Annotated in this window: 51 protein-coding genes (2 of these 51 only partly in view); 25 read left to right on the top strand and 26 right to left on the bottom strand. The window is 72.0% G+C overall.

Annotated elements, in window-relative coordinates; all coding sequences use genetic code 11:
• The 3 genes in view from AB0I81_RS12860 to AB0I81_RS12850 are tightly spaced (each overlapping or abutting the next) and all read right to left on the bottom strand, a layout consistent with a single transcriptional unit that may run on beyond the window.
• Positions 1-161, bottom strand: the 5' end (the start) of a protein-coding gene (locus AB0I81_RS12860) for a response regulator (protein WP_360654666.1). It extends 511 nt beyond the left edge of the window; 161 of the gene's 672 nt are visible here — the first part of the coding sequence; the start codon lies at positions 159-161; its stop codon lies off the left edge, out of view.
• Positions 158-1,276: a hypothetical protein gene (locus AB0I81_RS12855; RefSeq protein ID WP_360654663.1), complete on the bottom strand. Its 1,119-nt coding sequence runs from the start codon at positions 1,274-1,276 to the stop codon at positions 158-160. Before AB0I81_RS12855 ends, AB0I81_RS12860 begins: the two co-directional genes overlap by 4 nt.
• Positions 1,273-2,379 carry a hypothetical protein gene (locus AB0I81_RS12850; protein WP_360654661.1) on the bottom strand — a complete coding sequence of 369 codons (1,107 nt, stop codon included), beginning with the start codon at positions 2,377-2,379 and terminating at the stop codon, positions 1,273-1,275. Before AB0I81_RS12850 ends, AB0I81_RS12855 begins: the two co-directional genes overlap by 4 nt.
• A 309-nt stretch (positions 2,380-2,688) precedes the next feature.
• On the opposite strand from AB0I81_RS12850, the gene AB0I81_RS12845 reads away from it, so the two are divergent.
• Together AB0I81_RS12845 and AB0I81_RS12840 are read left to right on the top strand one after the other, a co-directional pair.
• Positions 2,689-3,453: a protein phosphatase 2C domain-containing protein gene (locus AB0I81_RS12845; protein ID WP_360654658.1), complete on the top strand. Its 765-nt coding sequence runs from the start codon at positions 2,689-2,691 to the stop codon at positions 3,451-3,453.
• Between the two features lie 183 nt (positions 3,454-3,636).
• Positions 3,637-4,629 (top strand): endonuclease/exonuclease/phosphatase family protein, encoded by a 993-nt coding sequence (locus tag AB0I81_RS12840; RefSeq protein WP_360654655.1) that lies wholly within the window; start codon positions 3,637-3,639, stop codon positions 4,627-4,629.
• 115 nt (positions 4,630-4,744) lie between these two features.
• Here AB0I81_RS12840 and AB0I81_RS12835 read toward each other — a convergent pair whose 3' ends face one another.
• The gene (locus AB0I81_RS12835; RefSeq protein WP_360654652.1) at positions 4,745-7,075 is read right to left on the bottom strand and encodes a glycoside hydrolase family 3 N-terminal domain-containing protein; all 2,331 of its coding nucleotides are present in this window, start codon (positions 7,073-7,075) and stop codon (positions 4,745-4,747) included.
• A 333-nt stretch (positions 7,076-7,408) separates the two neighbouring features.
• On the opposite strand from AB0I81_RS12835, the gene AB0I81_RS12830 reads away from it, so the two are divergent.
• Entirely contained in the window at positions 7,409-8,869 is a 1,461-nt protein-coding gene (locus AB0I81_RS12830; protein WP_360654649.1) for a vanadium-dependent haloperoxidase, read from the top strand.
• 211 nt (positions 8,870-9,080) lie between these two features.
• Here AB0I81_RS12830 and AB0I81_RS12825 read toward each other — a convergent pair whose 3' ends face one another.
• Positions 9,081-9,269 carry a hypothetical protein gene (locus tag AB0I81_RS12825; RefSeq protein WP_360654646.1) on the bottom strand — a complete coding sequence of 63 codons (189 nt, stop codon included), beginning with the start codon at positions 9,267-9,269 and terminating at the stop codon, positions 9,081-9,083.
• Between the two features lie 254 nt (positions 9,270-9,523).
• Here AB0I81_RS12825 and AB0I81_RS12820 point away from each other — a divergent pair, with 254 nt between their 5' ends.
• From AB0I81_RS12820 to AB0I81_RS12810, 3 genes are all read left to right on the top strand, one after another.
• On the top strand, positions 9,524-9,763 hold the full coding sequence (locus tag AB0I81_RS12820; protein WP_360655520.1) for a DUF6461 domain-containing protein: 240 nt from the start codon (positions 9,524-9,526) through the stop codon (positions 9,761-9,763).
• Positions 9,764-9,850: 87 nt separating this feature from the next.
• The gene (locus tag AB0I81_RS12815; RefSeq protein ID WP_360654643.1) at positions 9,851-10,885 is read left to right on the top strand and encodes a winged helix-turn-helix domain-containing protein; all 1,035 of its coding nucleotides are present in this window, start codon (positions 9,851-9,853) and stop codon (positions 10,883-10,885) included.
• 98 nt (positions 10,886-10,983) lie between these two features.
• On the top strand, positions 10,984-12,699 hold the full coding sequence (locus tag AB0I81_RS12810) for a protein kinase (protein ID WP_360654640.1): 1,716 nt from the start codon (positions 10,984-10,986) through the stop codon (positions 12,697-12,699).
• Here AB0I81_RS12810 and AB0I81_RS12805 read toward each other — a convergent pair.
• The 3 genes from AB0I81_RS12805 to AB0I81_RS12795 form a co-directional block, all read right to left on the bottom strand.
• Positions 12,682-14,805 (bottom strand): transglutaminaseTgpA domain-containing protein, encoded by a 2,124-nt coding sequence (locus tag AB0I81_RS12805; RefSeq protein WP_360654637.1) that lies wholly within the window; start codon positions 14,803-14,805, stop codon positions 12,682-12,684. The two genes, AB0I81_RS12810 and AB0I81_RS12805, sit on opposite strands and share 18 nt — an antisense overlap.
• A 122-nt stretch (positions 14,806-14,927) precedes the next feature.
• Complete coding sequence (locus AB0I81_RS12800) at positions 14,928-16,052, bottom strand: DUF58 domain-containing protein (protein WP_360654634.1); 1,125 nt, start codon at positions 16,050-16,052, stop codon at positions 14,928-14,930.
• Positions 16,049-18,205, bottom strand: coding sequence for a hypothetical protein (locus AB0I81_RS12795; protein WP_360654631.1), 2,157 nt, complete (start codon positions 18,203-18,205; stop codon positions 16,049-16,051). The genes AB0I81_RS12800 and AB0I81_RS12795 overlap by 4 nt, the downstream gene beginning before the upstream one ends.
• A gap of 197 nt (positions 18,206-18,402) precedes the next feature.
• On the opposite strand from AB0I81_RS12795, the gene AB0I81_RS12790 reads away from it, so the two are divergent.
• Complete coding sequence (locus AB0I81_RS12790) at positions 18,403-19,122, top strand: hypothetical protein (RefSeq protein ID WP_360654628.1); 720 nt, start codon at positions 18,403-18,405, stop codon at positions 19,120-19,122.
• Here AB0I81_RS12790 and AB0I81_RS12785 read toward each other — a convergent pair.
• The 6 genes from AB0I81_RS12785 to AB0I81_RS12760 form a co-directional block, all read right to left on the bottom strand.
• Positions 19,116-19,625 (bottom strand): hypothetical protein, encoded by a 510-nt coding sequence (locus tag AB0I81_RS12785; RefSeq protein ID WP_360654625.1) that lies wholly within the window; start codon positions 19,623-19,625, stop codon positions 19,116-19,118. The genes AB0I81_RS12790 and AB0I81_RS12785 overlap by 7 nt on opposite strands.
• Positions 19,626-19,663: 38 nt before the next feature.
• Positions 19,664-20,671 carry a LacI family DNA-binding transcriptional regulator gene (locus AB0I81_RS12780; protein WP_360654622.1) on the bottom strand — a complete coding sequence of 336 codons (1,008 nt, stop codon included), beginning with the start codon at positions 20,669-20,671 and terminating at the stop codon, positions 19,664-19,666.
• A 139-nt stretch (positions 20,672-20,810) separates the two neighbouring features.
• Entirely contained in the window at positions 20,811-21,512 is a 702-nt protein-coding gene (locus AB0I81_RS12775) for a cupin domain-containing protein (protein WP_360654619.1), read from the bottom strand.
• Positions 21,509-22,411: a PmoA family protein gene (locus AB0I81_RS12770; RefSeq protein ID WP_360654617.1), complete on the bottom strand. Its 903-nt coding sequence runs from the start codon at positions 22,409-22,411 to the stop codon at positions 21,509-21,511. Before AB0I81_RS12770 ends, AB0I81_RS12775 begins: the two co-directional genes overlap by 4 nt.
• Entirely contained in the window at positions 22,408-23,499 is a 1,092-nt protein-coding gene (locus tag AB0I81_RS12765) for a Gfo/Idh/MocA family oxidoreductase (protein WP_360654613.1), read from the bottom strand. Before AB0I81_RS12765 ends, AB0I81_RS12770 begins: the two co-directional genes overlap by 4 nt.
• A gap of 117 nt (positions 23,500-23,616) precedes the next feature.
• Positions 23,617-24,642, bottom strand: coding sequence for a LacI family DNA-binding transcriptional regulator (locus tag AB0I81_RS12760; RefSeq protein WP_360654610.1), 1,026 nt, complete (start codon positions 24,640-24,642; stop codon positions 23,617-23,619).
• 114 nt (positions 24,643-24,756) lie between these two features.
• Here AB0I81_RS12760 and AB0I81_RS12755 point away from each other — a divergent pair, with 114 nt between their 5' ends.
• From AB0I81_RS12755 to AB0I81_RS12735, 5 genes are all read left to right on the top strand, one after another.
• The gene (locus AB0I81_RS12755; RefSeq protein WP_360654607.1) at positions 24,757-26,391 is read left to right on the top strand and encodes a carboxylesterase family protein; all 1,635 of its coding nucleotides are present in this window, start codon (positions 24,757-24,759) and stop codon (positions 26,389-26,391) included.
• Between the two features lie 142 nt (positions 26,392-26,533).
• On the top strand, positions 26,534-28,009 hold the full coding sequence (locus AB0I81_RS12750) for a histidine kinase (RefSeq protein ID WP_360654604.1): 1,476 nt from the start codon (positions 26,534-26,536) through the stop codon (positions 28,007-28,009).
• The gene (locus tag AB0I81_RS12745) at positions 28,006-28,662 is read left to right on the top strand and encodes a response regulator transcription factor (RefSeq protein WP_360654601.1); all 657 of its coding nucleotides are present in this window, start codon (positions 28,006-28,008) and stop codon (positions 28,660-28,662) included. The genes AB0I81_RS12750 and AB0I81_RS12745 overlap by 4 nt, the downstream gene beginning before the upstream one ends.
• Positions 28,663-28,693: 31 nt before the next feature.
• Positions 28,694-29,941: a serine hydrolase domain-containing protein gene (locus AB0I81_RS12740; RefSeq protein WP_360654598.1), complete on the top strand. Its 1,248-nt coding sequence runs from the start codon at positions 28,694-28,696 to the stop codon at positions 29,939-29,941.
• A gap of 115 nt (positions 29,942-30,056) precedes the next feature.
• Positions 30,057-30,473 (top strand): hypothetical protein, encoded by a 417-nt coding sequence (locus tag AB0I81_RS12735; RefSeq protein WP_360654595.1) that lies wholly within the window; start codon positions 30,057-30,059, stop codon positions 30,471-30,473.
• 84 nt (positions 30,474-30,557) lie between these two features.
• On the opposite strand, the gene AB0I81_RS12730 is transcribed toward AB0I81_RS12735, so the two are convergent.
• Both AB0I81_RS12730 and AB0I81_RS12725 read right to left on the bottom strand, forming a co-directional pair.
• Positions 30,558-31,322 (bottom strand): ABC transporter permease, encoded by a 765-nt coding sequence (locus tag AB0I81_RS12730; RefSeq protein ID WP_360654592.1) that lies wholly within the window; start codon positions 31,320-31,322, stop codon positions 30,558-30,560.
• Positions 31,319-32,254: an ABC transporter ATP-binding protein gene (locus tag AB0I81_RS12725; protein ID WP_360654589.1), complete on the bottom strand. Its 936-nt coding sequence runs from the start codon at positions 32,252-32,254 to the stop codon at positions 31,319-31,321. Before AB0I81_RS12725 ends, AB0I81_RS12730 begins: the two co-directional genes overlap by 4 nt.
• A gap of 151 nt (positions 32,255-32,405) precedes the next feature.
• Between AB0I81_RS12725 and AB0I81_RS12720 the strand changes: the two genes are divergently transcribed.
• Positions 32,406-33,515: a histidine kinase gene (locus AB0I81_RS12720; RefSeq protein ID WP_360654586.1), complete on the top strand. Its 1,110-nt coding sequence runs from the start codon at positions 32,406-32,408 to the stop codon at positions 33,513-33,515.
• The gene (locus tag AB0I81_RS12715; RefSeq protein WP_360654583.1) at positions 33,512-34,165 is read left to right on the top strand and encodes a response regulator transcription factor; all 654 of its coding nucleotides are present in this window, start codon (positions 33,512-33,514) and stop codon (positions 34,163-34,165) included. Before AB0I81_RS12720 ends, AB0I81_RS12715 begins: the two co-directional genes overlap by 4 nt.
• 3 nt (positions 34,166-34,168) lie before the next feature.
• Here the strand turns inward: AB0I81_RS12715 and AB0I81_RS12710 are convergent, their stop codons facing one another.
• From AB0I81_RS12710 to AB0I81_RS12690, 5 genes are all read right to left on the bottom strand, one after another.
• The gene (locus AB0I81_RS12710; protein ID WP_360654580.1) at positions 34,169-35,377 is read right to left on the bottom strand and encodes an amidohydrolase family protein; all 1,209 of its coding nucleotides are present in this window, start codon (positions 35,375-35,377) and stop codon (positions 34,169-34,171) included.
• A 111-nt stretch (positions 35,378-35,488) separates the two neighbouring features.
• Positions 35,489-38,380, bottom strand: a complete 2,892-nt coding sequence (locus AB0I81_RS12705) for a M36 family metallopeptidase (RefSeq protein WP_360654577.1) — start codon at positions 38,378-38,380, stop codon at positions 35,489-35,491.
• A gap of 148 nt (positions 38,381-38,528) precedes the next feature.
• On the bottom strand, positions 38,529-39,749 hold the full coding sequence (locus tag AB0I81_RS12700; protein WP_360654574.1) for an endonuclease/exonuclease/phosphatase family protein: 1,221 nt from the start codon (positions 39,747-39,749) through the stop codon (positions 38,529-38,531).
• A gap of 61 nt (positions 39,750-39,810) precedes the next feature.
• Positions 39,811-40,335 (bottom strand): NAD(P)H-dependent oxidoreductase, encoded by a 525-nt coding sequence (locus AB0I81_RS12695; RefSeq protein WP_360654571.1) that lies wholly within the window; start codon positions 40,333-40,335, stop codon positions 39,811-39,813.
• Positions 40,332-40,460, bottom strand: coding sequence for a hypothetical protein (locus AB0I81_RS12690; RefSeq protein WP_360654568.1), 129 nt, complete (start codon positions 40,458-40,460; stop codon positions 40,332-40,334). The genes AB0I81_RS12695 and AB0I81_RS12690 overlap by 4 nt, the downstream gene beginning before the upstream one ends.
• A 306-nt stretch (positions 40,461-40,766) precedes the next feature.
• Between AB0I81_RS12690 and AB0I81_RS12685 the strand changes: the two genes are divergently transcribed.
• The gene (locus AB0I81_RS12685; protein WP_360654565.1) at positions 40,767-41,099 is read left to right on the top strand and encodes a putative quinol monooxygenase; all 333 of its coding nucleotides are present in this window, start codon (positions 40,767-40,769) and stop codon (positions 41,097-41,099) included.
• A gap of 11 nt (positions 41,100-41,110) precedes the next feature.
• Here the strand turns inward: AB0I81_RS12685 and AB0I81_RS12680 are convergent, their stop codons facing one another.
• The gene (locus AB0I81_RS12680; protein ID WP_360654562.1) at positions 41,111-44,002 is read right to left on the bottom strand and encodes a beta-galactosidase; all 2,892 of its coding nucleotides are present in this window, start codon (positions 44,000-44,002) and stop codon (positions 41,111-41,113) included.
• Positions 44,003-44,071: 69 nt separating this feature from the next.
• Complete coding sequence (locus tag AB0I81_RS12675) at positions 44,072-45,094, bottom strand: BtrH N-terminal domain-containing protein (protein WP_360654559.1); 1,023 nt, start codon at positions 45,092-45,094, stop codon at positions 44,072-44,074.
• A 335-nt stretch (positions 45,095-45,429) separates the two neighbouring features.
• Here AB0I81_RS12675 and AB0I81_RS12670 point away from each other — a divergent pair, with 335 nt between their 5' ends.
• From AB0I81_RS12670 to AB0I81_RS12625, 10 genes are all read left to right on the top strand, one after another.
• Positions 45,430-46,749 carry an ROK family protein gene (locus AB0I81_RS12670; RefSeq protein WP_360654556.1) on the top strand — a complete coding sequence of 440 codons (1,320 nt, stop codon included), beginning with the start codon at positions 45,430-45,432 and terminating at the stop codon, positions 46,747-46,749.
• The gene (locus AB0I81_RS12665; RefSeq protein WP_360654553.1) at positions 46,746-47,555 is read left to right on the top strand and encodes an ABC transporter permease; all 810 of its coding nucleotides are present in this window, start codon (positions 46,746-46,748) and stop codon (positions 47,553-47,555) included. Before AB0I81_RS12670 ends, AB0I81_RS12665 begins: the two co-directional genes overlap by 4 nt.
• Positions 47,552-48,331 carry an ABC transporter ATP-binding protein gene (locus AB0I81_RS12660; protein WP_360654550.1) on the top strand — a complete coding sequence of 260 codons (780 nt, stop codon included), beginning with the start codon at positions 47,552-47,554 and terminating at the stop codon, positions 48,329-48,331. The genes AB0I81_RS12665 and AB0I81_RS12660 overlap by 4 nt, the downstream gene beginning before the upstream one ends.
• Positions 48,332-48,395: 64 nt before the next feature.
• A complete protein-coding gene (locus AB0I81_RS12655) occupies positions 48,396-49,364 on the top strand; it encodes an aliphatic sulfonate ABC transporter substrate-binding protein (RefSeq protein ID WP_360654547.1) in 969 nt (322 codons plus the stop codon).
• The gene (locus AB0I81_RS12650; RefSeq protein ID WP_360654544.1) at positions 49,361-50,827 is read left to right on the top strand and encodes a sulfatase-like hydrolase/transferase; all 1,467 of its coding nucleotides are present in this window, start codon (positions 49,361-49,363) and stop codon (positions 50,825-50,827) included. The genes AB0I81_RS12655 and AB0I81_RS12650 overlap by 4 nt, the downstream gene beginning before the upstream one ends.
• A gap of 122 nt (positions 50,828-50,949) precedes the next feature.
• The gene (locus AB0I81_RS12645; RefSeq protein ID WP_360654541.1) at positions 50,950-51,957 is read left to right on the top strand and encodes a hypothetical protein; all 1,008 of its coding nucleotides are present in this window, start codon (positions 50,950-50,952) and stop codon (positions 51,955-51,957) included.
• Between the two features lie 2 nt (positions 51,958-51,959).
• The gene (locus tag AB0I81_RS12640) at positions 51,960-52,253 is read left to right on the top strand and encodes a hypothetical protein (protein ID WP_360654538.1); all 294 of its coding nucleotides are present in this window, start codon (positions 51,960-51,962) and stop codon (positions 52,251-52,253) included.
• Between the two features lie 118 nt (positions 52,254-52,371).
• A complete protein-coding gene (locus tag AB0I81_RS12635) occupies positions 52,372-53,178 on the top strand; it encodes an alpha/beta hydrolase (protein ID WP_360654536.1) in 807 nt (268 codons plus the stop codon).
• Positions 53,175-54,110, top strand: coding sequence for a PP2C family protein-serine/threonine phosphatase (locus AB0I81_RS12630; RefSeq protein WP_360654533.1), 936 nt, complete (start codon positions 53,175-53,177; stop codon positions 54,108-54,110). Before AB0I81_RS12635 ends, AB0I81_RS12630 begins: the two co-directional genes overlap by 4 nt.
• Complete coding sequence (locus AB0I81_RS12625) at positions 54,107-54,457, top strand: STAS domain-containing protein (RefSeq protein ID WP_360654530.1); 351 nt, start codon at positions 54,107-54,109, stop codon at positions 54,455-54,457. The genes AB0I81_RS12630 and AB0I81_RS12625 overlap by 4 nt, the downstream gene beginning before the upstream one ends.
• On the opposite strand, the gene AB0I81_RS12620 is transcribed toward AB0I81_RS12625, so the two are convergent.
• The 3 genes in view from AB0I81_RS12620 to AB0I81_RS12610 are tightly spaced (each overlapping or abutting the next) and all read right to left on the bottom strand, a layout consistent with a single transcriptional unit that may run on beyond the window.
• Positions 54,451-55,257 (bottom strand): ABC transporter permease, encoded by an 807-nt coding sequence (locus AB0I81_RS12620; RefSeq protein ID WP_360654528.1) that lies wholly within the window; start codon positions 55,255-55,257, stop codon positions 54,451-54,453. The two genes, AB0I81_RS12625 and AB0I81_RS12620, sit on opposite strands and share 7 nt — an antisense overlap.
• Positions 55,254-56,132, bottom strand: a complete 879-nt coding sequence (locus AB0I81_RS12615; protein WP_360654525.1) for an ABC transporter permease — start codon at positions 56,130-56,132, stop codon at positions 55,254-55,256. The genes AB0I81_RS12620 and AB0I81_RS12615 overlap by 4 nt, the downstream gene beginning before the upstream one ends.
• Positions 56,129-56,221, bottom strand: partial view of an ABC transporter substrate-binding protein gene (locus tag AB0I81_RS12610; RefSeq protein ID WP_360654522.1) — the final stretch only. The gene runs 1,104 nt beyond the window's last position; the window shows 93 of its 1,197 coding nt (coding positions 1,105-1,197); its start codon lies beyond the right edge, outside the window — the gene reads right to left on this strand; its stop codon occupies positions 56,129-56,131. The genes AB0I81_RS12615 and AB0I81_RS12610 overlap by 4 nt, the downstream gene beginning before the upstream one ends.

Here is a 56,221-nt window from a genome sequence, read left to right as displayed (position 1 = left end):
CCGTTGAGGTTGAGATCGAGCAGCAGCACGTCGGCGGGCGTGCCGCGGACGGACTCGATGGTGGGCCCCTGCGCGACGAGTTCGACCCGGCTCGGCGGGCCGAACCACGCCCGTACACCGTCCACGACCACCTGGTGATCCTCCACCAGGGCGACCGTCACGGGCCCTCCCAGATGCTGTTGACCCATACCTCACCCCCCTGCCGCTGATAGCTGACGATGACCCCGCTCGCCTCGCGTACGGGGGTCGGGCTGATGGGCAGATCGTCGTTGTCCGCCACGACGGCCACGCTCACCATGGTCGACATGGCCGACACGGTGACCCTGGCGCGCGTCATGGCGCCGTCCAGTGCCCGGACGGGCGCTCTGAGCAGGTCCTCGCGCACGCCGTCCGGCAGTGCGGGCATCCGTTCGCCGAACGGCGGGGCGGTGACGAGGACCTTGCGCCGCTCGGCCGCGTCGATGTGCTCGCGCAGCACCGACACCAGTTCGTCGGGCACGTCCTCCCGCTCGGTGATGAGCCGGCGCAGCCGCATGGCCCCGGCCGTGCAGTCCTCGCGCACCCGCGGGTCGCCGGGGTCGGCGCCGTTGGCGAGTTGTTTGAGCAGCCCGTCGGCCACGTCGCGGATGGCCTCGTAACGGCGCAGCCGGTCGGTGTGGATGCGCTGGGCGGACTCGCGCCAGGCGTCGTCGGCGGCGAGCCTGCGGGCCAGCAACACGGTCTCCTCGGCGCGGGTGATCAGCATGTGGCAGCCCGCCATGTAGCCGAGCTGCATGGTCACGCCGCCGGCCAGGACGACCAGGTAGGTGGAGATGGACACGCGGTCGAGCGAGCCGGCGATCACCATCGCGGCCAGCATGATGCCGGCGTTGGCGGCCAGGAACGTCACCATCTCGATACGCCAGCGCGGCCGCCCCCACATCAGCATGACGCCGAGCCACCCGATCGAGCTGAACCCCCAGTCGCTGATGCCGAGCAGTTCGCCGGGCCCGCTGGAGACGATCGTGGCGACCTCGACGGCCAGCGCGGCCAGGGCGAGCTCCAGGATCCGGTCCGGGCCGCGCGAGGTGCGCGACAACGACAGCGCGCCGAGCACGAGGATGGCGGTGTAGAGGGCCCAGGCGGTGAGCGCCACCAGCGGCCAGCGGAAGGAGTCCCAGCCGACGATGGTGACGGTGAGGTCGTAGCCGAGGTGCCACACGGCGGCGATGATGACGGAGCCGAGCGCGGTGTAGCGGGAGTAGCGGCGGGCGATCTGCTCGATCTCCTCGGTCATGGCCGCCACCACAGGCTGACCTTGGTGCCCCGGTCTCCCGAGGAGATCTCGGCGCCGCCGTTCGGCAGGGAGCGCATCGTGTCGAGGATCGAGCCGCGCACGCCGAACCGGTCGGGCGGCAGGCGCTCCTGGTCGAAGCCGCGGCCGGCGTCGGCGACCTCGACCACGATCTCGCCGTCGCGCCTGGCGGAGACGAGTTCGGCCTCGCGTACGCCCGCGTGCAGGCGCACGTTGGCCAGGGCCTCGGTGACGGCTCGGGCGAAACGCTCCGCGACCTCGCCGGGCACGGTCTCGGGGATCAGGCGGCGGCGTACGTCCAGGCCGGTGGCCCGCCCGGCCACCTCCTCCAGCAACGTGTCCAGGGCGATGGGCACGGAGTCGGCGCGCGGCTGGTCGCGTAATTGCTCCAGCGCCGCCAGGTCGGTGTCCACCTGGGCGCGCAGGGTGGGCGACGGCCGGTCGTAGGTGCCCAGGCCGACCTGGGTCAGCGTGTGCAGGAAGGTCTCGTGGATGCTGCCGACCTGGCGCAGCTCGTCCTCGCGGCGCAGCCGTTCCACCATGAGGGAGATCTCGGCGCGGGCGCTCTGCCGCAGGAAAGCGTCGCCGGCGGCGGCCGAGCGGCGCAGCAGCGTCATCAGCAGCACGATCGCGGTGAGCTGGACGAGGTGGATGCCGAGGGTGGCGTAGATGTCGTGGGCGGGCGAGGCCAGCCGCAGGCCGGCCGCGAACGCCCCGGCCAGGACGAGCCCGACGGGTACGGCCACCTTCGGCCGCCAGGTGACCCCGGCTATGACGACGGTCATCGTGACGGTCCCCGCCACCCAGCTCGACCCGGTGACAAGTGTCTGCGGCGGGACGAGGTTGACCTGGGCCAGGCACATCGCGACGGTGATGGCCACATCACCGGCCACCAGCCAGTGGTGCAGCAGTTCCTTGCGCCAGAACACCCGCATGTACAGGGCGGTCCACAGGAGTTGCACCACCAGGATGGGCGCCAGCCACCGCATGGAGACGGGCGGCACCGCGCCGAACAAGGCCGCCACCACCGCCACGGAGCCGAACGCGCTGCGCGTTCCGGCGCCCGTACGTGCGACGGCCTTCACTAACTGCCTGGTGGCTGAGTCGTATCCCGTGGAGCCGGAGTGAGCCATGAGCCGTCCGCACGCGAGATGGGCACAGAACGGATATCACGATAACGCAGGTCATGGGTCTCATGGCACACTTCCTCGGCAGGCACTGGCGGGTGTTCGTCGCCCGTCCCCGCAACCCTGTCCCGCGCGGTGTCCTCCGGCATGACGGTCGATCAGCCGTCAGGGAGTGCTACGACGGCCGAACGGCCGTCAGTCGCGTTCCTTCGCGAAGGCGTGTACTGGTACGCGCGCGCCGCGAAGATCGCGGCTGGAGGGGACCACATGACAGTCTTGGTGATGACGTTTCTGCTGGGCTGCCTGTCCGTGATGACGGTCAGGGGAAGGCAGGGGAACTGGCCGGCCGGCATGCCGGTGGCGCGGCCCCGGCTGGTGGCCGTGGGGGGCACTTACGAGGGGGCGAACGGCCGGCCGTCGGACGCGTACGTCGTGCAGGAGCGGTTGATCGCGGCGGCCCGCGGCGTCGGCGGCACGGAGCGCGCCCACGCGGCGGCCGTGCTGGCCCTGGGCGCGGTGGTCGCCGAGCGGCCGCAGCACACCGACAACCGCGAGCGGGATCTGAACGGGTGCGCGCAGGCGGCGCACCGCGCCGTACGGGCCGCGGCGCTGCGCGATCCTGGCCCGTCGGAACTGGTCAGCACGCTGGACCTGGTCGTGCTCGACCGCACGGAGAGCCCGCGGCTGCGGTACGCGCACGTCGGCGACGGGGCGATCTGGCACTGCCCCCGTGGCGGGGAGCCGCGCAGGCTCACGACGCCGCCCGCCCATGACGCCGGCCCGCCGCCGCGCGTGCTCGGCCGGCCGAGCACGCTCAAGCCGGAGGTCGGCGCGGTGGCGCTGCGCCCCGGTGACCGGGTGGCGATCGTCACCGACGGGGCGGTCAGAGCGCTCGGGGACAGGCGCATGAAAGAGCTGCTCACCGGGGGCGCGTCGCCGATCGCCTGCCTGGACCGGCTGTACGACGAGATGGCCGCCGTCGAGCCGAAGGGCGACGCCACAGTGATCATCGCCGAGTTCGTCACGGCGTGATCGCTGAACCGTAGGTCGTCGCGGCCTGATCGCTGAACCGTCGTTCATCGCGGCCTGATCGCTGAACCGTCGTTCGCTACCGCGTGACCTGCGAAGCTGAGGATACGCTGAGGACCGCGATCGAACCGTTCCAGAGCCGTTTAAGGTTCAAGTTGTGGATCGGATCGGGGACAGGACGGCGGCGTGAGCACGACGGCCGGCATCGAGCGGGCCGCCGCGGACGAGCAGCCGGAACCGAAGAAGAGGCGCAGGCGGTGGCTGGCGTGGACGGTCGTCGCGCTGCTGGCCGGGTGGGCCGTCCTGCGGATCTTCGGCTGGGAGCAGGGCTCGTTCCTGACGCAGCTCATGACCGTGACGCCGTACGGGGCGGGGCTGGCGGCGCTGACCGCCCTGCTGTCGCTGCTGCGGCGCAACCGCCGGGCCGCGCTGGCCGCCGCGCTCGTGTGCGTGGCGATGGTCGCGGTCCTGGTGCCGCGCACGATCGCGGCGGAGCAGCCGGTGGCGGACGGCCCGCCGCTGCGGGTGCTGACGGTCAATTTGTTCGGTGGCCGCAGCGACGCCCAGACCGTAGTCGATCTTGTACGCGAGCACGACGTCGAGGTGTTCAGCGCCCTTGAGCTGACCTACGAGCAGGTGGAGCAGCTCGACGCGGCCGGGTTGAAGCAGCTCCTGCCGCACCGGGTGCTGCAGCCCGAGTTCGGCGCGACCGGCAGCGGCATCTACTCCAAGTACCCGGCCACGGAGTTGCCCGGCCTGTTCGAGCCGATCGGCCACAACATGCCGGCCGCCGCGGTGACGCTGCCCGGGGGCGGCAGGGTCGAGGTCGTGGCCGTGCATCCCAACCCGCCGCTCGGGCGCATGGAGACGGAGTGGAACACCGACCTGCGCGCCCTCCCCTCCGCCTCCTCGTCGGTGGTCAGGGTGCTGGCCGGCGACTTCAACGCCAGCCTCGACCACCGCGCCTTCCGTGACCTGCTGGGGCGGGGGTACGTGGACGCGGCCGAGCAGGTGGGCAAGGGCCTGACCCCGACCTGGCCGAACTTCCGGCCCATGCCGCCGATCATCGCCATCGACCACGTGCTGGCCGACCGGCGGGCGGCGGTGCGCCGGGTGGAGATCCTGGACGTGCCGGGGACCGACCACCGCGGCGTCTTCGCCGAACTCCGGCTCCCTTAGACGCGCCGGGACCCGACCGGCGCCGCGACTCCCTTGGAGACCGGCGCCGCGGCTCCCCTGGAGACCGGCGCCGCGCCTCCTTAGACGTGCCAGGACCGACCGGCGCCGCGTCTCCCTAATCCGCGAGCAACCTGGTCGTGGTGGTGAGCCGTCGCGCGCCCCGCAGTTCGCGGATCTCGCCGGTGAGCCGGATGACCGCGCGCAGCGGCGGCTCGTCCGCCGAGGGCCCGGCGGCGAGCGTGATGGTGCCCGGCTCGACGATGCGGCGCAGCTCGACGCCGGTGTAGGAGAAGGCGTCCGCGGGCACGTCGAACGCCACCGTACGGGTCTGCCACGGCTCCAGCGGCACCCGCGCGAACCCGATGAGCTGGAGGGCGGGCCTGGCGACCTGCGCCACCGGGTCGGAGGCGTAGAGCTGCACGACCTCCTCGGCCGGGCGGTCCCCGGCGTTGCGCACCGTCACCCGGGCCTCGATCTCGCCGTCGGTGGGGCATCGCGCGGGTCCCGTGGCCAGGGCGAGGTACTCGATGCGCGAGTACGACAGCCCGTGCCCGAACGCGTACGCCGGCGTGGGGTCGAGCACCGTGATGCCCTCCGTCCTCCTGCCCAGCGGCGGCTGCAGGTAGGTGGAGGGGTTGATCGCGGGCGAGGCGGGGATCTGCACCGGCAGCCGCCCCGACGGGTTCACCCGGCCGCTGAGCACGCCGGCCAGCGCCGTGCCGCCTTCGACGCCGGGGAAGAACGCCTGGACCGCCGCCGCCACCCGGTCCTTGTAGGCGCCCAGCGCGTACGGCCGCCCCGACACCACCACGAGGACGGTCGGCGTGCCGGTGGCCAGGACCGCCTCGACCAGATCGGGCTGCAGGCCGGGCAGCCGCAGGTCGGCCGCGTCGCAGCCCTCGCCGGAGGTGCCGCCGCCGAACAGCCCCGCCCTGTCCCCGACGAACAGCAGCGCCAGGTCGGCCCGCGCGGCCAGCTCCGCCGCCGGGCCGATCCCGGACGCGTCGTCACCGGCCACGTCGGCCCCCAGCGCGTAGGGCAGCTCGGCGCTCGGGAACTCGGCCGCCAGCCGCTCCCTGACGGACGGGATCGGCAGGCCCGTGCCGTGCCCCGGGTAGCGGTCCAGCACGTGGTTGGGGAAGGCGTAACAGCCCAGCAGGGTACGCGGGTCGTCGGCGCACGGCCCGATGACCGCGATCGTCGAGGTGGTGGCCGCGTCGAGGGGCAGGACGGCACCCGTGTTGCCCAGGAGCACGATGGAACGTTCCGCCACGGTCGCGGCGAGGTCGCGGTTGCGCGGGCTGTCCAGGTCCAGGTCGTCGGCGGTCGGGGGGACCAGCCGGTCGGTGTCCAGGAGGCCGAGTTCGATCTTCTGGCGCAGCACCCGGCGTACCGAATCGTCAACCAGCGCCTCCTCCACCCGGCCCGCGCGGACGTGGGCGACCAGGTGGCCGCCGTAGCCGTGGGTCTCGGGCAGTTCCACGTCGATGCCCGCCAGCATGGCCAGCGCGCCCGCCGCCGCGAGGTCCTCGGCCACCCCGTGCATGGAGGCCAGGAAGGGGATCGACCAGTAGTCGGCCACCACCGTCCCGTCGAACCCCCATTCCTCGCGCAGCAGCCGGCGCAGCAGGTGCGGGTTCGCGCCGACGGGCACGCCGTCGAGGTCGATGTAGGCGTTCATCACCGACCTGGCCCCGCCCTCGCGCAGCGCCGTCTCGAACGGCGGCAGGATCACGTCGGCCAGTTCCCTGGGCCCGATGCTGACCGGCGCCTGGTTGCGGCCCAGGCGGGAGGCGGCGTAGCCGGCGAAGTGCTTGAGCGTGGCGATGATCCCGGCGGACTCCAGGCCGCGCACGTACGCCGCCCCGAGCTGCCCGGCCAGGTACGGGTCCTCGCCCAGGGTCTCCTCGACCCGCCCCCACCGGTAGTCCCGCACCACGTCCAGGACGGGTGAGAGCCCCTGGTGCACCCCGGCCGCCCGCAGGTCGGCTCCGATGGCCTCGGCCATGCGCTCGATCAGGCCGGGGTCGAAGGTCGCCGCCCAGGCCAGCGGGGTCGGGTACGCGGTCGCCCCGTACGTCGCGAACCCGGTCAGGCACTCCTCATGGGCGATCGCCGGGATCCCGTGCCGGTTGGCGGACCTGACCTGCTCCTGCAGCGCCCGCAGCCGGGCCGCGCCCTCGGCGGGGCTCACCGGGGCGGTGCCGTAGACGCGGGTGAGGTGCCCGAGCCCGTAGCGCAGCCGTTCCTCCGGCCCGTCGGCGACCGCGAAGCGGTCCTGCAGGGGTGCGACGTTGCCGGTCTCGCCCGTCTGGAACCACACGGAGCCGAGCTGCGCGACCTTCTCCTCCAGGGTCAGCTCGGCCAGCAGGCTCTCCACCCGCTCGCCGGTCGTACGGGCGGCGTCCTGCCAGGGCGCGAGGCCCTGCGCGTTGACAGATGTCATGGTTGCGACTTTCGAGAGATTCATCCCGATCATTAAGCCGGGACTTTATGTGTCGCCCGCATACTCGTCAAGAATATTTCGTAGAGATGCCGAAAATTTCGGCGCCACTCTTTGCAAGCGTTCACCATCGTCCGTCACTCAGGTTTCCGACCAGCACACGCGCCTTGACCACACACATGAAAGTTTCAGGACCACTGGTCCGCCTGCCCTGAGGGTTAGGGCGGTGTCACCTACGCGCTAGCTCGAATACCTGTTCGAGCGTGCCATTGTCGTTCTTCCTGTCGCACGGGGCTCAATGACACAGGGCTCAATGACACTAGGAGAAGACATCCCATGCCCGGACCCAGGTCCTTACGCACGATCGCGATCGCCTTCACGACCGCGGTCGCGATCGCCCTTCCCACCTTGCCCGCTTCCACCGCCGAGGCCGCCCAGTCCACCCAGGCTGCCCGGGCCACCGGGCCGAACGTGGTGGTCCGGTGGAACCAGGTGCTGCTGACCGCCATCCGCACCGGCACGCTCGGCCCGCCGCAGGTGGCCAGGGCGCTGGCGGTCGTGCACACCTGTGCCTACGACGCCTGGGCCGCCTATGACGCGGTGGCCGTCGGCACCCGGCTGGGCGGCTCGCTGCGCCGGCCGGCGGCCGAGCGCACCAAGGCGAACAAGACCGAGGCGATCAGCTTCGCCGCTCACCTTGCCGCGGTGGACCTCTATCCGGCGCAGCGGGCCGGGTTCGACGCGCTGATGGCCGACCTCGGTTACGATCCCGCCAACGCCGGCAGCCAGGCGGCCCGCACCGGGCTGGCCGCGTGCCAGGCCGTGCTCGACCACCGGCGTACCGACGGCTCCAACCAGCAGGGCGGCTACGCCGACACCACCGGGTACGCGCCGCTCAACGCCCCCGTCGTGGTCGCCCAGCCGCTGACCACGCTCGCCGAGCCCGGCCGCTGGGCGCCGCTGACGTACGTCAACCGGGCCGGTGTCACGGTGACGCCGCCGTTCCTGGCGCCGCACTGGGGACGGGTGACCTCCTTCAGCGGGGCCGCGCGTTCGCTGGGTGACGGTGTGCCCGCGCCGCACGCGTACGGCTCCGCCGGGTTCAGCCGGCAGGCCGCCGACATCATCGCCACCACCGCCGCGCTGAACGACCGGCAGAAGACGATCGCCGAGTACTGGGCCGACGGGCCGAACAGCGAGACGCCGCCCGGCCACTGGTCGCTGTTCGCCCAGCAGGTCTCCGCGCGCGACGGGCACGGCCTCGACCAGGACGCCAAGCTCTTCTTCGCGCTGGCGAACTCCGTCATGGACGCCGGGATCGCCTCGTGGGAGACCAAGCGGGACCACGACTCGGCCCGGCCGATCACCGCGATCCGCTTCCTCAACAAGGGGCGGCAGATCCCGACCTGGGGCGGCCGGACGGTGGACGGGGCCTCGTGGGTGCCTTACCAGGTGTCGTGGTTCCCGACGCCGCCGTTCGGCGAGTACGTGTCGGGGCACAGCACGTTCAGCGCGGCGGCGGCCGAGGTGCTCAAGCGCTTCACGGGGGCCGACACGTTCGGCGGGCAGACCGTGGTCGCCGCGGGATCGTCCCTGGTGGAGCCGGGGGTGACGCCCGCGCAGGACGTGACGCTGAACTGGCCCACCTTCACCGCGGCGGCCGATGAGGCGGGGCTGTCGCGCAGGTACGGCGGCATCCACTTCCGCGCCGGCGACTTCGAGGGCCGTGCCCTGGGCCGCGCGGTCGGCGGGGCGGCCTGGGACCGCGCGAAAGCCTACTGGTCCGGCCGCGGCTGACACCGGGGCACTGGTCCGGCCGCTGACATCGGGGCACCGGTCCGGCCGCTGACATCGAGGTACCGGTCCGGCCGCGGTTGACGTCGGGGTACCGGGGGCCGCACATCGGGGGCGCTCCCGGATCCTCGTCGGCGAGGTCAGAGGTCCTGCGGGCCGCAGGGTAACGCCCGCCCCCTCGGTGAGGGAGCGGGCGTCCTTGTGCTGCGGAAGGTCAGGCCGCGCTACCCTCGGCCTGACGATTGAGCGTCTCCAGATCGAACACGCCCGACTTGACGGCCGCGGTGAACGCCTCCCAGTCCCGGCGTGGAACCTCCAGCACCGAATCCGGGTTGTCCACGTGGATGAGCTCCACGTGATCGTTGATCCGCTTTGCCGCGACGCGGCTGGCGTCCGGTGTCATCAGCAGCACTCCTTCCGGTGTTGCGGGCTCCGCCCCGGCCACCCGTTCGCAGGAGGACCGGGGCGGTGTGGGCAGCCTTCCACCCCGCTGCCGCGTCGGCCACCGGTTCCGTGAGCCGGATGGTGAGGAAACCCTCTACGGAGAGTTCGTTCCATTGACCTCGGTGATAGAAAGGCCGCCCGACAAACCCGACACATCGCCCATAAAGCAGCAAGTGCGGCGGCCGACTCAAACAGTCGGTCCTCCCTGACAAGATCACCACCTTCGACCTCTGCTGGTGCCGTACCAGAGAGGGTGACGACCCCGACCGCCTCCAGCCCCACATGCGCGACCTCGGCATGGAGACCGACGCCGAGGACCTCGGCTGGACCGGCCCGCCGGTGACCGCCGCGCTCGCCCTCGCCGAGCGCGCCACCGGCGTGCACCTGACCAAGGCGCGCTACACGGCCACCGCCCTGGAGGGCCCGACGGAGCACCTTCCGCCCTACGTGTGACTTTTTAACCAGAAATTAGCGGCCGAGCGTAGCTTCCCATCCGTGGGGGCCCCAGCGACGAAGACCAGGGTGTGGAGCGAGCTGCGCGTGAGCTCCGCACCGCGGCTCGGCATCTCGATCTCGCCCGGCCTCACCGCGCTCGCCATGATCACCGACGCGCTCGCGGGCCGCCGGCGCGGCCTGCCCGAGTCGTGGCGCGGGGCGCTCAGCGCCCGCGTCGGCCCGCTCGGTCACGAGGCCGTGCGCCCGCTGTCCGCGCCCGGCTGCTCGATCGCGCCGGACAGCCTCGTGCCGCGCTCCCCCGCCGGCGGTGACGTCTCGATGCGGGCGCAGCTCAACGCCCTGCGCGACCTCACGCCCGACACGCTGACCGCGGACCTGGAGCGCACGTTCGGCGCGGGCCCGCTGCCCGCGCCCTGGCGCGCGGCGGCCGAGCGGCCGGCCCGCTGGCTGCGCGGCTACGCCGCCGCCCTGTCCGAGGTCTGGAGCACCGCGGAACCTCTGTGGCGGCAGGCCAGACCGCTGCTGGACAGGGAGATCCAGCGGGTGGGCGTGACGAGCGTGCGCGGCGGCCCCGAACTGCTGCTGAGCACACTGAGCCCCCACATCGTGTACGGCGAGCGCGGCCTGCTCATCGCCGGCATGGAAGAGTCTCCGCAGAGCCTGGGCGACCGCCGCCGGCTCATAGCTCGCAAGGAAGACCCTCCGCTCATGGCCGGCATGGAGGACCCTCCACAGCGGCTGGGGGAGCGCCGGATTGTCCTGGTGCCCATGCTGGCCGGCCGGGACGCGGTCATCCTGAGCCTGGACGACCCCGGCGCCGTGTGGATCGCCTACCCCGTGCCGGGGGCGGACTCGTTGTGGCGCAAGCCCGTCACGCCCGCCATGGACGAGCTCTCGGCCCTGGTCGGCCCGGTCCGCGCGGACCTGCTCTGCGCGCTCGACCAGCCGATGACCATGTCCATGCTGGCCACGGACACGCAGATCGCGCCCAGCGGCCTGACCTACCACTGCGACCGGCTGCGCGCCGGGCGGCTGATCACGAGGGAGCGCCGGGGGCGTGAGGTGTGGATCGCCCGTACCCGTCGAGCCGAGGAACTGCTTGAGTTGTTCCGACGGTGACGTTACGGTTTGGTGCCGATAGACCCGTTTCCTACGCTCTCCTCCATTTTTCCCGGAAATGAGGTTCCCCTGGTGGCGGACCCTGTAGGCAGGGTGGCATGAGCGTCATCGGGGAGCAGGTCCGCGGGTATGAGCTGCTGGCGCGGGCCGGTCAGGACGGCCCGTGGACGGTGCACTTCGCGCGGCCGGCGACCGGTGGCGCCGACGTGCTGGTCAAGACGCTCTCGTGCCATCAGGTGGACAGGCGTGCGCTCAAGCGGATCATCCGCGACTTCGGCTTTCCCGAGGAGCTGGCGCGGCACCCGGGCGTGATCCCGGTGCTGGAGGTGGGCGCCACCGGGGACGGGCGGCCGTACCTCGTGACGCCGCGCCACGACGGGCTCACGCTCGCCGAGCGGCCGGAGCGCGGCCGGCCGATGCCGGTGGAGCAGGCCATGGGGCTGCTGTGGACGGTGGCGCGCCTGGTCGCGGCGACGCACGAGGCGGGCGGGGCGCACGGCGGCGTCAGGCCCGCGAACGTCGTCATGACGACGGGCGGGGTGGTGCTGACCGGGTTCGCCATGTCGGCGCTGATGTCGATCGTCGACCTTCCTGACGGGACGCTGCCGTCGGTGCACGCCGCACCCGAGGAACTGGAGGGGAATCCGCCGGTGCCCGCCTCGGACGTGTACGCGCTGGGGTCGATGGCGTACGAGTTGCTGGCCGGCAGGCCCGCGTTCCCCTTGGACGGGCCGGGGAGCCGTGCCACGTTCGCGCTCGGGGTCCTGACCCAGGCCCCGGCGCCGCTTCCCGCCTCGGTGCCGCCGGACCTGGCCCGGATCATCATCAAGGCCATGTCCAAGGATCCGGCCTCCCGCCCCAGCGCCCTGGACCTGGCCAACGCCGCCCGGCCCCGCAACCTCCACCAGCCGGCCCCCGGCCCCGGCCAGCCCTTCCCCTCGTCCCCTCCCGGTGCCGCCTCCCCGTCGGTTCCCGGGCCCGCCACGCCACCGCCGCTCCACCCCCAGGCCGCCCCTCCCCCGCCGCATCCCCAGGCCGCCCCTCCGCCAGTTCCAGGGGCCGCCCCTTCCCCGCCGCATCCTCAGGCCGGGCCCCAGCCATACCTTCCGCATCCCGTGGCCGCGCCGCCGGCCCAGGCGCCATCGCCCGCGCAGACGGACGGTGGCCGGAGCAAGGTGCCGTTCCTGGTCGTGGGCTTGGCGGCGCTGGTCGGGCTGGTGGGCATGGTCACCGTGGCCCTGACGACGAGCGGCGACCAGGGCACCACGACCGCCGCCGAAGACACCCGACCCGCCGGACGGACCGACGCTCCGGCGACGGCCGCACGCCCCGAGGACCGGCCGCCCACCGCCGGCCCGGAGAACACGGCCACCCCCTCCGACCGGCAGGCCCAGCCGAGCGAGTCGCCCGCCCGCCAGCCGTCCACGTTTCCCCGGTCGAGCCGCCAGACGGCCGACGTGGCCGCGTACCGGCCCAGGAACCTCAAGGTGGTCTCGGACAAGGGCCGTACGGTGACGCTGTCCTGGAAGGCGGGGCGAAGGAGCGACTACCCCACGGTCATCCAGCAGGCCCCGGGCGACCGCCTGGTGTCGGCGGCGGCCGGCGGCAGCACGCACACGATGGGCGGCCTCGACCCGGCCAAGGGCTACTGCTTCAAGGTCGGCACGGTGGTGCGGCTGGGCCGGCCGTCGTCGGTGGCCTGGTCGACGACGTTGTGCATCAGAGGAGCCGCCGAGAAGAACAAGGACCGGGACGACGCCCAGCCGCCGATCGTGCTGCCCCCGATCACCCCACCGTCAGCCGAACAGGGATAGCGGGGACAACCGCAGGAGGAATCTCCTCATCAGCCCCACCCGCCGCCTGACCAGCGCGTCCACGGTCGCGTGGTGCCGCCAGGCCAGCTGGGCGCCGGCCTGGTCCACGGGCTCGGCGCCGAACGCGGCCAGGTTCGCCAGGTCCGCGAGCGCGGTGAGCGGCTCCCGCGAGTCCGGCCCGAGCACCCCCTCCGCCAGGTACGCCGCCTCCCCCGCGGTCAGCGCGCCCGACGACACCGGGATCCCGGCCAGACGCAACCGCGTCACCGTCTGCCGCCATGCCCCCAGCACGCGGTCGGCGGGCGCGGCGGCCCCGCGCCGGCGCAGGCGCCGCACGGGCGGCGTCACGCCCACCGCGAGCAAATAGAGGACCACCAGGCCGCCGGGCACGGCCACCCAGAGGAGGGACCAGGAGGAGGAACCGTCGGGGCGCGACTGGGCGGGGGCGGTGGGCCGGCCGTCCGGGGTCCTGGCCGGCTCGGGCTGCGCGGTGTCATTGTTGATCGCCTGCTCGATCTCCTGGGCCTGCTTGGGCGCGCCCTCGGCCACGCCGCCGCCGTCGCCCGCCCGCGTACGCGAGGGCGTCGGATAGAACGGCACCCACCCGATCCCCCGGAAGGAGACCTCGGCCCAGGCAAGCACGTCCCCGCCGCGCACCTGCCGCAGATCGCCCTGCTTCTCACCGGGCCGGAAGCCCACGACGATCCGGGCCGGCAGCCCGATCGAGCGGGCCAGCAGCGCGTACGAGGCGGCGAACTGCTCGGTCGTCCCCCGCTTGGACTCCGTGAGGAAGAACTCGATGCTGCGATAGCCGTGCCCCGGCGGCGCGTTGACGTCGTTCACGGCGAGTTTGCGCAGGTAGGCGGCCAGCTTGGCGGCCCGCTGCGTCGGGCTGCGGGCGCCGGCCGTGGCACGGCGGGCGATCTCGGTGAGGCGGGCGCGCTGCGGCGGCGTACGCCCGTCGGGCCCGTCGGGCAGCCGGAGCGCCGCCGGGTCCTCGGCGGGCGCCGCCCCGCGCAACGCCCCTGCGGGGAACGTCCTGATCGCCGAGTTCACCCGGTACGTCAGCCCTTCGCGCGCCTGCGTGCTGGCCAGCATGCCCGTGGCGGGGTCGACCACGATGCCGGGCCCGCTCGCCAGCAGCGGCCGGTCGGCGGCGGGCAGCCACGGCCCCGGCAGTCCCTGCACGGTGAAGCGCTGCCCGACGGCGTCGGCCGTCCCGTCCGGTCCCGGCACCCGGCCGCCCGTGGGCACGAAACCGGCGCTCGACGTCCACGTGACCCCGTCGAAGGTGTCCAGGACCGCCAGCCGCAGGTTCGCCTCGGACGTCGTGGCGACCGTGAACAACTCGCGCTGGGGATTCTGCAACCACGCCGACACCTGGTCCAGCGCGCTCACGCCGTTGATCGGCTTGGGCGGCGGCTGCTCGACGAGCCGCCGCACGTCGTACGGCTCGTCCGCCATGGGCAACACGGGCGCCACGACCACCCCGGCCAGCACGAGCACGGCCAGCAGCGGCGCACCGGTCACGAGCGCACCGGCCGGCCGGCCTGTCCTGACGAGCGCCAGGAGCAGCGCCAGCCCGGCGAACACGGCCGCGTACGGCACCACGGACCCGCCGCCCCCGACCCCCAGCACGACGGCGACGGCCAGCACGGGCAGCCCGGCCACCGCCGGCAACATGACGGCCCGGGAGCGCAGCGCGATCTCGGCCCCCACCGTGGCACCGGCCCAGACCAGGAAGCTGACCAGCACGATCGCCGTGCTGTCGGGGGCGGCGGGCAGGATGGTGGTCAGCAGCCAGCCGCCCGCGTCCCGCACGCCGAGCACCGCCGCCCGCATGGCGGCCGGGCCGGGCACGAACCCGAGCCACGCCTCGGACCTGAAGATGGTCACCGACACCAGGGCCAGCCAGGCCAGCGCGCTCGCCGGAAGCAACCCCCACAGCGGCAACCGGCCGGACAGCAGCAGCGCCAGCACGCAGGGCACGGCGGCGGCCGGCCCGACCACGGGCAGCAGCGCGGCCGGCGGGAACACCCCGTCGAACGCCATCCCGGCGGCCCCGACGAGCAGCGCCACGACCACGACGGCCGCCACCCGCCGCACCTGCGGCTCCCCACCGGGCGGCGCGGAAGCGGGACCGGGCGATGGGGAACCCGGGCGAAGAGAACCGGGCGGCGACGGGGAGCCCGGCCCGGGGTCACCGGGCTGCCCATTACGAAGCCGCGTCAGCGTGGCCATGCCGCAGCCAGCTCCTCCAGATCGCCCGCCTCGATGACGGTCACCCCCGGCGTCCTCGGCGCCCCGCCCTCCGTCGGATCCCCCACCCGCACGAACACCACCAGATCGAAGCGACGCCGCACCGCCGCCGCGTCGGCCAGCGCCGCGACCGACCCGCTCACCAGCACCAGGGCGCCGCCGGCAACCGCCTGCCGCAACGCGTGCAGCGGCGGCTCGGCGCTCTCCGCACGCTCCACCACGGCCAGCCGGTCGAGCACCTCCTCGTCCTCCCCCGGCCCGCCCTTGGCGCGCACGAGCTCCCCCGCTCCGGCGAACACCCGCACGGGGAACCGGTCCCGCGTCACCGCGCAGGCCACCGACGCCAGCACGTCCACGGCCAGCTCGAACTCGTCGTCCCCTTCGTAGGAGGAGTGCCGGGTGTCCAGGACGACGACGGTGTCCGGGAGGTTGACGTCGGTCATCTCCTTGACCATCAGCACGCCGGTCCTGGCCGTGGAGCGCCAGTGCACGTGCCGCAACTCGTCGCCGACGACGTACTCGCGCAGGCCGTTGAAGCTGCTCGCCCCGGCCGGCGTCGAGCGGGCGGTCAGGCCGTCCAGGTGCCGGCGGCGGCCGGAGCGCAAGGGGGTGAGGGGCACGGTGCGGGGCCGTACCAGGAGCAGGTCGGGGCGGCCGTACGCGATCGAGCGGCGCGCCAGCCCGAACGGGTCGGTGCGGTCGAGCAGCAGCGGCCCCACGGGCGTCTCCCCGCGCCTGCGGGTGGGCAGCCGGTAGGAGACGGTTCGCGCCGAGCGCCGCGCCAGCGACGGCACCTCGACCGTCACGGACGTGCCGCGGCAGGTGTCGCGGGCGACCAGCCCCGAGTGCCGCCATCGCCCGGTGTTGCGCACGTGCAGGACGGCCACCGCGGGATCGCCGCGCGCCACCTTCAGCGGCGTCACCTCGCGCCGCACGTCCAGCCCGGCCCCGCGCAGCGTCCACAACGCCCCCGCCCCCACGGCGGCGAGCCCGGCCACCGCCAGGACCGCCGCCTGGGGGTAGCCGAAGGGCGCCCCCACGGCGTAGACCAGCACCGCGGCGGCCGTCAGGCCCCACCCCGCCCTGGTGATCATTCGCACTCCCAGAGCGGGGCCGCGGGGAAGCCCCCCTTCGGGGTGTTCATGAGCACGTCGTTGAGCCAGCCGTTGCCCCGGCTGGACTCCACCTTGTTCCAGACGTCGCTGCTCATGCCCGTGTCGGTGTCGGTGTAGCCGGCGCCCCTCTTCTGGCAGAGCACGGTCATCGTGATGTACTCGCCCTTCGGGATCCGCCCGGCCTCGCCGCTCGCGCTGGGCCCGGAGCGGATGAGCGTGTCCCGGTGGTCGTTGTTGGCGTTGCCGAACTGCGCGGTCGGCGGGTTCAGGTCGGCGGTCGCCTCGGCGCTGTCCTGGCTCTCGCCTGCCTCGTTCTTGGCGCGCAGCTTCCAGGTGTAGGACTGGCCGTTCTGCAGGCCGGTCACCTCGGCGCTGGTGCCCTCCGGGTTGGCGGGGTGGTTGCCCGGGCCCTCCAGGGTGTAGGTGACGTTCTTGGCGTTGGCCGGGGGCGACCAGTTCAGGTCGGCGCCGCGGCTCTTGCCCTTGGCGGTGAAGTTCTCCGGGCGGCCGGGGGCGACGCAGGGGCGTACCGGGATGGTGGAGGCGGACTCCACCTCGCCGCCGTCGTACTGGGCCGCGACCCGGAAGGTGTACTCCTGCTCGCAACTCCCGCCCGTGACCTTGAACTGGAACGGGCCGTCCGGATCGACCTTGGACGGGGTGACGTCGGCCCCGCCGGGCGCGCCCTTGAGGGTGTAGCCCGTGACGCCGCCCCCGCCGGAGCGGGTGAAGACGATCTCCATCCAGCCGGGCCCGGACTTGGCCGTGACGGAGCCCGGCGGCTCTGGGGTGCGCGTCGGGGTCGGCGTGGGCGTAGGTGTGGGTTTGGGCGTGGCGGTCACCGTGCGGGTCGGCGTCGGGGTCGGCGTGGCGGTGACGGTGATCGTCGGCGCGGCGGTCTTCGTCCGCGTCGGCGCCGACGTCGGCCCGCCCGTCGGCCGGGTCGGCACGGACGTCGGCCGCTGTACGGTGGGCAGGTCGGTGGGTACGGGCGGCGGCGACGGAGTGTCCTTCTGGCCGAGCGCCTCGTCGTACTTGCCGACCCGGTTCCCCTTGCCGTCCCGCTGGATGACCAGGGCGGTCTCGCTGAACTGGTCGTTCACCCAGAGCAGCCCGTCCTTGACGAACGCCTCCAGCGGCCCGGCCTTCCCGGTCACCACCTTCTGGGCCTCGAACTTCCCGGCCTCGGTGTCGTACACGATGAGCTTGCCCGTGCTCTCGTCGGGGATGTAGACGCGCCGCCCGAGCGCCTGCGGCGCGCCCAGCTTGCCGCCCTTCACCGCGACCGTCGTCAGGGCCCCGCTGGAGGTGTCCACGATGACGAGCGCGCCCTGTTTGGGCGCCAGGATCGGCACGACCTGGCTCTCGGTCACGGTCGGGACGAGCAGTCCCGCGCTCCCGGCGCCGGTGACCGTGCTGGGCAACTTCATCTGCATCAGGGTGCTGGTGAGGCCGACCACCATGGCCGAGGCGTCGGCGGAGTTGGTGACCAGCGGGACGCCGTTCGCCATCGTCAGCGTCAGCGGGTCGCCCGGCTCGCCGACCTCCACGGCGTTGCCCTGCCGCGCGCCGTTGACCTGCGCGAGCGTGCCGTCCTGCGGCACCGGCACCCACAACGTGCCGTTCTTGTCGATGCCCGCCGCGCCGAGCGGCGCAGGAAGGGTGATCGGCGAGCCGATCGCGTTCACGGTCAGCGGGTCGAGCTGCTGGACGGTGCCGCGCCGCCGATCGACCCCGTACGCCTTGCCCGCCCCCATCACGATCTGCGTGCCGCCCGCGCCCAGCTCACCCATCTGGGCCACTTCGAGCTGTGTGGGGTCGATGCGGCTGACCTGGCCGGTGGACTCGTCCACGACGAGCACGTTGTCGCCGTCCTGCACGACCTGGAGCTTCTGCCCCTCGGCGGAGGCCAGGTCCACCCGGCCGTCCACCTGCCCGGACAGGCCGTTGGCGTGCACCACCTCGCCGTTCGACGAGCTGGCCAGCCAGGCTCCGACGTCGGCGAGCTCGGGCCGGGCGCTGGACGCGCCCGTGCCCACGAACAGGCCGACTCCCATCAGCACGACGACCAGCACTCCCGCGACGATTTCCGCCGCCCGGCGCCCCGCCGCGCTCCGCCACCGACTGGCCACCGACTCACTTCCCGTGCCTGTGCGTACGCGTCCGGCGAACACCCTACGGCGAACGCGACCCGTCACGATATCGATTCGAATAAACACGAAATGAAAGGATGCGTAGACACTTGCCCTTTCCTTGAAGCGTCGCCGCCCGAGGTGGGCGCCTGACTACCCTCGGGTGAATGTTCTCGGGAATCAGAAGGTCAATGGCGGTGACGCTGGCTCTGGCGCTGGCGTTCGCGGCCTGCACGACGCCCGTGGCCGCCGCCTCCGCAGGGGCGTTGGGCACGTACGGCGACTATTCGCGGATGTTTGAACGCAGCGCGGGCCTGTTCGCGTCCGGCTCATGGCAGAACCAGTGGGCGTGGGAGCCGCAGGGCGGCAACGTCTCCCACATCCGCTGGGGCGACCCGGGCAAGTGGCCGCCGGCCAACTACGAGAAGTTCGAGCGCAGCGGTGACTGGGTGCTGCTCGACGGCTACGGCAACGCCGACGGGATGCTCAAGCAGCGCGTCACCAGGGAGCAGGTCGGCGACGTCAACTGCAAGAACATGAAGCCGCTGCTCTCGTTGTCCGGCAAGCAGCACTACGTGAAGTGGGACATCCAGCCGGAGGCGTACTGCCTGGAGGCATGGGGCAAGATCCTCATCCCCGGCGGGACGGACGTGGACTTCTACCACAAGCAGGTGTGGTTCCCGCCGTCGGCGCCCAACTGCGCCAACACCTTCCACCAGGGCAAGACCTGCGTCAAGCAGTTCGAGATCTGGAAGGACAACAACCCGGGCAACGGCGGCACCGCGGGCGGGGAGCTGGAGCTGCGGCACCAGCGGGACAACGTCTTCGCCAAGGGGATGGGGCCGGCGTTCGTCATCCACAACTACTTCCCGAACGACGGGTGGCAGGCCGAGCTGAAGTCGAGCTGGACCTACTGACCGGTGGCCGTGAGGGCGAAGCGGTGGGCGGTGGCCTTCAGCGGGTGGCCGCCCTCCATGGCCTCGTGCAGGGCTCGCAGCCCGGAGTCGTAGGCGCGGACGTCGAAGTCCGGGACCTGCCAGGAGATGACGCGCAGGAACAACACCAGCGCGCCGATGTCGTGGAAGGTGGTGGTGAAGGCCGCCTCCCGGCTCCAGGTGACCTTCAGTCCCGCCTCCTCCAGGGCCGAGGTCGCCGCCGTGAGGTCCCAGGCGGCGTCCACGTGCGGCGGGGCGAGCGGTTCGCCGTCTCCCGTGCCGGGGTCGAGGAGGGAGGCGAGCAGTTCGCCGCCGCCCGTGCCCAGGTCGAGGAGGGAGGCGGCGCGGGGCAGGCGGTCGCGGGCCAGGCTCTCGTAGTCCCACGGCAACTCGCCGTCATCGGTGATCCGGTTGCCGAAGCACGAGAAGTCCCAGCCCTCGAACGGCGTGGCCAGCGCCTCCTGGATCAGCTCCGCGAAGTCCATGCGAGCGATCTTTTCCCGAGCGCCGGTGACGGCGCATCTCAATTACGGGGCGGGGTGCTCTCGCGCAGGACCACCGTGACCGGCAGGCAGGTCTCGGCGTCGCCGTCGTCCGACATCGCCAGGCGCATCGCGCTCAGCCCCGCCTCCCGCAGCGGCACCGCCACCGAGGTGAGCGCGGGCACCACGTCCACCGTCGAGGCGATGTCGTCGAAGCCCGCCACCGCGATGTCCCGCCCAGGGATCAGCCCGGCGTCGCGGAAGGCCGTCATCGCGCCGATCGCCATCACGTCGTTGACCGCGAACACCGCCTCCACGTCGGCCGGGCCCTCCGCCACCAGCCGCCGGGCCGCCTCGTAGCCGCCCGCGCGGGTGAAGCCGGTCTCGATGGCGAGCACGCTGCCCGTCCCTTCCAGGCCCGCCAGGAAACCCTCGTGGCGGTCGCGGGACGTACGCAGCGAGGGCGGGGCGTGCAGGACGGCGAAGCGGCGGTAGCCCGCGCCGAGCAGGGCGCGGGCCAGCGCGGCGGAGCCGCCGTGGTTGTCGATCGTGACGGTGCCGAACGGCAGGTCCCGCTGGCTGATCAGGACGACCCTGCCGCCCGCCGTACGGTACTGCCTCAGCTCCTCGATCAGGGCGTCCCTGGTGCCGGCGTCGTCGATGCGGCTGCCGGCCACGATGATGACGCGCGGGCGCTGACCCCTGAGGGTCCTGACGATCTCCAGCTCGCGTTCCGGCGAGGCTCCGGCCACCGCCATCGTGACGATCAGGCCCATCGCCTCGGCCGCCTGCGCGACCCCGGCGGCGATGGAGGAGAAGTACGGGTCCGCCACGTCACGCACCACCATCGCGACGGTCCTGGTCGAGCCCTTGGCGATGGCCTGGGCCGACAGGTGCGGCTGGTAGCCCAGGCGGGCGGCCGCCTCGCGGACCCTGGAGACGTTCTCCGCCCTGACGTTGCGCGAGCTGCCGTTCAGTGCGCGGGAGGCGGTGGCGACGGAGACGCCCGCCTCCCTGGCCACGTCGTGCAGGGTGGGAGCGGCGGTCATGGTGTCATCGTGCTCCTGGTCGGGGGGTGGGCGCCGGAGCACCGGTGCCGGCGATCAGACGATCGGACCAGACAGTCGGCGATCGACAGTCGGCGATCGACAGTCGGCGATCGACAGTCGGCGATCAGACAGTCGGCGATCAGACAGGAGTATGGATGATCGGATTGGCGACGTCATGCGCGCGCAGGTTGCCGCACATGCCCCAGCGCTCCTGCGCCGGGCTTTCCATCAGGGCGGCCTCCTGGAGGTGGGCGCCGTCACCCCGTTCCAGGGCGTCGAGGATCCCGGCGGTACGGCGGGCCTGCTCGGCGACGTTGGACTCCCAGATCTCCCGCCAGCCCGACACCTTGGGCCTGACCAGGGCGACCGCGCTGTCGTAGAAGCGCCGAAGCGCCTCGGGACCGCCCTCGGCCAGCTCCAGGAAGCCCGCCACGGCCAGCTCCCGCCGCCGGGCCACCGCCTCCTCGACGTCCACGGCGGGCAGGGTCGCCGCCTCCCGGTAACGCCCGTGGTCGGCCACCACCTCGGGCGGGAACGTCATAACGGCGTCCCCGGCCTCCGGCAGCCCGGCGTTCGACATCAGCACCACGACCTCCAGGCCGCCGCGGTTGACCGCGCGGTGGATGGTGCCGGGCGTGAACCACACGGTCGAGCCCGCCTGCAGCTCGGTCTCGCGCAGGCCGTTGAGGTCGAGCGACTGCAGCGTGCCGCGACCGCCGATCACCACGTACGCCTCCGTGGAGGCCGTGTGCAGGTGCGGCGTGCCGCCTTCCAGGCCGTCGGCGCAGGCCCCGGTGTAGACGGTCAGGCGGCTGATCGAGGTCCCTCCGGGAAACGTCATCGCAGCGCGTCCCTCCCCTGCTTGGCCAGCAGCGCCGAGCCTTCCTCGCCCCGGTCGCCGTCGGCGATCACGACCGCGTACCGGAAGCGGATGGTCTCGCCGTCCGGCAGCGGCACCTCCTCGCTGAAGAACGGCGCGGGGTTGAGGCAGGCGAAGTCCTCGCTGCGGGCGAACCACTGCGGCGGGTGTTGCGGGTTGGCCGTGTCGTCGACCATGACGATCGTGGAGTGGTCGCCGGTCTCGTCGTGCCGGCCGCGGAAGCCGAACCACTCGGCGCGCTTACCGCGCAGCTCGTCGCCGCCCGCGCCGTCGGGTGACTGGATGATCCCGTCGGTGAAGGAGCGGGGGCCGCGCCAGAACAGGCCGCCGTAGCCGGCGTTCTCGCGGCCCTTGGTGGTCGGAGAGCCGAAGTCGATCGTGGCGCCGGAGATGTTGCGCATGGCCGTCTCGAAGACCAGCGCCCAGGTCCGCTCGTCCACGAGCGTCGCGGTCAGGGCGCGCCGCTCCTCGATGACGGGCGCGCCGTTCTGGGCGGTCCAGTCGAGCGCGTGCCCGATCTCGACCTTGCCGCCGTCGGCCGTCAGCGTGGTCGTCTCGCGGTGCGTGGCGCTGCCGTTGTTGTCGAGCTGCACGTACTTGCCCTGCACGTACGTCGGCCCGCCCCAGAAGTTGTGCTCACCGACGTGCGGCAACGACCAGGCGATGCCCTTGTGCCAGACGTGGTCGTGCGGCCGGTACAGCGACACCAGCCGGCCGCCGCGGGTGCGGATCGGGTGCAGGTACGGCTTCGGCGACTCCAGCACCGGCGTGTCCGGGCGGTAGACGTAGGTGAACAGCTCGACGTCGCCCGTCGTGACGGCGATCGAGTGGCCGAGGCGGTGGGTGGCCTGCAGGGTCACTTCTTCCTCCAGGGGGCGCCCGTGCCGTCCATGCGGCGGGCGAACGGGCTGTCCGCGGTGATCTGTCCGGCCCGTACGCGCTCGCCGGTGAAGGCGGAGGCGTACAGGGCGGCGATGAAGTCCATCGTCCGCCGGGTGTCGGTGACGGTGACCGGCGGCGCCTGGCCCGCGTCGAGGGCCTCGACCACGGCCTTGAGCCAGCCGCCGTGCCCGCTGGAGCCGCTGCCGGGGTCGGCGGCCCACAGGGACTTCACATCCTCCTGGCCGGGGGCGGGGGTGACGGTCCAGTCGTCGTCGGTGTAGCCGTACAGGTGCTCGACCTCGACCGTGGCGCGCTCGTAGTCGAAGCGCAGCTCGGAGGTCTGACGCGGGGAGACGACGGAGTTGACGACGGTGGCGACCGCGCCGCTCTCGAACGTCACCAGCGCCATCGACACGTCCTCGGTGTCCACGGCGTGGTACTGGCGCGCGGCCACGGCCGTGACCTCACGCCACGGGCCGAGCACCGACAACAGCAGGTCGAACTGGTGGATGCCGTGCCCCATCGTCGGGCCGCCGCCCTCGGACTCCCAGGTGCCGCGCCACGGGACCGCGTAGTACGCCTCGTCGCGGTACCACTGGGTCAGGCACGTGGCCAGCAGCGGGCGGCCCAGCGCGCCGGCCTCCGTGAGCCGCCGCAGCCGTACGGCGCCGGCGCCGAAACGGTGCTGCAACACGGTCGCGACGTGCGAACCGGTGCGGCGCTCGGCCTCGATCAGCGTGTCGAACTCGGCCAGCGACAACGTCGGCGGCTTCTCCACCAGCGCCGTCACCCCGGCCTCCAGGCAGGCCAGGGCCAGCGGGGCGTGCAACTGGGGCGGGGTGCACAGGTGCACGAAGTCCAGCCGCTCCTCGCGCAGCAACTCCTCCGCGCTCGCGTACGTGTTCGGCCCGCCGAACTTGGCGGCGAACTCGGCGGCCCGCCCGGTGTCCACGTCGGCCACGGCGACCAGCTCCACCCGGCCGCCGGACGCCTGCACGGCCTTGGCGTGGGCACCGGCGATGCCGCCGGTTCCGACGATCGCGGCCCGGTAAGTGCGTTGAGACAAGATGATCCTTCTCTAGGGGTTCCGCCGGGGAGGGTGGCCCGCCTGCGGGAAAACGTATTCCGCAGTCTGCAATGTCCGTTACGCGAGCGTCAAGGGTGGTGCGCGGAACTACTCCCGTCACCGGCGGGGGCCGGTGCTGTCCCGGATGACCAGGCGACTCTCCAGGGTCAGGCGGCGCGGGACGCCTGTGCCGCCCAGGGCGAATCGGATCGCCTCGACGCCGGATTGTGCCAAGGGAAGCGCCACGGTCGTCAGTCGCGGCGTCACGTCGCGGGTGAGCGGAATGTCATCGATTCCCGTCACGGAAACGTCATCGGGAACGCTCACTCCGGCTTCCCGGAATCCCGACAGAGCGCCGATCGCGATGGTGTCGTTGACCGCGAGAACCGCCTGCGTGCCGGCCAATCCCGCGTGGGCCAATTCTCGCGCCGCGTCGAACCCGCCCTGCCTGCTGACCTGGCAGTGGACCACCCGGATGGCCCGCTCTTCGACGCCCGCGCCGCGTAGTCCCGCGATGAATCCGGCGGTGCGTTCCGTCATGTTGCGCATGCCTTCGACGCCCGCGAATATCGCCACCCTGCGGTGCCCGGATTCGCCGATGAATGAGCCCATCGACCGCGCGGCGGCGACATTGTCGAAGCCGATCTGATCGAAAGGCATGTCCGTATGCCCGACGATCACGACCCGCCCGCCTTCCCGCTCATACGCGGACAGTTCACGGAATAGGCGTTCGTCGTCGCCCAGATAGCGGCTCGACGTGAGCACGAGCGCGCGCGGGCGCAACGACCGCAACACGCGGACGGTCTCGGACTGCCGCTCGGGCGCGGCCATGGTGGAGGACACCGTGACGAAGGCGCCGGCCGTACGGGCCTCGCGCTCCATCGCGGCCACCACCACACCCATGGACGGCGTCGTGAGGTCGTCGGCGATGAGCGCGATCGAGTCGCTCGCCCGGCGCATCGCCCTGGCCGAGGCGTCCACCGTGTAGCGCAGGGCCGCCGCCGCGGCCAGCACGCGGGCCTCGTACTCGGGCGCGACCTTCCTGGCGCTGCCGCCCAGCACCCGGGAGGCGGTGGCGACCGAGACCCCCGCCGCCGCGGCCACGTCGTGCAGCGTGACCGTGGGCCTCGCCGCGTGGGGCATCCGCTTTTGTCCTTTCCCGAGCCGCCTGCGATGAAGAGTACTGTCAACCTTCGGGCGGGCGATCGCAACCTGCGGCCGTACCGGGGGACGGGGCCTGGTTCCTAGCGTCGAGTCATGCATTCACCACGGAACACGAACCGCCGGTCGGCGCTGGTTCTGGCCGCCCTGCCGCTCCTGCTCATCCCCGCCTGCGCCACCGGAGGGGACCGGGCGACCGGCCCGGCGAACGCGACGGCCACCGCGGGACCCGAAGTGCGGCTCGACGGCGGGCGGATCCGCGGGGCCGGGGACGGCGACGTCCTGCGGTTCCGTGGCATCCGCTACGCCCGGCCGCCCGTCGGCGACCTGCGATGGCGACCGCCCGAGCCCGTCGCCCGATGGCGGGGCGTCGTGCCCGCGATGGCCTCCGGCCCGGCCTGTCCCCAGGCGAGCGACAACCCGAAGGAGAGCAGCGAGGCCGAGGACTGCCTCACGCTCGACGTGACCGTGCCCCGGAAGAAGGCGGGCGGGCCGAGGCCGGTGATGGTCTGGTTGCACGGCGGCGGGTTCAACGCGGGCAGGGGCGCCGACTACGACCCGCGCCGCCTGGCCGTCCAGGGCGACGTCGTGGTGGTGACCGTGGAGTTCCGGCTCGGCGTGCTCGGCTACCTGGCCACACCCGGGATGCCCGGCGGGGGCACGTTCGGGCTGCAGGACCAGCAGGCCGCCCTGCGCTGGGTACGGGACAACGCGGCGGCCTTCGGCGGCGACGCCGGGAACGTGACGTTGTTCGGCGAGTCGGGCGGCGGCATCGCCACCTGCGGCCACCTCACCTCTCCCGGCAGCCGCGGCCTGTTCCACAAGGCGATCGTGCAGAGCGGCGCGTGCGGCACGGTCATGTTGCCGAACGCGGTCGCTCCCGGCACGCCGAGGATCCCGTACTGGCGCCCGCTCAAGGAGACCCACGCCGCTACCAGGAAGGCGGCCGGGCAGGTCGGCTGCGCCTCCGGTGGCGGCGCGAAGATGCTGGAGTGCCTGCGTGCCAAGCCGGTCAAGGAGTTGCTGGAGCTGACCGGGTACTTCACGGCGGCCTCGTACGGAGGTCCCCAGTTGCCCGTCGCTCCCGAGCGGGCGCTGCGCGACGGGGACTTCGCCCGGGTGCCGGTGTTGTCCGGCCACACCTCCAAGGAGGCGCTGATGATGGCAGGGGTGATGGGGCTGCTCGGTAAGCCGATCACCGACGGCGAGCTGCCCGATCTCCTCCGCCAGGGCTTCGGCGACCGGGCCGGCGAGGTCGCCCGCCGCTACCCGCGCGACAGGTACGGCAGCGCCGATGAGGCGTGGGCGGCGCCGTACACGGATGCGATCTTCGCCTGTCCCCACGCCACCGCCCAGGACTCGCTCGCCCGGCGCACCAAGGTGTACGCCTACGTGTTCGGCGACGACACCGCGCCCGCGTTCATCCCGGCGCTGCCCGGCTTCCCCGCCGGCGCCGGGCACGCCACCGAGCTGCCCTACCTCTTCGAGGTCAAGGAGAAGCCGATCAGCCTGGACGGCCGGCCCGTGCCGCTCACCGCGGCCCAGCGGTCGGTGGCCCGGGATATGGTGGCCGCCTGGACCACGTTCGCGCGGACCGGCACGCCGGCGTCGGGCGGCCACGCGTGGCCGCGCTGGCGGCAGGGGCACAGGTCCGCCCGCCTGATCACCGAACGACCGGGCAGCACCGCAACCACGGCCGCGCCCCGATGCGACCTCTTCAACCGCCCATGACCTCCGCCGTCCCCTTCCCCCGCCCATGACCTCCGCCGTCCCCTTCCCCCGCCCATGACCTCAGCCACCCCCTTCCCCCGCCCATGACCTCAGCCACCCCACGACGAAACCCCTTCGACCGCCCATGACCTTCACTCCACAGGTGAACGAAGCCAGGAGGGCCACGGCCTTCCTGGTTCTCACCATGGCGGCGTTCATGCTCCTCGACCTGGCCCTGTACCGGGGCGTGCAGCGCACGGGCGGTCCGCTCGGGCCGGCCGCGGGGCTGGTGCTGAGCCTGGTCGTGGACGCCTGCCTGCCGTTGCTCGGCCGCTTCCCGAGGGCGGTGGCGCTGGTGGCGAGCGCGGCGACCGCGGTGGCGGCGGTCGGTGACACGATGTCCCCGGGGACGTTCACGCCGGTCGAGCCGGTGACGCAGGTGACCGCGCCGCTGTGCACGCCGGTGATCGTGTGGTTCCTGGTGCAGGGGCTGGCGCGCCGCGAGGCGCTGGCGTACGTGACGGTGCTGGCGCTGGCGGCGACCCGGCCGTGGACGCCCGACTGGGAGACGGTGTACGGCGGGATCACCGCGACCGTCCTGCCCGCCCTGCTCGGCCTCTACATCCGGGCCCGCCGCGAACTGGTCGCCTCCCTGCGCGACCGGGCCGAGAGTGCGGAACGGGAAGGGTGTCTCCTCGCCGAACGCGCGCAGGGCGCCGAACGGGAGCGCAGACTGCTCGAACAGCAGGCGCGCGGTGCGGAGCGAGAGCGGCGGCTGCTGGCCGAGCGGGCCAAGGCGGAGGAGCGGCAGCGGCTGGCCGGGGAGATGCACGACATCGTCACCCACCACGTCACCGAGATCGTGCTGGCCGCCGGCGCACTCAAGGTCTCAACCGGCGACCGCGCCGTACGTGGAACCGCCGAACACATCCGCGACGCCGGCGCCCGAACTCTGACGGAGCTACGCGACCTGATCGGCATCCTACGCAACGGCCACGACCCGATCGAGCAGGGCCCGCCAGACCGGCCGGACACATCGCGCGGGCCGAACAGACCGGACCCGCCGGACGAGCCGGGCGCGTCCGGCGGGCAGAGGGTTGTGGTCGGGGCGGCCGACCTCGATGCCCTGGTGGAGTCGGCCGTCGCGGCGGGTAACCCGGCCGTGCTGCGTGTCACCGGCCGGCCCGGTGCGGTGACCCCGGCGATCGCGCGGGCCGCGTACCGGGTGCTGCAGGAGGCCCTCACCAACGTCAGGAAGCACGCGCCCGCCACGGCCGTCGAGATCGAACTCGCCTACGAGCCCCGCGCCATGACCGTGACGATCACCAACTCCCCTCCCCTGCGCGCCTCCGAGCTGGCGGCGAGCGGCTCGGGGATGGGCCTGGACGGGCTGCGACGCCGCGTCACCCTGCTCGGCGGCTCCCTGACCGCCACCGAAACCCCGGACGGCGGCTTCCACGTCGCCGCCACCCTCCCCGCCTCCGTCCCCACCGACAGCCCGGAAACCACCGACGCCCCGGAAACCACCGACACTCCGAAAACCACCAACGCCCCGGAAACCACCAACGGCCCGGAAACCACCGACGTTCCGGAAAGCACCGCGCGCCCGAAGAGCACCGACGACCTGGAGACGACATGACGATCAAGGTGCTCGTGGTGGACGACGACCCCATGGTCCGCCACCACCTCAGGGCGATCCTCACCTCGGCCGATGAGATCGAGGTGGTCGCAGAGGCCGAGGACGGGGCGGAGGCGGTGGAGGCCGTGTTGCGCGCGTCCCCCGACGTCGTGCTGATGGACATCAGGATGCCGGGCGTGGACGGCATCGCCGCGACCGCCGAGATCGCCAGGCTGACCGAGCCGCCCGCGGTGGTGGCGCTGACCACGTTCGACTCCGACACGCACGTGCTGCGGGCGCTGCACGCGGGCGCCGGCGGTTTCCTGGTGAAGTCCACCCCGCCGGAGGACCTGCTGGACCTCGTCAAGGTCGCGGCCCAGGGCCACACGGTCCTGTCGCCGTCGGCCGCCCGCCACCTGCTGTCCCGCTCGTCGAGCACGGACGAGGCCCGCCGGGCCGTACGGGAGCGGGTGGCCGAGCTGAGCGAGCGCGAACGCGACGTGCTCGGCTGCCTCGGCGAGGGCCTGACGAACGGCGAGATCGCCGCCCGCCTGTTCCTGTCGGAGACGACGGTCAAGAGCTACGTCTCGCGCCTGCTGGACAAGCTCGGCCTGGCCAACCGCACCCAGGCGGGCCTGCTCGCCCACCAGGCCGGCCTGGAATCCGGAGATTGAAGGCAGGCGTGCCCGAGATCATGCTGATGCCATGGAGATCCGAACCTTCGGCAAGAAGAGCGCGATCGTCGCGGTGACCATCGGCGTGCTGCTCGCCACCACCGCCCCACCCGCCCAGGCGGACACCAAGCTCGATCCGAAAGCGTTACAGAGGTCGCTGAACGAGGTGCACGAAGCCGGCATGTACGGCATCTACACCGAGGTACGCGACGGCCGGCAGACCTGGCGGGGCGCCTCCGGCGTGGCGGACGTGGACACGGGCCGCCCGGTGCATCCGGGCATGGTGCACCGGGTCGGCAGCATCACCAAGACGTTCGTCTCGGTGGCCGTGCTCCAGCAGGTCGCCAGGGGCGCCATCGACCTGGACGCCCCCATCGGCGGCTACCTGCCGGACGTGGTGCCGGGCGAGCGCGGCCAGAAGATCACCGTACGGATGTTGCTCAACCACACCAGCCACATCGCCGACTACGTCCTGCCGGCTTTCCCCTCCTTCCTCGAAAACTCCCCCCGGAGCCTGGACGACAACCGCTTCCGCACGTTCACCCGCCGCGAACTGGCGAAGCTGGGCCTGGACGCCCCACCGACCGGCGAGCCTGGGGTGGCGCCCGGGTCCTACTCCAACACCGGCTACGCGATCCTCGGCCTCCTCCTGGAGAAGGTGACGGGCACCAATGCCGAGGAGCACGTCACCCGCAACGTCATCCGCAAGGCGGGCCTGCGGCACACGTCGTTCCCGCGCACGCCGCGCATCCCCGGCCCGCACTCCAAGGCGTACGAGCGGTTCTACGGCCTGATCGACCCGCCCCGCGACTACAGCGTCTACAACATGTCCTGGGCCAGTACGGCCGGCGCGATCGTCTCCACCATGGACGACATCAACCGGTTCTACCGGGCGCTGCTGGGCGGCAGGCTGATCGGCGCGGCCGAGCTGGCCGAGATGCGGAAGACGGTGCCCGTGTGGGTGGGCCTGGGCACGTTGAACTACGGCCTCGGCCTGTACACCTACGACCTGCCGTGCGGAAGGTTCTGGGGCCACAGCGGCGGCGTCTTCGGCATGGCCACCGAGTCGCTGATCAGCGAGAACGGCGACCGCCAGCTCTCCATGGGGGTCAACCTGACCATGTACCACGATCTGGACGAGAACAGGTACCCCCTGCCGCACCCGATCGACCGGGCGTTCGTCGACTACCTGGTGCTGGCGGCGTGCGGCCAGACCAGCGCGACCCGATCCTCGTCGTTGGTCCCCTTCGCCGTGGACCGGTTGACGGTGCGGCGCTAGGTGTGTCGCCTATCACTTCTCATCTGTGGATTCCTGCACAGATGATCGCCGCGGACCTCCGTAATGTCCCTGTTGCCGGACCACCCGGCAGCACCGACAGGGGAGGAAACCCGAAATGCGTAAGACCCTCGCGATAGCCGCTCTGGCCGGTTCGACCGCTCTCACCGGCCTCGCTCTCAGCCCGGCCACCGCCCAGGCCGCCACCCAGTCCACCACCGTGACCACCGCCACGGTCACCGCCAAGAGCTGGGGCAAGTTCTTCTCCAGCGACCGCAAGGCCTACACCTTCGGCAAAACCTGGAAGTCCGGCGGCAAGGTGTACACGAAGTGGTACGGCGTGGACAAGCGCGGCGGCAAGAAGGGCTGGGTCTGGTTCGAGTTCTACAAGAACGGCTCCTGGCACAAGTTCAACAAGTCCTGGGACGGCAAGGTCACCGGCGCGTGGAGCGGCCACGGGATCAAGAAGGTCTACACCTTCACCTGCTGGGCCGGCAAGTTCGACAACTGCGGCAAGAAGTACCGCATCTACTAGGCCGTCTACCAGGCCGCAACCGTCTGAGGCCCGGCGCCGGTGGGGGCGCCGGGCCTCACGTGTGACCGCCCACGATCGACAGGCTCATTCCCAGCGGAAGAAGGCGGCTCCGACGACACCGCCCAGCACTACGCCGGCGGCCAGGGCGATCAGGTGAGCGGCCGCCACGGGCGCGCCGATCCACGCGGCCGATATGGACGCGACCGCCGCGCCGAACGGCAACCATTCGCCGATCGTGGCCAGCACGCCGGGAAGGCTGTCCCGGCCCCCGAACATGCCGCCGAGCGCGCCGATCGCGAAGTACAGGGCCAGGCCGATGGCCACGGCGGAGTTCGGGGTGGGGGCCAGCGCGGCGACGATCAGGCCGGCGGCGTACATCGCGGCCGTGGCCAGCGCGAACACGCCGATCGCCGCGCCGATGCTCACGGGGGGCTTGGCGTCGAAGGCCAGCATCGCCACGGTCCAGGCGATGGCGATCCCGACGAACGTCTGCGCCACGCTCACGGCCACCTGGGCGAAGAGCACCATCGCCGGCGAGGCGGGCGTCACCCCGAGGCGTCTCAGGATCCCGCTGCGGCGGTAGTAGGCCAGGAAGCTCGGCATGTTGATGACGCCGGTCGTGGCCACGACCATGGTGAACACCAGCGGCAGCACGTACACGTCGAGTGCCGTCCTGCCGTGCGCGATCTGCTGTTCCGCGGCGGCTGCGGCGTTCATCACCAGGATCAGCAGGGGCAGGCCGAACGGCACGATCAGCCCGGCGGTGTCGCGGGTGGTCATCTTCAGCTCGCTGATCAGCATGACGCCCCAGGCCCTGGGGCCGGGGCGATGGGCGGCGACGCTCGTCATGAGGTGCTCTCCTCCTTCTCCAGGTGCCGGCCGGTCAGGGCGACGAAGGCGTCGTCCAGGGTGGCCTGCTCGCTGCGGGTGCCGGTGACCACGACGCCGGCGCGGACCAGGCCCACGCTCACGGCCTGCAGCAGGTCGCCGCTGCCTTCGACGACGAACGAGTCGCCGTCCGCGCGTACCCGCTCGACCCCGTCGATCCGTTCCAGCAGCCCGTCCGGCACCGGCTCGGACGCGCGGAAGGTCACCCGCTGGGCGAATCCGGCCCGCCCGACGATCCCGGCGGGCGAGTCGAGCGCCACCACCCGGCCCGCGTCGAGCAGCGCGACCCGGTCGCACAACCGCTCGACCTCCTCCATGGCGTGGCTGACCAGCAGCACGGTCACGCCGGAGTCGCGCAGGGTCTCGACGGTCGTCCACATCTGGCGGCGCGCCTCGGGGTCGAGCCCGGTGGTGAGCTCGTCGAGTATCACCACCCGGGGGCGCCCGACCAGGGCCAGCGCGATCGACAACCGTTGTTGCTGGCCACCGGACAGCCGCTCGAAGCGGATGCGGCGGGACTCGGTCAGGCCCACCGACTCGATGAGCTCGTCGGCGTCCAGCGGGTCGGGGTAGAAGGTGCCGTACATCAGGACCAGTTCGGCGACCGTGAGCGCGGCGTGCAGGTGGCTGCTCTGCAACTGCACGCCGAGGACCTGCCGGAGCCTGGCGCGGTCGCGCCGCACGTCCAGGCCGAGCACGCGTACGGTGCCACGGTCGGGCTTCCTGAGCCCGGCGATCAGCTCCACGGTGGTCGTCTTGCCGGCGCCGTTGCGGCCGAGGATGCCGAAGATCTCGCCGACGGCGATCGAGAGGCTGACGTCGTCCACGGCCACTTTCGCGGCATAACGTTTGTGCAGGCCGTCGGCCTCGACGGCAAGGGGTGGTTCGGACATGATCCCGACGGTAGGAGTCAGGGTGCGGGTCCGGCCTGTGCCGATGGTCAGCCTTCCCGGCCATGACTTCCGGCCCGTGCCGATGGTCAGCCTTCCCGGCCATGACTTTCGGCACCCCCGGCCCGGCGGGCGCCGACAGTACAGTGGCGTTATGCGGCGAATCGGGCCGGATGCCTGGGCGGGCCTGGTGATGCTCCTGCTGTGCGTCGCGGTGGGCACCCCAACCCTGCTCATCGGGACGGGCATGCGGGTGCCACGTCCCGTGTGGATCTCACTGTTCGTGGCGCTGCTGGTCGCCCTGCTGATCGTGGCCATGTGGGAGGTGCTCAGGCCCAGGATCGCCCGCGCCTGTTACGGCCTGACCGTCGTCCTGGGCTGGGCCACCGTGCTGACGGCGCCGAATGCCGGGTGGCTGCCGATCCTGCTGGTCTTCACCGCGACGATGAGCGCGTACCTCATGCCGTTGTGGGTGCGGGCGGTGGTGATCGCGCTCAACTCCGTCGTCATCGCCCTGGCCATGGGCGGCGGCGGGGCCGACCCGGCCGGCGCCGCCACCGGCACGCTGTTCTACCTGCTGATCCAGGTGGCGACGGTGCTGAGCACCACCGTGACCATCAGGGAGCAGCGGATGCGCCGCGAGCTGGCCGAGGCGCACATCGAGCTGCGGGCGGCCAGCGTGGTGCTCGCCGACACCACCCGGGCCCACGAGCGGCTGCGCATCTCCAGGGAGCTGCACGACCTCATCGGCCACCAGCTCACCGCGCTCACCCTCGAACTGGAGGTGGCACGCCACCAGGACGGCCCCGCCGCGCGCGAGCACGTCGAACGCGCCAACCACGTGGCCAGGGACCTGCTCGACAACGTGCGCGAGACCGTCGGCCAGCTCCGCGCCGACGCGCCCGACCTGCGCGAGTCCCTGACCTCGGTGGTACGCGGCATCCCCGGCCTGGACATCGACGTACGCGTGGACGACGACGTGCAGACCGCCGAGGAACAGACCATGACGCTCATCCGGGTCGTCCAGGAGATCGTCACCAACACCATCAGGCACGCGGAGGCGACCTCGTTGCGGATCGACATCGAGCGCAGGCCGGACGGCACGGTGCGGCTGACCTCCGTGGACGACGGCCGCGGCGCCGCGCGCATCACGCCGGGCAACGGCCTGCGCGGCCTGGCCGAGCGGATCGACGCGATGGGCGGCGACGTGCGGCTGGACGGCAGCGACGGCTTCCGGGTCACCGCCTGGATGCCCGCGCGATGATCCGGGTGCTCGTGGTGGACGACCAGACCCTGGTGCGGCAGGGCATCCGCAGCCTGCTCGACCTGACCGACGACATCGAGGTGGTGGGCGAGGCCGACGACGGCATGGCCGCGCTGGCCGCCGTCGAGGAGCACGCGCCGGACGTCGTGCTGCTCGATCTGCGGATGCCCCGCCACGACGGCATCTGGGCGCTGAACGCCCTGCGGGAGCGCACGGCGCACGAGCCGCCGCCGGTGCTCGTCCTGACCACCTTCGACACCGACACCCTGGTCCTGGACGCGATGCGCGCGGGGGCGTGCGGCTACCTGCTCAAGGACGTGACCCTGGAACAGCTCACCCGCGCCATCCGCACGCTCGCCGACGGCGGTACCCTCATCTCCCCCTCGATCACCAGCCGGCTGCTGCGCGCGGTCGGCCGCCGCCGGCCGGCCGCCGGCGAGGACCTGCCCAGGATCCAGCCGCTCACCGAACGGGAGCTGGAGGTGCTGCGGCTCGTGGCGGAGGGTTACAACAACCGGGAGATCGCGCGGGCACTGTTCCTGGCCGAGGGGACGGTCAAGAACCACGTCTCGACGCTGCTGCTCAAGCTGGGCGCGCGGGACCGTACCAACGCGGTCCTGCGCGCGTTGCACGAGAACGTCCTGGGCTGACCCTCACGCGCTCTTCTGCCGGACGCCGCCCCGCCAGACGTCTGCGATGGCGCGGGTGGCGGTGATGTCGGTGGTCGGGTCGCCGTCCACGAGTAGCAGGTCCGCGCGCAGCCCCGCGGCGATCCGCCCGCGGTCGGCGAGGCCGAAGCAGCGGGCCGTGCGGCCGGTCGCGGCGGCCAGCGCCTGCTCGGGCCGCAGCCCCGCCCGGGTCAGCAGCAGCAGTTCGTGGTGCAGGCCGGCCCCGTGCACCGGGCCGAACGGCGTCGCGTCCGTCCCCGCCAGCACCGGCACGCCCGCGCGCAGCAGCGCCAGCGCCGCGTGCGAGGCGTTGCGCACACCGGCCGCGTGCATGGGGACGCCGGTGATCTCCCGGTTGAACGTGGCCTTCTGCCGCTCCGACATCCGCCCGGCCGTGCGCGGGTCCCGCAGCAGCTCGGCGCCGCCGGGGTCGCCGGTGACGGCCTCGATGTAGGCGAGCGTGGTGACCACGAACGCGTCGTAGGAGGCGATCCTGGCCGCCACGTCGTCCGCCGCCTCCTCGGTCACGTCCGAGTACAGGTGCGCCAGGCCGTCCACGCCCGCGTCCAGCGCGATCAGCGCCTCCCTGGCGGTCACCGTGTGGGCGATGACCTTGAGCCCGGCGGCGTGCCCGGCCCGCACGAGGACGGCGGCGAGGTCAGGGGACAACACGGGCAGATCCATGCCGGACACCGCGCCGTCGTCCACGGCGATCTTCAGGTAGTCGGCGCCCTCCGCCAGCCGCGCCTCCACGAACGCCCTGGCCTGGCCGGGGTCGGCGACCGTGTCGAGCCCCGCGCCGGGGCTGCCGATGGCCCGCAGCACGTCCGGGGTCATGATCTGCGTGGGGTGCCCGCCGGGCGCGGTGGCGATCATGCCGGAGCTGCGCAGGTCGGCCACGTCGTCGCGCTCGGCGGCCAGGCGGCGCTGGGCGGCCAGGATGGGCGGCAGGTTGTTCATGTCCAGCTCAGTGGTGACGCCGAAACGCAGCGCCTCGGCCAGGTCGCCGTCGTAGGCGTGCGCGTGGGCGTCGATGAGGCCGGGCAGCAGGGTCCTGCCGGTGCCGTCCACCACTGTGTCCGCCGGCCGGTCGTCGCCGGGCTCCGTGATGCGGTCGCCGTCGATGAGCACGTCGGTGGCGGGCACGGTGCGCTCGCCGTCGAAGACGCGCACGTTTCTGATCAGGGTACGCATGGCTCTCCTCGCAAAGGTAGTTCGATGTCTAACTAACTCTACCTTAACTAGTTAGACGTCGAACTAAAAGGCCCGCGCTCCGGTGGGAGCGCGGGCCCTTGGCCGGTGAGGTCAGTGCGAGAACGCCTGGAACTCCGCCGCCCTGACGTGCTCCCGCGTCGTGCTCGCGGTGCCGCAGTCCGTCGCCGAGTTCGGGTCGTTGTCCTGCTCACCGGCGTACAGCGGGTTGCCGGTGCACTGTGTGGTCAGCGCGCGCAACATCAGATGCGTCGCGCTCGTGGTCCGCACGTCGAACGACTTGATGGTCATGTTCGCGCCCCGCGGCCGGGGCAGCGTGGCGTCGAACGCGTTCGCCTTGCTCGTGTAGACCTTCCTGAAGCTCGCCGGGTCGGCGCAGTTCGCGCTGCAGGCCAGCACCTCGAAGGAGCGCAGGCTGGAGAAGCGGTTCTGCACGCCCGGGTCGGCCGGATCGGTGCCGGGGCGCAGCATGGAGCTGACCTGCACCCTGCGGATCTTGACCGGCTCGTCGCCCGCCAGGTCCACGACCACCGACTTGCCGGCCGGCGCGCCGGTGCGCGAGGCCCAGTTCGTGGCCTCGGTGTCGTCGATCAGCGCGGCCTGGTTGACGCCGTCGCCGCTCGCCGCCGCCCCGTTCGACGCCGAGGCGTGGTTGCGGGTCATGGCCAGCGGCAGGGGCAGCGTGATGCCGGGCAGGACGGCGTACTTGATGCGCTTGTGGCCGAAGCCCGCGCCCGCGACGACGAAGTCGTACAGGCCCGGCGTCATCTCGACCGTGTCGCCCAGCGGGGTGGCCGGGTCGGTGTCGGCGACCGGGACCGCGCGGGCCTCGTAGTCGCCCACGTACAGCCGCAGCGCCGCGTCCTCCGCCTCGCCCAGGGGCTTGAGCCGCAACGAGCCGTTCTTGCCCGACGGGTTGACGAAGCTCGGCGTCGCGTCGGCGTCGGCCGGGCCGTTGCTGGCCGCGCCCTGGCCCAGGCCGTGCTCGGCGAACGCGCGCCACATGATGTCCTGGTTCTTGCCGCCGAAGCGGATGGCGTCGGCCGCCAGCAGCGCGTCGCGGTGGTCCACGTAGTCCACCGCGCCCGAGGCCATCAGCAGCAGGGCGTCGAACGAGAGCTGCGCCCAGCGCCGGTTGCCCGGACACTTGTCGACCGCCGTCCTACCGTCGGCGCACGAGCGCTGCAGCCTGTCCGAGCCCTGGCCGTACCGCTTGACGAAGGCCGCCCGCACGTCGAACTGCGTGGCCGACCAGATCTCGCCGTCGGCGTGGGACTGCGTGCCGACGATGTCGTAGCCGAGGTCGCTGTAGTTGAGCGGCGACTTCGACATGTCGTAGTTCCTGATGCCGCGTCCCTTGTCGCCGGTGACGTAGCCGCCCGTCACGTACGGGGTCTCACCGGCGGGGCGGAAGCCGTACTCCCAGAGGTACTCCATGGCGAACAGGTCGGAGGTGCTCTCGTTCATGGCTCCGGCCTGGGCGCCGCTCCATCCGGCGTTCGGGCCGCCGATCATGCGGCCGGAGATGGCGTGCGTGTACTCGTGGCCGATGACCGACATGTCGTAGTCGCCGTCCACGCAGGGCGCGTAGAACGAGCCGGCGATCGGCTGCCACAGGTACATGTTCGTGATCGGCGCGACCCCGTCGGGCCCGGTGATCTGGTTGGCGTTGTCGCGGATGGACAGGATCCGCGCGCCGGCCTGCGCGTTGCCCTGCTCGGGGTCGTTGCCGAGCCCGCCGCGCCCGCCGTTGTCGCCCTGCATGTTCCAGGCGGTCTCGGTGAAGCCGAGCCGGTAGGACCAGTCGTGCATGCGGTTGTGCATCGCGTTCAGGTTCGCGATGGCGGCCTCCAGGTCGGCCTCGCCCGGCTGGTCGAACACGGCCGGGTCGCACTTGGCCTCGTACCAGGTGTTCTGCCAGGGGTAGGCGTAGTTCCTGCTCGGCGTGAGCACGTTCGGGCGGGTGCCCACGCTGAAGGAGTTGCTGCTCGCCCGGTTCTCGAACGTCCTGGCCGCGTTGCCGAGGCTGGAGTTGGTCGGCTCGTTCGTCGTGTGGTCGACGTCCCACGCCTTGCCCGTCGGCGGGTCGCCGCCGGTCACGTAGTCGCAGCCGGGCGCGGGCGCGTGGCACCAGGTCTCGCGGGTGTCCTTCGAGGAGTAGTCGGCGCGCGGGTTGGCCGGGAAGACCTCCCAGCGCGGGTTGTCCGGGTCGAAGTGGTCGACGAGGTTCTCACGGGTCAGGATGGCGCCGCTGACCGCGTCCACGTGCGTGGTGTAGCCCGCCTCCGCGCCCTTCTGCCCGCCGATCAGCACCACCTGGTACGCGTTGTGCACCCCGTCCGGCGCGGGCACCGCCACCGGCGTGGCCTGCTTGGTGACCGCCGTGGCCAGGTCGATGCCGCCGTCCCCGGCCGCGATCTCCAGAGCCCGCTGCGCGGTGATCGCCGCCGCCGGGGGCGCGCCGGTCTCGCGCGACAACGAGGAGGTCACGTGCCTGACCTGGCCGCCGGACACGCCGATCGCGACGAGACCGTCCACGCCGGCCGGCAGGTCGCCGAACCGCTGGCGCAGCAGCACCGCCGAGCCCTCGCCGATGGGGTTGACCGCCACCGTCTCCAGCGCGTCCACCGCCTGCGCCGGCAGCCCGAAGGTGGCCTCGTTGTTCTTGAGATAGGTCCGCGCGGCCTGCTCCGGGTCGGAGCTCAGGCCCTCGGCCAGCGGCTGCGCGCTGACGATGGCGGCCGGGGTGCCAAGAGCGTTCCAGCGGATCTCGGCGCCGGGCGCCGCCGCGCGCCGGTTGGCGGGCGGCGGCACGCTGCCCCGACGGTTGTCCACGTCGGGCACGCCATGGTTCTCTGCCTGGAAGTCGTGAATTTCCGGGGCCTGCCCGCCGGGTTCTCCCCGGGCAGCCCCCGCGAGGGGTAGGACCGACGCGGTGAGCGCGGTGATGACGAGTGTGCTGCGTAACCAGGACTTGGACGACACGTTCTTCCTCCCGCGTGTCAGTGATGCGCAGGTCTCGCGCATCTTCGCAAGAGGTAACACCGCCTACTCAGGCTGACAAGATCTTGTAAATACAGAAATATCAGCGTATAAGCGGTGGATAAGTTTCCGCGTACCAGGTGAAATTCGGTTATCGCGCCTTGACGTCCAGCCACACCAGGCGGTGGTCGGAGCTCGGGAACGGGAAGACACCGGTCAGCCGGGACAGCGGGTCGCTCGCCGTCGGCCAGAAGACGCCGCCGCCCGCCGTCCTGAGCCTCTTGGACGGCAACACGTAGTCGGCGCGCAGGTTGCCGGGCGCGGTGTCGGCGAAGTCGGCCGTGTCGTACTTCGGGTCGCCGGTCTGCGTGGTGTTCGCGCCGCCCTGCTGCGCCGCCGCCTCGGCCGCGCCCGCGCTCGACGGCACACGCCCGGCGTCGATCTTCGGGTGGTCGAGAAGCTGGCGGATCGCGTTCTGGAAGCTGTCACCGTCGTTCGGGTCGGCGTTCTGGTCGCCGGCGATCACGAATTCCGCCCCCGGCGCGAGCCCGCCGCGCCTGCCCCGGTCGTCGTAGAGGTAACCGCCCTTGGACGGGTTGGTGTAGTCGGCCCAGAGCCTGATCTCGTCGTGGTTGCGACGGCCGTTGCGGTCCTCCGCGCCGTCGAACGTGGGCGGCGTCGGATGGCTGACCAGGAAGTGCACGGTACGGCGCCCGACGCGTACGGGCAGGTCCCAGTGGCTCTTGGAGGACAGGCGCAGGGACGCCAGCTCCTCCTCCGAGTACCAGCCGTCGGGCAGCGCGGCCCCCGGCATGTCCTCCCACAGGAACTTCTGGAACGTACGCACGCCACGCACGTCGATCGGGTACTTCGAGTAGACGACCATGCCGTACTGGCCGGGGAAGGCGCCGAACCCGAGCGCGTCGTCGCCGTATCCGGGCGCGCCGGGCGTGGTCACCGTCATGCCGTCGTTGTTGAGGTCGTGGCCCGAGGCGATGCCGGTGTTGCTGGGGGCGGTGTACCGGTACCGGTAGGTGATCGGTTTCGCGCCGCTCTGGCCGCGCGAGAGGTAGTTGTCCTGGAAGAGGCGGGCGGCCCGGCCCTCCGCGTCGTAGTCGAACTCGTTGACCAGCAGCACGTCGGGGCGGGACCGCTGGACGATCTCGGCGATGACCTTCGCCTGGGCGTTGCCCGGCGTGGACAGGTCGCCGACGAGTTGCCCTTCGGCGGCGCGGTTGAGCGAGGCGTTGAAGGTGGCGAACCTGACCCGGCTCTCGGCTCTGTCGGCGTTCTCCGCGCCGTCGGCCTGCGCGGGGAGCGGCATGAGAACGGCCGCCGCCATGGCGACGGCCAGCGCGGAACGGAAAATCATGGGCCTCTCCCTCACGTGAACCTGTGGCCGGATCATGGCACTTATGTGAGGGGACGCACCACTAACTTCCCGTGAAGACTTGCCCCGGCGCTGCGGCGGTCTGCGGCGCGACCCGGTCGGCCCAGGCCGCCAGGACCTCCGCCAGTCCGGGCAGCTCGGACTCCAGCACGGCCAGGCCGGGCGTGGGCACGCTCGCGCCCAGCTCCACCAGCAGCGGACGCAGGTGCACCTCGACCGCCAGCGCGTGCTTGGCGTCGCCCATGACCAGCAGCGGCAGCGCCGCCTTGCCCGCCAGCGCCTGCGGCGGCAGCCGGTCCAGGAACGACTTCAGCAGCCCGGTGTAGGTGCCCTTGTAGGTCGGGCTGGCCACCACGAGCACGCTCGCCTCGGCCACCAGCTCCAGCGCCACCTCCACATCGGGGTACGGCCCCGGCGCGAGCAGGTGCGAGGCGATCGCCGCCAGGTCCACCACCTCCGGCGGCTCCTCCGCCCCGAGCCGCCGCCCGATCGCGCGGGCCGCCTCGACGGCCACGGTCAGCGTCCTGGAGCCCGCACGCGGGTTGCCCACCAGCGCGACGACGCTCATCGCTCTCCGCCACCCTCCGGTGTTCCTATGTCGCGCACCCAGTCCTCCTCCGCCTCGTCGTCCGGCAGGTCGTACCAGTGGATGTCGCCCTCGCGCTCCCCCGGTTCCCGTTCCAGCTCAGCCATGGCAGGCCGCCACCTTCCGCTCCAGTGCCGCCGCCGGCCTCTCGCGCGTCCGGCCTGCCGACGGATCGTCCATCCGTGACACTCCGCGCTCGGACGCGAGGCGGCGGGTGCACATTCTTGGCCTCCAGCCCGAACTTCACGTGGCCCGGGGCTGAGCGCCAGGGAAACAGGGCGTGCTGCCGGCTCATGCGTACGAAGCTACGAGCCCGGCGGATCAAAGTCAACATTTCCTACATGAGATATAGAGAATTGGCCGTCGGTAGTCTCGTCCCGTAACGCCGCCGACGAGCGAGGGAGCCCGTAACGATGATCTTCATTACCGCGAAGTTCCGCGTCCTGCCCGAACACGCCGACAACTGGCCGGCGATCACCCGCGACTTCACCGCCGCCACCCGCGCCGAGCCGGGCTGCCTGTGGTTCGACTGGTCGCGCAGCCTGGACGACCCGCACGAGTACGTCCTGGTCGAGGCGTTCAGGGACGGCGAGGCGGGCGCGGCGCACGTGCAGTCCGAGCACTTCAAGCAGGCACAGCAGACGCTGCCGCCGCACCTCGCCGAGACGCCCCGCATCGTGAACACCACCCTCCCCCAGGACGACTGGTCCGAACTGGGCGAGATGGCCGTCACGAAGCAGGGCTGAGGTCTCCTCGCTCAGGGGCCGCCGCGCACGTTGCCGTAGGTGAACAGGCTGAGCGGGCCGGGGCCCGACGTCGGTTGCCCGGCGGTCACGGCCAGGGCCAGGGTGTTGGCCCCGTGCTCGGTCAGCAGGCCCGCCGGGAGCGAGAAGTCGCGCTGCGGGCCGATGTCGCCGCCGTACTGGCCGACGTTCCAGCCGTTGAGGAAGATCAGCACCCGGTACGCCGGTGACGGGTCGCCACCGAAGCGCAGCCCGATCGGGACGTCCTGGCCCTTCGGCAGGTCCAGCCTGAACGAGGTCCGATACCAGGTGACGCCGGGGGCCAGAGCGGCGTCCGGGGCGGCCTCCTTCCACGCCTTGTCCCGATATTTCGGCAGATGCCAGCCGGTGCGCTCGCCGTACAGGCCGCCGGTGCTGAGCGGGCCGCGCAGCTTGTCCGTGCCGGCGGTGCCCTGGATCTTCCAGGTGATCGGGGTGGTGCCCACCGAGGCCGCCACCAGGCCGCGCGGCTGCTTGAAGCGCAGGTCGTCGGCGATCCAGTCGTCGTTGTGCCCCATGTTGGCGACGAGCACGGCCAGCACGTTGTCCTGTCCCGGCTTGAGCAGGCCGGCGGGGATGTCGAAGCGGCCCGGGCCCGGGTCGGGGTTGGGCGGGGTCCACAGGTCTCCGGAGTCCGCCTGCACACCTCCGGCGGCCGTGCCCAGGTAGCGGCCGTTCAGCCAGACCAGGTAGTTGCCGCGCAGGCCGGTGATGGCGTTCAGGTCCACCCTGGTCTCGGCACCGGTGGCGGTGAAGCGGCCCCGGTACCAGACGTTGCCGTAGTGGTAGCCGTAGTCGTCGGCGTACAGGACGGGCAGGGTCTTGGGCTGGTGCGGGTTGCCGGTCGTGGTGTGGTCGGCGACCTTCCAGCGGGAGTCGTCGAAGCCCGGCGCGGCCTCGGGAGCCTCGGCACGGGCCCGCCAGCCGGTCAGGTCGGGCAGCTTCGCCGAGGCGGGCGCGCGGGTGGCGCCGATCAGCGACCCACTCGCCGTCCGCGAGACACGAACCTCATCGCGACCCGCGCTCTGCCCGCTTTGCCCCGCATCCTGCCCACCGCTCTGCCCACCGCTCCGGCCGAGCTCGACCCGCCTGATCGAGGGCGGCGCGAACACCTCCACCTCCCCCGCCACCGTGTCGGCCGAGAGGCGCACGGTGTCGCCGGTCACGGCGGCCGAGCGGACCAGTTCGGTGCCGCGTACCAGCACCGGGTTCATCGGGGTGCCGGCTCGCCAGAACCGGGCCGCCTCCTCGTCCGTGCCGATCAGCAGCAGCAGGGGCCGCCGCCCGCCGCCCATGACCAGCACCCGCGCCAGCCCTTCGTGGGCGTAGTCGAGCCGCAGGTCACCCCCGTCGTACGCGGCCCGCACCGACCCTTCGAGCACCTTGACCGACGGCTGCGCGGAGTACCGCAGGACCGTGGCCCCGGGCGAGCCGGCGCTCCCGTACAGGACCGCCACGTCGCGGCCCCCGATGGCGGCGTGCGTCATGATCTCGGAGGTGGAGACGGCCAGGCGCTGGCCGCCGAGGTCGTACCCGGCGACCAGGACATGCGCGTCACGCCCCTTGACCCGCGCCGGCACCTGGTAGCGGCCGTCCGGCGCGGCCCAGTCAAGGGTGGCGGCGTCGGTGCCGGTGGCGGCGCGGTCGGTGTGGCGGAGCAGGACGAACTGGGTGCCGGTGTCGGGGTTGGCGCGGGCGACGGTGGTCAGGGCGCCGTTGCCGGGGGCGGCCGGTGAGGTGATCGCGTCGGTCTTGGCCAGCGGGGCGACCGCCTCCAGGAAGTAGCCCTGGCGCTTGAACTCGTCGTACTTGGGCGTCGGCCGCCGCGCCTCGGTGATCGCCGCGCCGTAGTCGTAGGAGGTGTAGACGTCGTTGGGCTGGGCCAGCCAGCCCCAGTTCGTGCCGCCGTAGCCCATGTAGTACGAGAACATCGTGGCGCCGGTCTGGATCAGGTTGTTCTTGTAGAAGAACTTCATGAAGGCGGGCCCGGTGAGCTCCCGGCACTTGTCGTAACCGGCGTTGCCCAGGTCGATGGCCCCCGCCTGGTACTCGGCGGCGAAGACGGGGATGTCGTCGCGCAGCCGCTCGGTCAGCCCTTCGCCCCACGGCCCCCACAGGTCCGGGTTCGCGCACTCGAAGGACTGCGGGTAGTCGTCCACGCCGGGGATCTGCACCGCGCCCGGCCCGGTCGCCCAGGTCGAGCTCCAGCTCCCGCCGTCGCAGCAGTCGTTGGTGGTGATCGGCACCTCGATGCCGTCCGCCCTGGCCTGGTCCTGGATGTCCTGCATGTAGGCGGCGTCGGTGTTGACCTGGTACTCGTTCTCGGCGTTGTAGAGGACCACCGGGCCGCCCTCGGTGACCTGGTGGCGGGCGATGATGGGGTTGATCCGGTGCAGCCACTCCCGGTAGGCGGCCTGGTAACCGGCCTCGCTGCTGCGCGCCCGCCCGGGGACGGTCTTGAGCCAGGCGGGGAAGCCGCCGCCGGTGCTCTCGGCGTTGATGTACGGCCCCGGCCGCGCGATCACGTACAGACCGGCCTGCCTGGCGATGCGCAGCAGCCGGTCCACGTCGCGCACGCCGGTGAAGTCGTACACCCCCGGCGCCGGCGAGTGGTAGGCCCACGAGAAGTAGAGCGAGACGGCGTTGAACCCGGCCGCCCTGAACTTCTCCATCACGTCCCGCCACAACTCCGGGCTGGGCAGCCGGAAGTAGTGGAACTCTGCCGACTGCAGGACGATGCGGCGGCCGTCCACCGTGAGCGAGTACTTGTCGTAGGTGACCTCGCGCGCGGTGCCGGCCCGCGCGGGCACGACCAGGGTCGCGCAGGTCAGGAGCATGGCCAGGAGCACCGCGGGCAAGCGCCTCATGGTCGCCTTCCAGGGGGTGGGCTCGGATCGGCACGCGCTCCCTTAATTTGGCGACCATCCAAACAAAAGTCAACAGATCGCGGCGAGCAGCCCGGCCCCGCGCTCCTCGGTCCGCACGGCGTCCGCGACCAGCGCGGCCAGGTCGGGCAGCGGCTCGCGCCCCGCCGCGGCGGCGGCCACCCCCGACCACTGGCGGCCCGCCTCGCGGTAGACCGCCGCGACCTCGGCGTGCCCGGTCTCGGCCAGGAAGTCGGCGTACAGCGGCCTGGTGGCGCCGGGGGCGGTGTAGTCCACCTCCAGGCACTCCGCGAGCCGGTCGAGTGCCGGGCCGAGGTCGGTGAACCTGCGGGCCCAGCCCTGCCTGCCGGTGGGGTCGGCGAGCTGGGCGGCCAGCTTGCGCATGCCCGACAGCCCGAAGTTGACGTCGAAGTTGTTGCCGAGCACCGGCCCCGTCAGCTTGACGGCGGTGTCCTTGATCGCCCCGAGCACGTCGGGCGCCCCGGTCGCGGGCCCGGTGATCTCGATGAGGTGGTGCCTGGCCTTGGGCACCGCCGACCAGGCCGCCAGGAAGTCCGCCAGCGGCAGTTCGCCGGGGACTTCGTCGCGTACCCGCACGGTGTCTCCCGACAGGCCCGTCACCGCGACGTCCACGGGGTCGGGAAACGGCATCGACTCCCGCCAGGGCAACTGGTGACGGGCGACCCGGCAGATCGGCTGGCGTCCCGCGTCGAGCGCGGCGCGCAGGTTGCGTTCGGCGACCCTGGGCGAGCCCGTCCGCCTGACCTCGTGCGGGACGCCGGCCCTGGTGAGCGCGAGCGGGATCATCGGCTCGGGATGGGCCTGGGCGACGATCGTCAGCATGGGAGGGTGACCGGTGTACTCGAACACGAAGTACATGAACCCGATGCCGCCGCCCAGCCCGAGCAGCATGGCCTCGGAGAGGCCGCCGTCCAGCACGTGGCGCAGGAGGGCGGACTCGTGGTGGTGCCGGCGGGCGCGGCCGGCGACGTGGCGCAGCGCGGTCGTGTACGACTCGCCGGTGCGGGCCATGCGGTCGCGTACGAGGCGCTTGAGGTGTTTGTGATCGGTCATGGCAGTGCTCCAGAGGCGGCCCGCGCACCGGACCCACGCTCCCGCACGCACGGCCCGCCGCACAGGAGGTACCGGCACGATCGAGACGTCGCCCCGAGGACATCGATCCCCTCTGCCTCCGCTTCGCCGCACGGCGTGGGCGCGCGGTCAGGAGGTCGGGCGCGGGACGGCGCCGGACCCAACCTTACTCCCGAACCCCCCGTTATTGGAACGTTACGAACCGCGCACCCTTCATGCGGAAGCGTTCATCCCAGCTCACGGCCCCAATTGCGGATTGGGTAAGTTTTTTTCCGGGTTATTGACGAAAAACATCGGGGATCGGCAGACTCTGCGTCATGTCACATCCCCGTGGCCCCCTGTCACAACTCCGGCGTGGGCACGAAGAGCTCGTGCTCGGGCTGCTGCGCAAGCACGGCCCGCTCAGCCGGAGCGAGCTGGGCAAGCACTGCGGGCTGTCGCGTACCACCCTCTACGACATCCTCGCCGACCTGGTCGCCGCCGGCGCCGTGGTGGCCACCACCTCCCAGGAGGGGCCGCGCGGGCGTGGCCGACCGGCCGAGACACTGACCCTCAACCCGGACGCCGGCCAGGCGATCGGCATCGACTTCGCCCGCCGCGGGCTACACGTCGCGGCCATCAACCTGGCGCATGAGATCGTCGGCTCGGCCAGCGAACCACACGACGCCGACCTGCCATGGGCGCAGCGCGTCGACCTGGCCGAACGGCTCATCGGCTCACTCACCATCACCGGCACGGGCCTCGACAACGCCGCCCTCTCCGGCTCCGGCATCGGCGCCCTTTCAAGTACAGGGACCGGCACCGGCGCGTTGCGGCTGGGTGCGCTCGACGCGATCGGGGTCGGCGTGGTCGGTCCCGTGGACGGCCGGGCGGCCGAGGACGACGACGTGGCCGCCGAGGCGCCGCATCCCGTGCAGGTCCTGCTGCGCGAGCGGTTCGGCGTACCGGTGCTGCTGGACAACAACACCCGGCTGGCCGCGCTGGGCGAGTCCATCTGGGGCGCCGCCGCCGACGGCCAGGACGTGCTGTACCTGCGGCTGTCCCACGGCGTCGGCGGCGGGCTGGTGGTCGGCGGGTCGCTGCACCGCGGCGCGTACGGCCTGTCCGGCGAGTTCGGCCACATCACGGTCGAGCCGGGCGGCGCCCGCTGCGGTTGCGGCGGCAGGGGCTGCCTGGAGACCGTCGCCTCGATCAGAGCCGTGCTGGACGCCTACCGCGCCGCGGGCGGCCGGGCCACGGACGTGCGCGAGCTGGTCAAGGCCGTGGAGGCGGCGGATCGTACCGCGCTCACCCTGCTGGAGGGGGTCGGCGCCAGGATCGGCGAGATGCTCGCGGCCCTGTGCAACGCGATCGGCCCCAGCGTCATCGTCGTCGGCGGTGAGCTCGTCGAGACCGGCCCGGCGCTGATCGAGCCGATCGAGCGGGCGCTGCACGAGCACGTCATGCCCGTCTCCAGGCACCGCGTGAGCCTGCGCCGCGCGACGCTCGGCGAGGTGGCTGGCGCGCTCGGCGGCATCGCCCTGGTCCTGCACGAATCCCCGCTGCTCTCCCGCTACCCGGCCGGCCCGGACCTCGCGGAACACCCGCCCTCCGTCGACAGAAGACCCGTCACCACGAAGCAATCGAGGCATCCATGACCCAGCTCACCGCGCTGGGCAAGTCGCCGGCGGCCCCCACCGCGCGGCGCGGCCCCGCACGTTCACGGCGCGCCATCGTGCTCAACCTGATCGCGGTCGTCATCGGCCTGGTCGTGTGGACGCTGCTGGCCACGATCGGCGTGCAGGGCCTGCCGGGCCCGCTCGAAGTGGCGGCCAAGGCGGGCGAGCTGATCGCCGACGGCACGCTGCTGATGGACTCGCTGGCCAGCCTGCGCAGGGTCCTGATCGGCTTCCTGCTCGGCACGCTGCTGGCCATCCCGGTCGGCTTCCTCATGGGCTGGTACGCCACCGCGCGCGGCCTGCTCGAACCCTACGTGCAGTTCTTCCGCACGATCCCGCCGCTGGCGATCATCCCGCTGGCCATCGTGCTCATGGGCATCGGCGAGGTGCCGAAGGTCTTCGTGATCTTCCTGGCGTCGTTCCTGTCCAGCGTCGTGTCCACCTTCCAGGGCGTCGTGGACGTGGACAAGACGCTGATCAACGCCGCCCGCGTGCTCGGCGCCTCCGACCGCACCATCTTCCTCAAGGTCGTGGTGCCGGCCTCGACGCCGTTCATCCTGGTCGGGATGCGGGTCGGGCTCGGCTCGGCCTGGGGCACGCTGGTCGCCGCCGAGCTGATCGCCGCCCAGGAAGGGCTGGGCTTCCGGATGCAGCAGGCCCAGCTCTACTACGACCTGTCCACGATCTTCGTGGGCCTGATCGCCATCGGCGTGCTCGGCCTGCTGATGGACCGCCTGCTGCTGCTGGCCGAGCGCCGCCTCACGAACTGGCAGGAGCGCCGATGAACGCCAAGATCTCTTTCAGGGACGTCGTCAGGACGTACCCGATGAAGGACGACACCTTCGTCGCGCTCGACCACGTGTCGCTGGACATCGCCGACCGCGAGTTCGTCACCGTCGTGGGCCCGTCGGGCTGCGGCAAGAGCACGCTGATGAGCATGGCCGCCGGACTGGTCGAGCCCACCTCGGGCGAGGTGCTGGTGGACGGCAGACCCGTCACCGGGCCGGGCCCCGACCGTGGGGTGATCTTCCAGCAGTACGCGCTGTTCCCCTGGCTCACCGTGCGCAAGAACGTCGAGTTCGGGCTCAAGCTGATGGAAATGCCGGCCGAGGAGCGCAGGCGGCGGGCCCAGCACGCGATCGAGCTGGTCGGGCTGGCCGACTTCGCCGACGCGCTGCCCAAGACGCTGTCCGGCGGCATGAAGCAGCGCTGCGCCATCGCCCGCGCGTACGCGGTCAACCCCGAGGTCCTGCTCATGGACGAGCCGTTCGGCGCGCTCGACGCGCTGACCAGGGTGCAGTTGCAGGACCAGCTCCTGGACACCTGGAGCCAGGAGCGGCGCACCGTCATGTTCATCACCCACGACGTGGACGAGGCCGTCTACCTGGCCAGGCGGGTCATCGTGATGGCCGCCAGGCCCGGCCGGATCCAGCAGGTCATCGAGGTGGACCTGCCGTACCCGAGGACCGAGGAGATGCGGCTTTCGCCGGAGTTCGGGCGGATCCGCAACGAGGTCTGGCACGCCGTCTACCACCAGGCTCCGGCCGTACCAGCGGCCTAGCACCGTCCAGGCTCCGGCCGTGACCGCGGCCCGGCACCAACCCCCCGGAAAGGACTGATCCGCCATGCGTTCCCTTCGCCGCGCCCTGACGGCCGCCACGGCGGTGAGCCTGCTCGCCCTCTCCGTGACCGCCTGTTCCGACGACGGCTCCACGGTCAGGTTCGGCTACATCAGCGACTACAACGGCGCCAGCCTGCTCGCGATCGCCGACAAGCAGGGCCTGTGGGAGAAGCAGGGCCTCACCCCCGACATCAAGGTCTTCACCAACGGGCCGCTGCAGATCCAGGCGCTCGGCGCGGGCGACCTCGACTTCGGTTACATCGGCCCCGGCGCGATGTGGCTGCCCGCCACGGGCAAGGCCAAGGTCGTCGCGATCAACACGCTCGCCTACGCCGACCGCGTGATCGGCCGGCCGGGCGTCAAGAGCATCGCCGACCTGAAGGGCAAGAAGGTCGGCGTGCCCGAAGGCACGTCCGGCGACATGGTGCTCAACCTGGCGCTGCAGAAGGCCGGCATGACGGTCAAGGACATCCAGAAGGTGCCCATGGATCCGGCGACCGTCGTGTCGGCCTTCTCCTCCGGGCAGATCGACGGGGCCGGCATCTGGTACCCGCTGATCGACAACATCAAGCGGCAGGTGCCCGGCATGGTCGAGCTGGCCAGCACCAAGGAGTGGCCGGACAGCTCGTTCCCGACCGCCTTCGTCGGCGGCACCCAGGTGAAGGACGAGCTCACCAACAAGGTGATCAAGGTGCTGCAGGAGGCCAACGACTGGCGGGCCGCGCACCCCGAGGAGTCGATCACCGAGGCCGCCGCCCTGCTCAAGCTGGACGCGGCCAAGGTCAAGGCCGACGCGGCCAACGTGCAGGTGATGAGCACCGAGGACCTGGTCAACAAGACCAAGGACGGCACCGTGGCCAAGTGGCTCAACAGCCTGGGCGACTTCTTCGTCAGCACCGGCCAGCTCAAGTCCAGGCCCGACCCCGCTACGTACTACACCGGCGACCTCTACCAGAAGGCTTTCTCCAAGTGAACCTGCTGTTCCTGATGACCGACCAGCACCGCGTGGACACCCTGGGCTGCTACGGCAACCCGCACGTGGCCACGCCCAACCTCGACAGGCTGGCCGCCACCGGCACGCGGTTCGATCGGTTCTACACGCCGACGGCCATCTGCACGCCCGCGCGGGCCAGCCTGCTCACCGGGCAGGCTCCGTTCAGGCACCGGCTGCTGGCGAACTACGAGCGCAACGTCGGCTACCTGGAGGACCTGCGCGAGGACGCCTTCACCTTCCCCGAGGCGCTGAAGGAGCGCGGCTACCAGCTCGGGCTGATCGGCAAGTGGCACGGCGGCACCAGCAGGAACGCCGCCTCCTACGGGTTCGACGGGCCCGACCTGCCCGGCTGGCACAACCCGGTCGACCACCCCGACTATCTGGCCTACCTGGAGGAGCGGGGGCTGCCGCCGTACCGGATCTCGGATCTGATCCGGGGCACCACGCCCAACGGCAACCAGGGCAACCTGCTCGCCGCGCGGCTGCACCAGCCGGTCGAGGCCACGTTCGAGCACTACCTGGCCGACCGGGCGATCGAGCACATGGAGCGGTACGCGGCCGACGGGCGGCCGTTCTTCCTGGCCACGCACTTCTTCGGGCCGCATCTGCCGTACCTGCTGCCGGACGAGTACTTCGACATGTACGACCCGAGCCTGGTCGAGCTGCCGCCGTCGATCGCCGAGACGTTCGAGGGCAAGCCGCCGGTGCAGCGCAACTACAGCGAGCACTGGACGTTCGACACGATCCCGATCGAGGTCACCCGCAAGCTGATCGCGGTCTACTGGGGTTACGTGACCCTGATCGACCAGCAGATCGGCCGGATCCTCGACCGCATGGACGAGCTGGGCCTGACCGACAAGACGTCGGTGATGTTCACCTCCGACCACGGCGAGTTCACCGGCGCGCACCGGCTGCACGACAAGGGCCCCGCGATGTACGAGGACATTTACCGCATCTGCGGCATCGTCCGGATCCCGGGTGCTCCGCCGCAGGTCAGGAACGAGTTCGTGTCGCTCACCGACTGCACGGCGACGATCCTGGAGCTGGCCGGCTGCGACACCAAGCCGGCCGTGGACAGCCGCAGCCTGGTGCCGCTGGTACGCGGTGAGCACCCCGAATGGCCGGGCGAGCTGCTCGCGGAGTTCCACGGCCACCACTTCCCCTACCCGCAGCGCATGATCCGCGACGACCGCTACAAGCTGATCGTCAACCCGGAGTCGGTCAACGAGCTGTACGACCTGACCGCCGACCCGCACGAGCTGAGCAACCGCTACACCCATCCGGAGATGGCCGGGGTCCGCCGCCGTCTCATGCGCAGGCTGTACGACCTGCTGCGCGACCGGGGCGACAACTTCTACCACTGGATGACCCCGATGTACGACATCGGCGCCCTGGACTACGACCCCACGCTGAGCTCCTTCGAGAAGGAGAGCACCGGCTGAGGATGCTTGCCCCCCGGTGACGAAGGGTTGTCGGGGGCGATTCCCGTTCTGCCAAACGGCTCTCCCCGGGAGGCCCGGTGTGCTTGACTCCCGCCTGGCAACCACACCCTCTGGGAGGGTTCATGGGGGAGTTCGTGGGGATCGACCCCCGAGGGGCACTTGAGCTGATTCGCCGGATGGAGGCGGGTGAGGCACTGCTGGGCAGGACGCGGCCCAGGCTGGACGCCGCCATCGACGAGGCGGGCCAGGACTGGGCCGGCCACCAGGGCAGCACGGCCCTGCACCGCGCCCTGGGCTTCTTCCACGAGTCCCGGCGGGAACTGAAGTGGCGCATCGACACGATCGAGCAGCTCGTGCCGGTGCGTGAGCGAGGGCTGCTCACGGCCACGTTCCCGTTCGACGGCGAGGCCGAGGCCAGGCGGAGCGCCGAGGAGACGGCCGACACGATCCGCACGGCGCTGGAGACCCCGCCGACGGACGACGACTCGCCGACGAACGACCGCGCACGGGCCGATGACGGCTCGTCGGCGGATGACGGTGAGGGTGGCACGGCCGCGCGGGTCGGGCGGGTGCTCTCGGACGTCCGGGGTGAGGCCGGCGATCCCGCCTACGCGGCGGCGCTGCTGGCGGCGCTCGGCCCGCACACTCTCGTGCGGCTCCTGGAGGCGGTCCCTGACGACCAGGAGGACGCACCGGCCGGAGCACCGGCCGGAACCCTCGCCAGGGCCTTCGCCAGTGCCGAGCGGACCGGGCGGCTCGGCGAGGAGTGGCAGGCGTTCGCGGAAACGGCCCCGCCGCACGTCCTGACGTCGCTGATCGCACACGCCGGCCAGTCGGGCCCGTTCCTCAACCGGGCGGCGCTCACCCTGCTCGACCGCCCGGACCCGGCCTGGGACCCGCACGGCCTGGTCACCGCCTACGCCGCCAACCCGCTGGCGTTCCAGCAGTTCCTCGCCGAACAGCCCGCCGCGGCCGAGACCCTGCTGAGCATCGCCGCCGGCGATCCCGCGCTGGCCGGGGCGCTGCACGAGGCGCTCAGGCCGGAGGTCGGCGCCGACGGGCTGCGGCAGCGGGCCTGGTCCAACGTGCTGCGCGGGGTCGGCGCGACGCTGCGGGTCGAGGACGGCTGAGCATGCCCACCAGGGACCAGTTGTTGCGCGAGGCGGGCGAGAAGGAGTCGCTGGCCGCCACGTTCACGCGCTACGCCAGGTCGCTGCCGGAGGCGTTCGAGGGCATCCCGGCCGCGCAGGGCGACCACGCGGCGTTCTGGACGGGCCCGGCCGCCGAGCGCTACCTCACCCAGGCGCTCCGGCTGCGCCGCGAGCTGGCCGAGCTGGCGGACTCGTGCCTGGCCACCGCCGAGAACCTGCGCCGCAGGGCCAGGCGGCTGCGCCAGGACGCCGCCGAGGTGCCGGAACTGGCGTGATCCGCCACAAAGCGCCAAAGTGGCAGATAGCTTCACACCAATGGACAGAGCGTAAGTACAGGCCGCTAACCTGGCATGCGTACCGGACGCGATCCAGTTAGGCGGGGTTTCGACAATTATGGACGTCGGCCGCAGGAACAATGTGGTGATCACCGGCAACCCGGCGGGACCGGTGGTCATGCTCGCGCATGGTTTCGGCTGCGACCAGAACATGTGGCGTCTGATCACCCCCGGGCTGGTGAACGACTTCCGGGTCGTCCTGTTCGACCACGTGGGCGCGGGCAAATCGCAGTTGTCGGCGTGGCAGCCCGACCGCTATGCCCGCCTCGACGGCTATGCCGAGGACGTGCTGCAGATCTGCGCGGAGTTCGACCTGTCCGAGGTGGTGTTCGTCGGGCACTCGGTCGCCTCCATGATCGGGGTGCTGGCGGCGGTACGCGACCCGGCGCCCTTCGCCAAGCTGGTCCTGCTGGCGCCGTCGCCGTGCTACCTCGATGACGGCGACTACCGCGGCGGCTTCAGCCGGGCCGACATCGACGAGCTGCTGGCCTCGCTGGACAGCAACTATCTCGGGTGGTCGGCGCAGATGGCCCCGGTGATCATGGGCAATCCGGAGCGGCCCGAGCTGGGCGACGAGCTGACCAACAGCTTCTGCAGGACCGACCCGCGGATCGCCGCCGCCTTCGCGCGTACCACGTTCCTGTCCGACAACCGCTCCGACCTGGCCAGGGTCGGCGTGCCGACCCTGGTGCTCGACTGCCGGCAGGACGCCATCGCGCCGCCCGGGGTCGGCACGTTCGTGCACGAGCAGATCGCGGGCAGCATCCGGCACACCCTGCCCGCGACCGGCCACTGCCCGCAGCTCAGCGCGCCGGAGGCGACGCTGGAGGCCATCGTCTCCTTCGCCGCCGGAGGCTCGGGATGATGGCGGGCGCGGGGCAGGCTCCCGATCCCACCGGCGACGGCGTGGACGAGACGCTCTTCACCACCGTCTTCGACGCCTCCGACCGCCGCGCGTACGAGGAGGAACTGCTGCGCGCCCGGCAGGAGGCCGAACGCGAGCGCGAGCGCCTCGAACGGCTGGTCGCCACCCTGCAGCACAGCCTGCTGCCGTCGTCGTTGCCGCGGGTGCCCGGCCTGCTGGCCGCCTCGCACTACCGCATCGCCTCGCGCGACCAGGTCGGCGGCGACTTCTACGACCTGTTCCCGCTGGCCCGCGAGCGGTGGGGCTTCTTCCTGGGGGACGTGTGCGGCAAGGGGGCCTCCGCCGCCGCGGTGACCTCGATGATCCGCTACACGCTGCGCGCGGCGGCGGTCTACGACGACGACCCGGTGGCCGTGCTGCGCACCCTCAACACCGAGCTCGGCCGGCACCTCATCGACGACCCCCGGTACTGCACCGCCGTCCTCGGCATCCTCGCCCCGGACGGCGACGGCTTCGAGCTCACGCTGGCCGGCGGCGGCCACCCGTCGAGCCTGCTGCTGCGGGCCGACGGCAGCGCCGGTTATCAGGCCATTCCCGGAGGCATGCTGATCGGCATGCTGCCCGACGCCCGCTTCACCTCCGTCACGCTGCGGCTGTCGCCGGGCGACACCCTGCTGCTCTACACCGACGGCCTGATCGAGGCCCGTACCGGTCCCGCCAACAGCACCGGCACCGAGGACGGCCGCTACGGGGACGAGGCCCTGCTCGCCTTCGCCGCCGCCCTGGCCCCCACCACCGCGGCCGGGGCGGTCACCGCCGTGGCCGGCCTGCTCGACAGCTTCGCCGACGGCCTGGACGACGACACCGCCGTCCTCGCCCTCGGCGTGCCTTTGCCCACAGAGGACCACTCGCCCACAGAGGAATCGGCATGACCGCGATGACCACCGCCGTCCATGACATCGCCGGCGGGCCCGTGCTCGAGATCGCGGGCGACCTCGACCACCACAGCGCTCCCGAGGCCGTCCAGGCGGTGCAGGACATCATGCTGACGGCCGGTCAGCAGCTCATCGTCGATCTGGCGGGGCTGACGTTCTGCGACTCCAGCGGCATCGCCACCCTGATCGCCGCCTACAACAAGGCCGCGGAGGTGGGCGCCGGCATGGCGCTGGCCTGCGTGCCCGCCTCGGTCAACCGCACGCTGGCGATCATCGGCATGGCCCGCCTGATCGCCATCCATCCCACCGTCCAGGCCGCGGCCGAGCAGTGGCGCTCTCAGTGAGCGCCCACGTCTGACGACAGCCGCTGGGCCAGATAGACCGGCACCACCGAGGCCACGATGAGCGCGGCGGCCACCACGTTCACCACCGGCGCCTGGTTGGGCCTGAACAGGTTCTCGAAGATCCAGATCGGCAACGTCCGCACCCCCGCCCCGGCCGTGAACGTGGTCACGATGATCTCGTCGAACGACAGGGCGAAGGCCAGCAGCCCGCCCGCCAGCAGCGCCGACCTGATCATCGGGAACGTCACCAGCCGGAACGTCGTGAACGGCCCCGCCCCGAGGTCGGCCGACGCCTCCTCCAGGCTCATCCCGGTACGCCGCAGCCGGGCCAGCACGTTGTTGTAGACGGTCACCACGCAGAACGTGGCGTGCCCGACCACCACCGTGAACAGCCCGAGCCCCACCCCGAACGGCTCCAGCACGGTACGGAAGGCGTTGTTGAGCGCGATCCCGGTGACGATGCCCGGCAGCGCGATGGGCAGGATGATCACCAGTGACACGGCGTCGCGGCCGAAGAAGCGGTAACGCTGCACGGCGAAGGCCGCCATCGTGCCGAGCACCAGCGCGATGGCCGTCGCCCCGAGCCCCGCCCGTACCGAGGTCCACAGCGCCTCGCGCACCCCGGATGAGGCCCAGGCCGCGCCCCACCAGCGCAGCGTCAGCCCGGACGGCGGCCAGCCGAACGTGCGGTCGGCGTTGACCGAGTTGAGCAGCACGACCAGCAGCGGCACGTAGATCACCGCCAGCCCGGCCGCGAGCGCGAGCCAGAGCAGCCATCGGGAAAGCCGGGAAAGTCTCACAGGTTCTCCAGAGCTCCGGTACGGCGCACCGCCGCCAGGTAACCGAGCATGATGACGACGGGCACGGTCGCCACCGCCGCGGCGAACGGCAGGTCGCCCGCGGCCCCGATGTTGTCGTAGACCACGTTCCCGATGAGCTGGCCACGCCCGCCGACGATCTTGACGGCGATGTAGTCGCCCAGCGACAACGAGAACGTGAAGATCGACCCGGCGACCACGGCCGGGAACGTCAGCGGCCAGACGACCGTGCGGAAGACCCGCCCCGCGCGCGCCCCGAGATCCCCCGCCGCCTCCAGCAGCGAGCCGGGCAGCCGCTCAAGCCCGGCGTAGATGGGCAGGATCATGTAGGGCAACCACAGGTACGCCAGCGTCAGCACGGTCGCCGGCACCCCGAACCCCCAGCCCAGCAGCCCGCCCGAGGACAACATGACCCGCCACGCGTACGCCTTGACCAGGTAGCTCGCCCACAGCGGCGTCAGCACCGCGATCACCAGCCAGCGCCGCGCCCGCGGCGAGGCCAGCCTGGCCATCGCGAACGCCATCGGGAAGGCCACCACCAGGTCGATGACCGTCACCGCGAGCGCCACCCCTGCCGAGCGCAGCGCGATCGTCCTGTACACCTCCCCCGTGACCAGGTCCTGGAAGTTGGCCCAGGTGAACGTCCTGACCAGGGTGCCGGTGAAGGTGTCCACGGAGTAGAAGGCGGTGACGAACAGCGCCGCCAGCGCCCCCAGGTAGGCCAGGCCCAGCCACGCCAGCGGCGCCGACAACAGCAGCGACAGCCGTAGCCCGGCCCTGCGGTGCAGGAAGGAGCCGACCCTCCGGTGCTGGGCGGCGCCGGCCCTGCGGTGCGGAGAGGCGCCGGCCCGGGTCAACCCTTGATCTCCGTCCAGGCCCGCGTCCAGGCGGCGTAGTCCTTGCACGTGACGCCGGTGCGGCCGTCGAGGCACTGGCTGATCGGGGT

Source organism: Nonomuraea sp. NPDC050404, assembly GCF_040655495.1.
Classification (GTDB): Bacteria; Actinomycetota; Actinomycetes; order Streptosporangiales; family Streptosporangiaceae; genus Nonomuraea.
This window is presented reverse-complemented; position numbering and strand designations above follow the sequence as displayed.

Bases quoted from the DNA above. Each gene is read 5' to 3' on its own strand.
- AB0I81_RS12635 (WP_360654536.1), top strand. From the start codon at position 52,372: ATGGACGTCGGCCGCAGGAACAATGTGGTGATCACCGGCAACCCGGCG.
- AB0I81_RS12720 (WP_360654586.1), top strand. From the start codon at position 32,406: ATGCGGCGAATCGGGCCGGATGCCTGGGCGGGCCTGGTGATGCTCCTG.
- AB0I81_RS12640 (WP_360654538.1), top strand. From the start codon at position 51,960: ATGCCCACCAGGGACCAGTTGTTGCGCGAGGCGGGCGAGAAGGAGTCG.
- AB0I81_RS12825 (WP_360654646.1), bottom strand. From the start codon at position 9,269: ATGACACCGGACGCCAGCCGCGTCGCGGCAAAGCGGATCAACGATCAC.
- AB0I81_RS12655 (WP_360654547.1), top strand. From the start codon at position 48,396: ATGCGTTCCCTTCGCCGCGCCCTGACGGCCGCCACGGCGGTGAGCCTG.
- AB0I81_RS12845 (WP_360654658.1), top strand. From the start codon at position 2,689: ATGACAGTCTTGGTGATGACGTTTCTGCTGGGCTGCCTGTCCGTGATG.
- AB0I81_RS12660 (WP_360654550.1), top strand. From the start codon at position 47,552: ATGAACGCCAAGATCTCTTTCAGGGACGTCGTCAGGACGTACCCGATG.
- AB0I81_RS12800 (WP_360654634.1), bottom strand. From the start codon at position 16,052: ATGATCACCAGGGCGGGGTGGGGCCTGACGGCCGCCGCGGTGCTGGTC.
- AB0I81_RS12625 (WP_360654530.1), top strand. From the start codon at position 54,107: ATGACCGCGATGACCACCGCCGTCCATGACATCGCCGGCGGGCCCGTG.
- AB0I81_RS12775 (WP_360654619.1), bottom strand. From the start codon at position 21,512: ATGACGTTTCCCGGAGGGACCTCGATCAGCCGCCTGACCGTCTACACC.
- AB0I81_RS12740 (WP_360654598.1), top strand. From the start codon at position 28,694: ATGGAGATCCGAACCTTCGGCAAGAAGAGCGCGATCGTCGCGGTGACC.
- AB0I81_RS12730 (WP_360654592.1), bottom strand. From the start codon at position 31,322: ATGACGAGCGTCGCCGCCCATCGCCCCGGCCCCAGGGCCTGGGGCGTC.
- AB0I81_RS12710 (WP_360654580.1), bottom strand. From the start codon at position 35,377: ATGCGTACCCTGATCAGAAACGTGCGCGTCTTCGACGGCGAGCGCACC.
- AB0I81_RS12630 (WP_360654533.1), top strand. From the start codon at position 53,175: ATGATGGCGGGCGCGGGGCAGGCTCCCGATCCCACCGGCGACGGCGTG.
- AB0I81_RS12685 (WP_360654565.1), top strand. From the start codon at position 40,767: ATGATCTTCATTACCGCGAAGTTCCGCGTCCTGCCCGAACACGCCGAC.
- AB0I81_RS12665 (WP_360654553.1), top strand. From the start codon at position 46,746: ATGACCCAGCTCACCGCGCTGGGCAAGTCGCCGGCGGCCCCCACCGCG.
- AB0I81_RS12755 (WP_360654607.1), top strand. From the start codon at position 24,757: ATGCATTCACCACGGAACACGAACCGCCGGTCGGCGCTGGTTCTGGCC.
- AB0I81_RS12830 (WP_360654649.1), top strand. From the start codon at position 7,409: ATGCCCGGACCCAGGTCCTTACGCACGATCGCGATCGCCTTCACGACC.
- AB0I81_RS12780 (WP_360654622.1), bottom strand. From the start codon at position 20,671: ATGACCGCCGCTCCCACCCTGCACGACGTGGCCAGGGAGGCGGGCGTC.
- AB0I81_RS12785 (WP_360654625.1), bottom strand. From the start codon at position 19,625: ATGGACTTCGCGGAGCTGATCCAGGAGGCGCTGGCCACGCCGTTCGAG.
- AB0I81_RS12680 (WP_360654562.1), bottom strand. From the start codon at position 44,002: ATGAGGCGCTTGCCCGCGGTGCTCCTGGCCATGCTCCTGACCTGCGCG.
- AB0I81_RS12700 (WP_360654574.1), bottom strand. From the start codon at position 39,749: ATGATTTTCCGTTCCGCGCTGGCCGTCGCCATGGCGGCGGCCGTTCTC.
- AB0I81_RS12745 (WP_360654601.1), top strand. From the start codon at position 28,006: ATGACGATCAAGGTGCTCGTGGTGGACGACGACCCCATGGTCCGCCAC.
- AB0I81_RS12690 (WP_360654568.1), bottom strand. From the start codon at position 40,460: ATGGCTGAGCTGGAACGGGAACCGGGGGAGCGCGAGGGCGACATCCAC.
- AB0I81_RS12645 (WP_360654541.1), top strand. From the start codon at position 50,950: ATGGGGGAGTTCGTGGGGATCGACCCCCGAGGGGCACTTGAGCTGATT.
- AB0I81_RS12670 (WP_360654556.1), top strand. From the start codon at position 45,430: ATGTCACATCCCCGTGGCCCCCTGTCACAACTCCGGCGTGGGCACGAA.
- AB0I81_RS12695 (WP_360654571.1), bottom strand. From the start codon at position 40,335: ATGAGCGTCGTCGCGCTGGTGGGCAACCCGCGTGCGGGCTCCAGGACG.
- AB0I81_RS12760 (WP_360654610.1), bottom strand. From the start codon at position 24,642: ATGCCCCACGCGGCGAGGCCCACGGTCACGCTGCACGACGTGGCCGCG.
- AB0I81_RS12855 (WP_360654663.1), bottom strand. From the start codon at position 1,276: ATGACCGAGGAGATCGAGCAGATCGCCCGCCGCTACTCCCGCTACACC.
- AB0I81_RS12725 (WP_360654589.1), bottom strand. From the start codon at position 32,254: ATGTCCGAACCACCCCTTGCCGTCGAGGCCGACGGCCTGCACAAACGT.
- AB0I81_RS12735 (WP_360654595.1), top strand. From the start codon at position 30,057: ATGCGTAAGACCCTCGCGATAGCCGCTCTGGCCGGTTCGACCGCTCTC.
- AB0I81_RS12675 (WP_360654559.1), bottom strand. From the start codon at position 45,094: ATGACCGATCACAAACACCTCAAGCGCCTCGTACGCGACCGCATGGCC.
- AB0I81_RS12810 (WP_360654640.1), top strand. From the start codon at position 10,984: ATGAGCGTCATCGGGGAGCAGGTCCGCGGGTATGAGCTGCTGGCGCGG.
- AB0I81_RS12835 (WP_360654652.1), bottom strand. From the start codon at position 7,075: ATGACATCTGTCAACGCGCAGGGCCTCGCGCCCTGGCAGGACGCCGCC.
- AB0I81_RS12715 (WP_360654583.1), top strand. From the start codon at position 33,512: ATGATCCGGGTGCTCGTGGTGGACGACCAGACCCTGGTGCGGCAGGGC.